Source organism: Acidovorax sp. Leaf160, from assembly GCF_001424265.1.
Classification (GTDB): domain Bacteria; phylum Pseudomonadota; class Gammaproteobacteria; order Burkholderiales; family Burkholderiaceae_C; genus Paracidovorax.
The window spans coordinates 54859-111611 of sequence record NZ_LMOV01000024.1 but is presented as its reverse complement, the minus strand read 5'-3'; the positions used below and the strand labels follow the sequence as shown (position 1 = coordinate 111611).

Sequence of the window (56753 nt, the reverse complement as noted above, 5' to 3'; positions counted from 1 at the left end):
TCGAGAGCTGGGAGCACGTGCCCCACAACCCGTTTTTCGCACCGGTCGCCGATGTCTCGGCGCTGGAAAATTACATGGATGCACTGCGCAAGGCGGGCGACTCTTGCGGTGCCCGGCTGCGCGTGCAGGCGACCGGCGTGCCGGTGGGGCTGGGCGAGCCGCTCTACGACAAGCTCGACGCCGACATCGCGCATGCCCTCATGGGGCTGAACGCGGTCAAGGGCGTGGAGATCGGTGCGGGGTTCGACAGCGTGGCGCAGCGCGGCACCACGCACGGCGACTCGCTCACGCCCGGCGGCTTCGCCAGCAACAACGCCGGCGGCATCCTGGGCGGCATCAGCAGCGGGCAGGACATCGAGGCGACGATCGCCATCAAGCCGACCAGTTCCATCATCAGCCCGCGCGAGTCGATCGACGTGCTGGGCCAGAGCACCGAGGTGATCACCAAGGGCCGGCACGACCCCTGCGTCGGCATTCGCGCCGCGCCCATCGCGGAGGCGCTGCTGGCGCTGGTGCTGATGGACCATGCACTGCGGCACCGCGCGCAATGCGCAGACGTGGCGCTGGACGTGCCTCCGATCAAGGCATCGCTGGGCTGAAGCGCCTCAGTGAAAAGACCAGCGGGCTGCGTGCCGGCTGGTCTTTTGATTTTGGGGTGCGTTTGTGGCCCCGATTTCGGTCGAAAAGGCCTCTGGCGCTTATGGATCAAGCACTTGTTGCTATAAAATTAATAGCAAATGCGGTGGCAATAGCTGGGCAATGCCCGGGCAATAGCGATGGCAAGCGCTCCGGTGCAGGCCCGCCCAGAAAGCGGCGAGCCTAGCCAGCTTCCTACTTGCGCACCTCGTCGACCAGCGCCCGGAACTCGTCGACGTCCTCGAAGCTGCGGTAGACGCTGGCAAAGCGGACGTACGCCACCTTGTCGAGCTTCTTGAGTTCGCGCATCACCAGTTCGCCGATGCGGTTGGACATCACCTCGCGCTGACCCAGGTTGAGCAGCTTTTCCTCGATGCGCTCCATCGCCGAGTCGATCTGTGTCGTGCTCACCGGGCGCTTGCGCAGTGCCAGCTTGAACGAGCCCTGCAGCTTGCTGCGGTCATAGTCGATGCGCCGGCCGTCCTTTTTCACCACGGCGGGAAAGTTCACCTCGGGCCGCTCGTAGGTGGTGAAGCGCTTTTCGCAGGCGCCGCACTGGCGGCGGCGCCGGATGAAGTCCCCGTCCTCCGAAACACGGGTCTCGACGACCTGGGTCTCGGCATGGCTGCAGAAGGGGCACTTCATCGAACGGCGGGGCGAATCGGCCGGGTCAACGGTAGACCGGGAAGCGGCTGGTCAGCGCATGCACCTTGGCGCGCACGGCGGCCAGGTTGGCTTCGTCGTGCGGATTCTCCAGCACGTCGGCCACCAGGTTCGCGGTGATGCGCGTTTCCTCTTCCTTGAAGCCGCGCGTGGTGATGGCGGGCGTACCCACGCGGATGCCGCTGGTCACCATCGGCTTTTCCGGATCGTTCGGAATCGAGTTCTTGTTGATCGTGATGTGGGCCTGGCCCAGTGCGGCCTCCGCCACCTTGCCGGTGATGCCCTTGGCGCGCAGGTCCACCAGCATGACGTGGCTTTCGGTGCGGCCGCTGATGATGCGCAGGCCGCGCGCGATCAGCGTCTCGGCGAACACCTTGGCGTTCTTCACCACTTGCTGCTGATAGGCCTTGAATTCAGGCGTCAGCGCTTCCTTGAAGGCCACGGCCTTGGCCGCGATGACGTGCTCCAGCGGACCGCCCTGCAGGCCGGGGAAGATGGCGGAATTGATCGCCTTCTCATGCTCGGCCTTCATCAGGATGATGCCGCCGCGCGGGCCGCGCAGGCTCTTGTGCGTGGTCGAGGTGACCACATCGGCGAACGGCACCGGGTTGGGGTACTCGCCGGCAACCACCAGGCCCGCGTAGTGGGCGATGTCCACCCACAGGATGGCGCTGACTTCCTTGGCGATCTGGGCGAAGCGCTCGAAATCGATGCGCAGGCTGTAGGCAGAGGCGCCGGCGATGATGAGCTTGGGCTTGGCCTCGCGGGCCTTGGCTTCCAGCGCGTCGTAGTCGATCTCTTCCTTGTCGTTCAGGCCGTACGAGACGATGTTGAACCACTTGCCGCTCATGTTGAGGGGCATGCCGTGCGTCAGGTGACCGCCTTCGGCGAGGCTCATGCCGAGGATGGTGTCGCCCGGCTTCAGGAAGGCCAGCAGCACGGCCTGGTTGGCCTGCGAGCCGGAGTTGGGCTGCACGTTGGCGGCATCGGCGCCGAAGAGCTGCTTCACCCGGTCGATGGCCAGCTGCTCGATGACGTCGACGTTCTCGCAACCGCCGTAATAGCGCTTGCCCGGATAGCCTTCGGCGTACTTGTTGGTGAGCTGCGAGCCCTGCGCCGCCATGACGGCGGGCGAGGCGTAGTTCTCGCTGGCGATCAGCTCGATGTGTTCTTCCTGGCGAACGTTTTCCGCCTGGATGGCCGCCCACACTTCGGGATCGGCTTGTTCGACAAGAATATGGCGTTGGTACATGGCGTGGCAGTCCTATGAACTTGTGTCCCTTGCAAGAAGGGCTGCCCAGGCGAACGGCGGAACGCACGGCGACGAGATCGGTGCGGCACGCTTCCCAGTGGTCACAGGAGGTGCCTCCTGCCGGATTCCACGTCAGCGGCGGCGCCCTGAAAAGGTCGCCGCGCCTATCGCCAGTCGCGTGCCCCGCTAGTGTAGCCGAGCCGCCCGTGGCCTATGGCGTGGAGGGTCAGCCCTCGGCGCCCGCCAGCAGGGCGACCTTCTCGTTGGCGGGTGCGGCCTCGGGCGCGGCCGTGGCGGTGGTGCCGGTCGAGGAGGCCGGCGCGGCAGGCGCTGGCGTTGCGGGCGCCTTGGTGGACAGCATGGCCGGAGGCGGTGGAGCCATCGGCTGGGGCGTGGTCAGCGGCACCGTGCGGCCTGCAGCCACCTGACGCAGCCGGAAGTGTTCGGCCAGGACCTTCGCAGCGTAGCCGCCATCGTCCGCCAGGTTGGCCGCGCCCACGTAGTGCCGCAGCCCGCCTTCGAGCGAACCGGCCCGGGTGATGCATTCCTGCAGCACCTTCACGCCCACGCGCAAGTTGGAGACGGGGTCGAAGGCCGCGAAGTGGCCGCCGAAGTTGTCGTACTTTTCGGTGTGCACGCGGGTCATCACCTGCATCAGGCCTTGGGCGCCGACCGAGCTTTGCGCGAAGGGGTTGAAGCTGGACTCCACCGCCATGATGGCCAGGATCAAGGTCGGGTCAAGCTTGGTGCGCGAGCCGATGTCGTACGCCTCGGAGACCAGCACGGCCAGAGGCTCGGGTGCCACCCGATACTTCTTGCTCAGCCAGTAAGCGACGGCTGCCTGCTCCTTGGGCAAGTCCTTGGGATTGCTGGCGGTGGCCCGTTCGCTGGCACCGGGCTCCACCGGCGCGCCGAGCATCGCGACCTGGCGCGCCTGCAGCCAGCTGCGCAGTTGCTCTTCGCCTGCATCGCGCAGGTCGGGGCGGGCGGTCAGGGTGATGACCATGAAGGCCACGGCCAGCCCGACGAGGGCAAAACCGCTGTGGGTGATTTCCAGAAAGCCGTCGGTGACATCGGAGACGAACGTTCGTACACCGGCCAACCAAGTTCCTGACGCTGTCATAGCTTTTCCTTTCTGAGTCGAGACCTGTGAAGCACCACCTGGGATCAGGGGGCACTGCCAGGCTTCTCGCCTGGATTGGTACGCCATCGAATTCGCGTCGCACGCAGCAGCGTGTCGATCGTTGCGAACTGACTTAGCCGGGGGTCGGCAGCGGAGTTGGGTTTTTAACCAGCCCTCAAATTCGGGCTGGCGGATTCTAGGAGTGGTCTAAATGCTAGGTCAACACTAACAAATAGATTTCTTAGAACAATATATGATAACAACCCTGTGAAAAATCACAGCCGGTGCCCTTAATCAAGGGTTTATACGGAGGCCGCGCGACACGTCGGTGTCACATTTTTCAAGGCCGTTCCAGACCGCTTCAATGAGATCGTTCGCGATCATTGACGAAACCACTTGCACACCTTGTGCGGGCGCAGTAAGGTGGCCTTGCCTGTTGCGACAGGCATTGCCAAAAGGGCTTTCACGGCGGGTATCGAGGGCGTTCAGCGCCACGTGCCAGCGGCGAGAGTTCCGGATGGCCACCCTTGGAGGCAATACCTTGCTTCCTGCCGAACCGACGCTCATCTCGGGGACGCAAATCGATGGCAACTGGCCTTTGTGCCTGCCGTCAAGCCCGGTGACGAACCTGTTCGTCACCGGGCTTTCTTTTTTTCGTTTGTTTACAAGATGCATGAGGGCGTTTCTGGTCGAATGCCTGTTCCTGCGGCCCGTCCTCCAAGCACCTTGTCATCCATCTTCTCTTCTGCCCGTGCGCGATGGGCTCTGCGCGCCGTCGGCTGCGCAGCGCTCGTGTTCCTTCTGCTCCTGGCCGCTGGCCGGTGGTTGGTGCCCGTGGTGCTCAAATCGCAGCTGGAACAGCGGGGCAGCCAGCAGCTCGGACGCGCCGTGACGATCCGGCAGGTCGACTTCAAACCCTGGTCGCTGGAGTTGGAACTGCACGACCTGGCAGTCGCCAACGCCGAAGGCGAGGGCGCCCAACTGCACATCAAGCGCATCTATATAGATGCAGCACTCCAGTCCCTGGTGCGCCTTGCACCGGTACTGGATGCCCTCCGGGTCGAAGAGCCCGTTTTTCGCTGGGCGCAAACCAGCCCCGGCCGCTACGACATCGACGACGTGATCGAGCGCCTGGCCGAGGGCCGCGGCAACCCGGCGCCGGAGTCCGCCCAGGCGCCCGCACGGCTGGCTCTGTACAACCTGACGGTCTCCGGCGGTGTGGTGGACTACGAAGACCGCGTCGCCGGCCAGCGCCAGTCGTTGCGCGACGTGAGCCTGGCCGTGCCGTTCCTCAGCACCTTGCCCGTGCATCGCGAGGTCAAGGTCAATCCCAGGCTGGCCTTCGAATGGAACGGAAGTCCATTCGAGACCACCGCCGAAGCGACGCCCTTCGCAGCGGACCGCCGGGCCGATGTGCGCCTGCAGGTCCAGCATTTCGACCTGGCGCCCTTCACCCCCTATCTTCCTGCCAGCCTCCCGCTGCGGGTCCAGTCCGGCCGGCTGGATGTCGATCTGAAGGTCGCGTTCGAACAAGCCGCCACGCCGTCCGTGGCGATCTCCGGTGTCGCCAGCGTGAAGGACGCGAAACTGCTCGATCTGCAGGGGCGCGAAGTGGCCGCCTTCGACGCAGTGCACGTGCGGGTGCGCGACCTCCAACCCTTGCAGAGGCATGTCCATCTCGACGCGGTGGAGGGTCTGGGCGTGCATGTGGAATTGCGCCGCGGCGCAGACGGCGCGCTCGATCTCCCCAGGGCACCGGCCGCAGACCGGCCCGGCGAACCCTCGGCAGGGGTCCTGGCCCAGTCCGCCGAGAAGGCAGACGGCTCCACCGCCACCCGCGTTGGGGAGCCCTGGCGCATCGAGGTGGATAGCGCCTCACTCAGGCAGGCCAGCGTGGGCTGGACGGATCAGGCCGCAGGAGGTGCCCGCTGGCAGGCGCGCGGCGTGAACGTCAGCAGCTCGGCCATTGCCTGGCCGCTGAAAAAGCCCTTGCAGTTGCAAGCGGAGGCTGAGGTTTCGGGCGATACCGCACCCGGGCAGGCCGCGCGCCTGACGCTGGCAGGGCAGGCCACCGCCTCGTCCGCTTCCGCAGCAGTGTCTCTTCGGGGTCTGCCGCTCGAACTGGCATCGCCCTATCTGCAAGCCCATCTTCGGCCACGCGTCAGCGGGGCGGTCGATGCCGACCTGGGGCTGGCGTGGAACGGCTCCACCTGGCTGGCCAAGCTGGCCAGGCTGTCTGCGCGGGACGTAGCGGTTTCCTGCGGCGCCCAGACGGCGGCCTGCGCGGCCACCCTGGCCGAAGCCGGCATGTCCCGGGCAGCCCCGCGCCGGCTGGCGGACTGGCGAAGCCTCACCGTGGAAGATGCCTGGGTGCGTCCGGGCGAGCGAGAGGTGCGCATCGGGCGGCTGACCTGGGCCGAGCCACGCGTCCATGTGTCACGCGATGCGGAGGGTCGCTGGGCATTCCAGGACTGGCTGGCACCGTCCCCGGTTGCTGCGAAAGAGGCGCCGGCACCGGCAGCCCCCGGCGATCGTCCCTGGACGGTGACCTTGAGCGAGTCCACCATCGAAGGCGGCGCCGTGGCATTTCGCGATGCCGCAGCCGTGCGGCCTGTGGCGGTCGATCTGTCTTCGCTGCAGGTCCGGCTGCGGGACTTCACGCCGCTCGCGATGGCAGCCCCTTCGGCCCCACCAGCCCCATCGGCTCTCAGCCTGTCGGCCCGGGTGGGCGCCGGGCGCTTCGAGCCGGGCCGCCTGGCTTACGAGGGCACGCTGCGTGCCGCTCCGTTGCAACTGCAGGGCAGGGTGCAGGCCAGCCACCTGCCGCTCCAGGCGCTGGAGCCCTACGTGGCGGACCAGTTGAACGTGCGGATTGCGCGTGCGGAAGGTGGCTTCTCCGGCGATCTGTCGGTGTCGCAGACCGAGCGCGGCACTTCCGTCACGGCGCGGGGTGATGCCACGCTCGACGAGTTGCGCGTGCGCGGTACCGAGGCGAGCGACGGCGCCAGCGCGTCGGACACCACGGCGTCGGTGGGCGGAGCGAGGCGCAATGACCTTCTGCGCTGGAAGTCCCTCGGGCTGCACGGTGTCGATCTGGCGGTCAGTCCCGGCCGCCCCCTGGCCTTGCAGGTGCAGGAAACCGCGCTGACCGACTTCTTCGCCCGCGTGGTCCTGCAGGAAAACGGCCGGGTCAACCTGCAAGAGGCTTTCAGGCCGCAGACCCCCAACGCGCCACCCGCTGCACCCGCGGCCCGGGAAACCACCGCCGCAGGCCCCGCCACAGGTGGTGATGGGGGCAGCGCGCAGGGGCCGGTGCTGGCCTTCGGGCCGATCACGCTCAGCGGCGGCAGCGTGCAGTTCTCCGACCGGTTCGTGAAGCCGAACTACTCTGCGGACCTCACTGAACTGGCCGGCCGCCTGAGTGCGTTTTCCTCCGTGACGCAGGGTGCCGGGGGCGAGGTGCCCATGGCCGATCTGGAACTGCGGGGCAAGGCCGAGGGGACGGCCACCGTGGAGATCAGCGGCAAGGTCAACCCGCTGGCCCAGCCGCTTGCTCTGGACATCCGGGGGCGGATGCGGGACCTGGACCTGCCGGCGCTGTCGCCCTACAGCGTGAAATACGCGGGGCACGGTATCGAGCGCGGCAAGCTCACGATGGATGTCAACTACCGCGTGCTGCCGAACGGCGAGCTGACGGCCAGCAACCGGCTCGTCCTGCGGCAGCTGGTGTTCGGCGAGGCGGTGGAAGGTGCGCCCGCCAGTCTGCCGGTGCGCCTGGCCGTCGCTTTGCTGGCCGACCGCAATGGCGTGATCGACGTCGATCTGCCGATCAGCGGCTCGCTCAACGACCCCCAGTTCAGCCTGGGCTCGGTGATCTGGAAGGTGCTCGGCAACCTCATCGTCAAGGCAGTCACCTCGCCGTTCGCCCTGCTGACCGGCGGTTTCGGCGGCAGCGAGGAGCTGGACAAAGTCGAATTCCAGCCCGGCAGCGCCGTGCTGCAGTCCCCGGCGCAAGCGCGGCTCGACACGGTCGCCAAGGCGCTCGCCGACCGTCCGGCGCTCAGCCTGACGGTGGTGGGCGAAGCGGCGCTGGAAGCCGAGCGGAATGGCTGGAAACGGGAGCGCCTGCAGGATCTGGTGGCGTCCGAGAAGCGCCGCGCCGCCGCACAGGCCGGGCAGGACACGGGCCAGCTCGGGCCGGTCACCGAGGCCGAGTACCTGCCGCTGCTGCGCGAGGCCTATCGCCGGGCCGACATCACCAAGCCGCGCAATCTGGTCGGCATGGCCAAGGACGTGCCGCAGCAGGAGATGGAAAGCCTGCTGCTCGCCAACATTGCCGTGCCGCAGGATGCGATGCGGCAGCTGGCCATCGCCCGGGGGGTGGCCGTGCGCGACTATCTGGCGGCGCAGTCGATCGCCACGGACCGGCTTTTCCTGGGTGCGCCGCGGCCGACCGCCTCCGGCGACGGCTGGACGCCGCATGCGGAGCTGCGCCTGGGGCGGCGCTAGAGAGATTCTTCACGAATCGGCTGCTCTTCACGCGTCGAGCGTCGCCAGCCGCAGAGGCGCCACGCGGGCGTGCGGGAGGTGCTGCAGCGCCTGCGATCGGGAGTCCCCGTGGAGCCCCGCAGCCCGTGCGATGGCCGCCGCCCAGATCGCGCTTGCACTGCGCCGCTCCGTCCCCAACTGCCCTGTCATTCCCTGAACGGCGGTGGCCGCAATGACCCTGCGCCGCTGGCGGCGATCACGCTGCCTTCGGCGCAGAGCAAAACCGGGCGAAAATAGCGTTTTCGATGGCCGGCGCCCACCAGGCGCCCCGTGGCCTTCAGCGCTGGCACCCGGCCGGCCATCCTTCCTCCTTACTGGATCCATGTTCCCTTTCTCCTCCCGCAGCAAAATGTCCGACGCACCTGAAGTGAATCCGGCCCCGGCCAAGGCCTCCGAGCCGCATCCTCTCGATGCGCTGACAGGCGGCGCCTTCTCTGCCTCTACCTCTGGCGAACGCGCTTCGCGCATCCGCGACTGGCTGGCCACGCAGCCCGAGCAAGACCAGTTGCAGGAGGTGTTCAAGGACCTCAGCGCCCGCGACAAGGGTGCCGCACGCGCCGTGCGCGAGCGCCTCGACGAACTGCGTCGCGCCAAGGGGCAGGAAGCCATCGCTGCGGAGTGGGCCGAGAAGGCCCAGGCGCTGCTGTCGGCGCCCAAGCTCAACATCGCAGACGCGATGGCCTGGCAGCGCGACGCCGCCAAGGCAGGCGCTCCGCTCTCGCGCGAACCGCTGTCGGCCCTGAAGGCCCGCCTGGCCGAACGCATCAAGATCATCGAAGACCTGCAGCACCGGGTGCAGGTGCAGCGTGAAGCGGCCGTGCTGCTCGCGCAGCGCATCGAAGTGCTGTCCACCAAGCCTTGGCGTGACGCCCAGGCCGCGCTGGAAGTGCTGCGCGCCGACGTGGGCCGCTGGCAGGAACAGGCCGAGACGCTGACCAGCGACGCGGCCTGGCCGAGCGTGGAAGCGCGTTTTCCGCCGCTGCTCGACGCCTCGCGCTCGCAGCTGCTGCTGGTCTGGGACGCCTTCCAGCCGGCGGTGGCCCAGGCGGCTGCCGCAGCCGACGATGCGAACGCCCCCTTGCCCCCCGTTCCGGTCTGGGCGGACGAGTTGCGCGTGGCCCGTGGTCTGCCGTCCGAGGCGGCGGCCGCCGCTGCCAAGAGCGAGCCGCGCCAACCCGCCAAGCCCAAGGTCGATCCGCAGGTGCGCGACAAGGCCGTGCAGGCCGTCACCGAGGCGCTGGGCAAGCTGGAGCAGGAAACCGCCGAGGGCCATGGCAAGGCCAGCGCCGGGGCCGCTGCCGCGCTGCGCGCAGTGCTGAAGACCCAGGGCAAGCACATCGATGGCGCGCTGGAGCAGCGCGTGCATACCGCGCTGGTGGCGGCCGGTGAACTGGAAGGCTGGCAGCGCTGGAGTGCCGACCAGGTCCGGGAAGACCTGGTGGCGCGGGCGGAAGGCCTGCTCAAGCGGCCTGATGGCCAGGCGCTGGGCGGCCGCAAGATGCAGGAAACCCTGCGCCAGCTGCGTGACCAGTGGAAGCAGGCCGACCAGGGTGGGCCGGCCAACCATGCGCTCTGGAAGAAATTCGACGAAGCCTGCAATGCAGCGCACAAGGTCGTGGAGGCCTGGCTGGAGAAAGTGCGCGCCGATGCCGCCGAGCACAAGGCCCAGCGCGTGGCGCTCATCGAAGAGCTGAAGGCCTGGACCCAGGACCAGCTGCCTGCGATGACTTCGGACCTGAAGGCCGTCAACCGCGCCTTGCACCAGTTCAGCGACCGCTGGCGCGATGGCGGCCATGTCGGCGAGAAGGTGTTTGCCGAACTGCAGCCGCAGTGGAAACAGGCATTCGCCGCAGCTGCCGCTCCGCTGGAGAACGCCCAGAAGGACAGCGTGGCCCGCCGCCACGCCATGATCGAAGAGGCCGGCCAGCTGGGCGCTGCGCCCAGCCTGCGGGTGGATGCGGTCAAGTCGCTGCAGCAGCGCTGGCAGGCCGAAGCCCAGTCGGTTCCGCTGGACCGCAAGCACGAGCAGAAGCTGTGGGACGCCTTCCGCAAGCCCATCGACGAAGCATTCAACCGCAAGACCACGGAGCGCGAGCGGGCGACCACCGAGATGAGCGCCCGCGACCGCGCTGTGCTGGATGCCTCGAAGGCTCTGGAAGCGGCCAATGCCAGCGGCGATGCCCAGCGCATTCGCGGCGCCATGGCCGATCTGGAAAGCGCGCTGCGCAGCCAGGCTCTGGGCGACAAGGCGGCGGCAGACAAGGCTGCCAAGGACAATGCGCCTGCAGCGCCCGTGGAGTCTGGTTCGGATGCTACTGAAAATGTAGCATCTGACGCCGATGCCGCTGGTGCGGAGCCGACGACTGCCGCTCCCGAAGCCGCACCCGCGCCTAAGCCGGCACCACGCCCTGTGGTGGCCGTGCGGGGCGATGACCGCCCTGGCATGCGGAAAGATGCTCCCGCGCCTGCGAGTGGCCGCGGCCGTCCTGACGGCCGGGGTGGCAGGGATGGTGCACGGGGGCCGCGCGATGCCGGTCGGCCGGGCGGTGACCGTTTCGGCGCCGACCGCGGCGGGCGCTTCGGCGGTCGCGGCGATGCGCCGGAGGCGCGGGGACCGCGTCTGGGCGACGCCGCTTTCCGCGCCCAGCGTGACGCCATCGAACACGCCCAGGCGGCTTTGCGCAAGTTGGCTGCACAGGCCCACGGCGAGGCGCTGACCCAGGTGCTGTCTGCATGGAGCCAGCGTGACCCGGCCTTGCTGCCGAGTGCGCAGGAACTCGGCGGGCAGGTCAATTCCGCGACCCGCACGGCGTGGGCCCAGGCGCTCGCTTCCGCGCCAGCCGGTGATGCGTCGCAGTCGTTGCTGCGTCTGGAGATGGCCGCGGAGGTGCCGACGCCTGCGGAGCAGCTGTCCGATCGCCGCGCACTGCAGCTGCAATTGCTCACCCGGCGCAACGACCCCGCGCCGATCCAGACCTGGGGCCAGGACGCAGCCCGCGTGCTGGCCAGCGCCAGCGATGACGCCACGGCACGCCGTCTGCAGAACGCGCTCAAGGCGCTGCTGCGCAAGTAAGCGACACGCCGGCACCCTGAGGTGCCGGATTCAGCGCCTACCGGCGCGAGGGGCGTGAGGAGCGCGTGGAGCGCGAGGGAGGTGGGGCCTCTCCCCGAACTGCTGCTCCAGTTGCGTGATGGGCGTCCCCGCCGAAAGCCGCTGGAGGTGAAGGGCTGGGCGGCAACTGCGCCAGCGCCCTGGTCGGTCGCTGCGGCGAGCAGACGAAAAAAAAGCCGCTGTGTTCACAGCGGCTTTTATCAAATTTGGTGCCCAGGAGAGGACTCGAACCTCCACGATGTTACTCGCTAGTACCTGAAACTAGTGCGTCTACCAATTCCGCCACCTGGGCATTTCAGGAAAGATCGAATTATAGAACATATTTTTGCCCGTTCACGCAAATTCCTGTTTTTGTGTCTTCGCCCGCAGGAGTCGGTGACCCTAGGCGCCGGGTGAGGGGCGCGCCGGGCGGGGAAGCTCAGCGCGAAACGTTCCGGAAAATAAAAAAGCCGCTTTGTGCAAAGCGGCTTTTCTTTTCGAAACCCTGACGGGTTCTCGTTAAACTTGGTGCCCAGGAGAGGACTCGAACCTCCACGATGTTACTCGCTAGTACCTGAAACTAGTGCGTCTACCAATTCCGCCACCTGGGCTTTCAGGAGGGTAGGGACAGTTCATTACTGAACCATCCCCCCCTAAGAACCGGACTTGCGACTTTCACCGCATCCGGCTCAAGCACAACACTATCCGTATTGTGCGAAGACTCAGATTGTACCCTAAGTTTTCGCCTTCTTCGGACTCGAAGCCCCATGTGGGGCCGGTTTCGCTACCGTCAGACCCAAGGCGTGCAGTCTGATGTGGCAGACCGGGTGCAGTAGCACCCGGTTGTAGAGAGCATCCGACCCGCCATCCACTTTGCGAACAATGTGGTGGTCGTGCCATCCCTTCTCGTAGTCCAAGGGCTGTGCGCAAAGTGCACACTGCCCCGCCTGGGACACATACAGCATGGTTGTTTCGGCCCTGTACGCGATGCTTCGCAGCATGCGCTTCGTCCTCAATTTCTCGCCGTACGCTTCCCACGATGGATCGAAGGGGTTGTAGTCCGCCTTGATCTTTTCGTGCCTCACGATCTCTGTATCCGCGAGCTTCAACAGCTTTTTCGTGAATGGACCTTCTGCCGTCTTGACGGTTGCAGCGAACTCATTCCTCTCGTTGATGCGCTGCCAGTAACGGTTCGCACACCACTTCGGGGACTTGTTTGGATGGCGCCGTCTCGCCCAGCGGACAAGCCGCCAGTAGATCAAGTTGTCCATCTTGTTGAAGGTTTCTTTTACCACCACCGGATGGTGGTACTGCGCCCAGCCCCGAAGGATAGGGTTCAGTTTGGCGATGAGATCCTCCTGCTTCACCATCGCATGTGTCTTTACGATCTCCCTGACCTTGCTGTAGAGCGCTTGCGCGTTCTTCTTGCTTGGCTTGATGAGTAGTTTTCCCGCGTACTTGCGGAAATTCCACCCCAGAAAGTTGAAGCCGTCATCAATGTGGGCGACCCTTGTCTTATCCGGCGACAGTTGCAACCCTCTTTGTGCGAGGAATGCTTCGATCCACGGCCTGACTTCTGTCTCCAGCAACTCCTTGGAGTCGCCGGTGATGACGAAATCGTCTGCGTACCGGATTACATTGACTTTCAGCTTCAAGGCGCGAGACCTGAACCGCGCTTTGAGGTGCGCGGCCAAGCCGGATTCGAGCCCGTTCAGACACATGTTCGCCAAGGTTGGCGAAATGATGCCGCCTTGCGGCGTTCCTTCGTCAGTCGGCGAGAAGTGACCCTGGTGGATCACCCCGGCTTTCAGCCACTTGCGCAGGATTGCCTTGTCCGTGGGGACGTGGCGCACCAGCCAGTCGTGGTTGATGTGGTCGAAACAGCCTCGGATGTCCGCCTCCAGCACCCATGGGGCCGAAGCCTTTTTGGATGTGCAGACGAATATCTGGCCCATGGCATCGGCCGTGGAGCGATTTCTCCTGAACCCATAGGAGTTCGGGTCGCTCGTGCTTTCCGCCACGGGCTCTAGTCCTAGCAGGTGAAGTGCCTGCATGGCCCGGTCGAACATGATTGGAATGCCCAGGGGGCGCTCCTTCCCGTTCGATTTTGGGATGTAGACCCGCCGCAAGGGCAGGGGCCTATACCCTCGTTGCTGTTTCAACAAACCGATTGCCGCCCATTTCAGGAGCGGAGTGTCCCAAAGTTGGCGATCGACCCCTGCCGTTCGCTTGCCTTGGTTTTCGGTCACCCGCCTTACCGCCAGAGCTCTGGCGGAGTGCGAGTGGATCAAGGATCGTTGGAGTGCTTTCACCCGCCGCCAATCCTGTCCTTGCGTCGCCTTCGCGATCTTTTGCTGCATCGTTCGCACAAACCTTTCAACTCGCTGCCAGTCAATGGCGTGCCAGTTGGCGGGTTCGCGTGAGGATGCAGGCTCGCTGTTGCCAGCAAGTTTTCTCATGCTTTCCTCTTTGAGTTAGACCCATCGAGGACGCACTTCTCCCCCGAAGGGGAATGGAGCATCCCTTCGGGGTCGATTGAACTTAGACAGCCGTCTCGCGACGGTTGCACCAAGTGGAAGTTTGCACGCTTTCGCGTTGGGGCAAAGTTGGAACCCCTATGCCACCCGTTACAGGCAGCCGTTCGCTTTTTCCACCATCCCATACCCCCTCATCCAACAGGTTGCCTTGCGGCTTCCCTGCCTGCGTGCCGAAGCACGCAGGCGGGTGGTGGGGCTTACCACGTTCCCTGATCTACCGATCTTGGCGGTTTGCGCCGCTTCGATCTCTCCAATTAGGGCCCATCTTTCCTGGGGCTGCATATTGACGACGTATTCCCACTTTCCACAGGAATAGCCAGCAGCGCACCTTTTGGTTACGGCCTATCAGCAGATTTGGCCGTTCAATCTTCACCCAGGTTCTGACGATGGTTCACTTATGTTGCCCATATGGAACTAGCCTAGCCCCCTCGGCCGCCTTTCTGCTGGCAGCTTCCAGCTACACCCTCGCGGGCGTAGCTGCTACCGAAGTAGGGGTTCATTGTTGAGTGGGCTTCACACAGGGTCATTACTGTCCCTGCATGCCACTCTAGGCTACTCGCGGTCGCACGCGAGGTCACAGCGGTCCGTTGCCGGATGTATGACAAGGCAGATCAGAGCAGGACGCTCTGAATGGTTTACTCAGAAACGAGCTGCGCACGCGGCAGACAAAGCTCCGCTTGTGGCGTGCTCGTCGGCTATGTGCGCGAGCGCCACAAACGGCATCTCTGCCGCTTTCAATATAAAGTCACTCGATAGAGTGACCTTGATGAGATAGCTCGGTTGCCCGTCTATCTTCTATTAAAGCCCGTCCTTGCGGATCAAGCTGTGGGATGATCAGGGTGAGCCGAGCATCTGTTTTATGCCCGCCGAAGCGGGTGAGTAAATTGCTAATATTTAACGAGGCAGCTACCTCATTCAGAACGACGCGTTACGTGTCGCACGGAAAGACTTAGATTGTATATCAAAAAATTGAACACCGGCGCCAATCAGACGTCGAGCACCGAAGAAATTGAAGGCAGCGTGCAGGGGCACCGGGATGGCCACGGGTTCGTACTGCGTGACGACGGCGAGGGAGACATCTATCTGCCGCCCAACGAGATGCGGGCCGTGCTTCACAAGGACCGCGTGCGGGTGCGCATCGTCCGCCAGGACCGGCGGGGACGGCCCGAGGGCCGCGTGGTAGAAATCGTCGAGCGGCCGGCTCAGCCGCTGATCGGCCGGCTGCTGCAGGAAAGCGGCGTTTGGCTGGTGGCGCCCGAAGACAAGCGCTATGGCCAGGATGTGTTGATACCCAAGGGTGCCACGGGCTCGGCCAAGCCGGGCCAGGTGGTGGTGGTCGAACTCACGGAGCCGCCGGCGCTGTTCGGTCAGCCCGTGGGCCGCATCAAGGAAGTGCTGGGCGAGGTCGATGACCCCGGCATGGAAATCGAGATCGCCGTGCGCAAATATGGCGTGCCGCACGAGTTCTCGGAGGCCTGCCTGGCGCAGGCCAAGGCGCTGCCCGACAAGGTGCGCGCGCAGGACAAGCGCAAGCGTGTCGACCTGACCGACGTGCCGCTGGTCACCATCGACGGCGAGGACGCCCGCGATTTCGACGACGCCGTCTATTGCGAGCCCGCCAAGGTGGGCCGTGCCAAGGGCTGGCGCTTGCTGGTCGCCATTGCCGACGTGAGCCATTACGTGGAGACCGGCAGCGACATCGACATCGATGCCTATGACCGCGCGACGAGCGTTTACTTTCCCCGGCGCGTCATTCCGATGCTGCCGGAGAAGCTGTCCAACGGCCTGTGCTCCTTGAACCCTGAGGTGGAGCGGCTGTGCATGGTCTGCGACATGCTGGTCACGGCCAAGGGGGAGGTGCACGCCTACCAGTTCTACCCGGCCGTGATGTACAGCCACGCGCGCTTTACCTATACCGAGGTCGCGGCCATTTTGGCGAACACCCGCGGGCCGGAGGCCACCAAACGCAAGGCCCGCGTGCAGGATCTGCTTCATCTGCACGACGTGTACCGCGCGTTGCTGGCGGCGCGGCAGGTGCGGGGTGCGGTCGATTTCGAGACCACCGAAACGCAGATCATCTGTGACGACAACGGCCGGATCGAAAAGATCGTGCCGCGCACGCGCAACGAGGCGCACCGCCTGATCGAGGAAGCCATGCTGGCGGCCAACGTCTGCAGCGCCGACTTCATCGCGCAAGGCAAGCAGCCGGGCCTGTTCCGCGTGCATGAGGGCCCCACGCCCGAGAAGCAGGAGATCCTGCGCAATTACCTCAAAGCCATGGGCGTGGGCATGACCATCGGCGACGACCCGAAGCCGTCGGAATTCCAGGCCATCGCCGCCGCGACCAAGGACCGTCCTGACGCCCAGCAGATCCACACCATGTTGCTGCGCTCCATGCAGCAGGCGATCTACACGCCGGTGAACAGCGGCCACTTCGGGTTGGCGTTCGAGGCCTATACCCATTTCACCAGCCCCATCCGCCGCTACCCGGACCTGCTGGTGCACCGGGTCATCAAGGCGATTCTGGGTCAGACGAAATACAAGCTGCCGGCGCTGCCTACGCCGGGGGAGGCGCATGCCAAGCTCGCCAAGCGGCTGGCCGCCCGCGTGGCGGCGCCATCCAACAAGCCCCGCAAGGAGGCTCCTCCGCCCTCCAAGGAACTTCAGGCCTGGGAAGCCGCCGGCCTGCATTGCAGCGCCAACGAACGGCGGGCGGATGAAGCCAGTCGCGATGTGGAGGCCTGGCTGAAATGCAAGTACATGCGCGAGCATCTGGGCGAGGAATATTCCGGTGTGGTCAGCTCCGCGACCAGCTTCGGGATCTTCGTCACCCTCGACGCCATGTATGTAGAAGGGCTGGTGCACATCACCGAACTGGGTGGGGAGTACTTCAAGTTCGACGAGGCGCGCCAGGAATTGCGCGGCGAGCGGACCGGCATCCGTTACGCCATCGGCACCCGCGTGAACGTCCAGGTCAGCCGGGTGGACCTCGACGGCCGCAAGATCGACTTCCGGCTGGTCAAGGACGGCGAGGCCTACGCGCCCGCCAAGCCGCCACGGGAGCGGGAACGCGAACGCGAACGCGGCGGCGATGCAGCCCGTGCCCCACGCGGTGATGCCGGGCAGGAAGACGCTGGGCCGTCCGTGCGCAGTGGCCGCGGCTCGCGCTTGCGGAGCGCGGCGGCCAAGGACCGTGCCGCGCGTGGTGCCAGCGCGCCTGCCAAAGCGCCGGCCAAGAAGCCTGCTGGCAAGAGCGCATCCAAGTCCCGCCGCTCCCGGCGTTGACAGGCGGCCTGCTGGGCCGGCTGGCTTGCCGGCGCAGGCTCGCAGCCCGCAGGCCATAGGCCCGGGCTGCCACGGCCCACCCGGAGAACCCGGCGAACCCGGTGAACCCCGGTTGCCTGGGGTCTGCGGGCGGAGCAGATCGGGGGCGGGCGGCGTTTGCAGCCAGGCCACCCCATCCGCATTTTGGAAGGTGAATATCGTGACAACGAAGAACAAAGTGGCCATCGTGACCGGCGCGGGCACCGGCATCGGGAGGGCAGCCTCGCTCGCCCTGCTGCGCGACGGATGGACCGTGGTGCTGAGCGGCCGGCGACCCCAGCCGCTGCAGTACGTGGCCGAGGAATCTGCAGCGGGGCAGAGGGTGTTGGCTGTTCCTTGCGATGTCTCCGACCCCCAGTCGGTCCGCGCGCTCTTCGACCGCACGGTGGAGGTCTTCGGCCGGGTCGATCTGCTTTTCAACAACGCGGGCGTGGGTGCGCCGGCTGTCCCCATCGACGAGTTGCCCATCGAACAATGGAAGCAGGTGGTGGATATCAACCTGAGCGGCATGTTCTATGGCATCCAGAACGCCTTTCGGGTGATGAAGGCCCAGTCGCCGAGAGGCGGGCGCATCATCAACAACGGTTCGATCTCGGCGCACACGCCCCGGCCTCATTCCATCGCGTACACGGCTACCAAGCATGCGGTGCTCGGCTTGACGAAAACCGCGTCGCTGGACGGGCGCCACCACGACATCGCCGTGGGTCAGATCGACGTGGGCAATGCCGGCACCGAACTGGCCCAGCGCATGACCCAGGGAGTGATGCAGGCCCATGGGCAGGTCGCGCCAGAGCCACTCATGGACGTCGACATCGTTGGTCAGTCCGTGCTCTACATGGCCAACCTGCCGCTGGAAGCCAATGTCATGTTCCACACCGTCATGGCGACGAAGATGCCGTTCGCCGGCCGTGGCTAGCGGCGCAAAGCCGGCATGTAGCGCGCCAGCGGCTGCGGTGCGGCCCTGGCGCGGCCTGCTCTGCGGGGTGTTTGCCCTGGCTGCGCTTTTGCCTGGATGGACCCGCGCCCAGACGTTGAGTGCGGCCGACATGGCGCCGCGCATGCTGGCCTGCGCGGCCTGTCACGGCAAGGAGGGGCGCTCCACGCCCGAAGGTTACTTTCCGCGCATTGCCGGCAAGCCTGTGGGCTATCTCTACAACCAACTGCAGAATTTCCGGGACGGCCGCAGGAACTACGCCCCGATGGCGCATCTGCTGCGGCACATGACCGACGCGTACCTGTGGGAGATCGCCAGTTACTTCGCCGCCCAGGACCTCCCGTATCCGCCGGCGGCAGCGGCGAAGGTGCCGGCGTCCACGCTGGATCGGGGTGCGCAGCTCGCGCTGCACGGGGATGCTGCGCGCGGGATTCCGGCGTGCGCCCAGTGCCATGGCCCGGCCCTGGCGGGCGGCGGAAGCTACGTTCCCGGACTGCTGGGCTTGCCGCGCGACTACATCAACGGGCAGATCGGCGCATGGAAGGCGGGGCAGCGGCGTGCCCATGCACCTGACTGCATGGCTCGCGTGGCCAACGCCCTCACGCCGGAGGATATCGGTGCCGTATCGGCCTGGCTGTCTGCCCAGGCGGTGCCGCCGCCGTCCTCCACCTCCTCGGTCAGCCTGCCCCTTCCCTGGCCCTGTGGTGGCATCGGAGCCGCGGCTCCCATGAAGGAGGCGCCGTGAGGCGCAGCCGGGCAGGGCGCTGGTGGGCGGTCGCCCTTGCGACGGCCGCCGCGCTGGTGCTTCTGGCGGTGGTGACCCTCTGGCATGCGGCCGGCGGCTTGCAGGGCCCGGGGGTGGCTGCGACAGGGACGGCCGCAGCGCTCCAGCCGGTGTCGCACGTGCAGGACACGGGCACCGTCCAGCGCGGCGAATATCTGGCGCGGCTGGGCAATTGCATGGGCTGTCACACCGCGGCGGGCGGGGCGGCGTTCGCCGGCGGGCGAGGGATCGAGACGCCTTTCGGCACGGTCTACGCTCCCAATCTCACGCCGGACATCGGCACCGGCCTGGGACGCTGGACCGCGGACGACTTCTGGGGCGCCATGCATCATGGCAAGTCGCGGGACGGCAGGTTGCTGTATCCGGCGTTTCCCTATCCCAGCTACACCTACGTCACGCGCCAGGATGCCGACGACCTCTTCGGCTATCTGCGTTCGCTGCCTGCGGTCGAGCAGGCGAATCGGCCCCATACGCTGCGGTTTCCCTTCAGCACCCCGCTGGCCCTGGCGGCCTGGCGGGCGCTGTATTTCCGGCCGCAGGCCTGGGCCGCCGACGCGGCGCGCCCGCCGGAGTGGAACCGCGGGGCCTACCTGGTGCAAGGGCTGGGGCACTGCGCCGCCTGCCACGCACCCCGCAACAGCTGGGGCGCCACCGTCGATGCCGCCGGCCTGCGCGGCGGCATGATGCCGGTGCAGAACTGGCTGGCCCCCTCCCTTGCAGCACCGGAGGAGGCGGGCGTGTCGGACTGGCCGGTCGACGAGATCGTGTCGCTGCTTCAAACCGGCCAGACCCCGCGCGCCACGGTATCGGGCCCGATGGCCGAGGTCGTCTTCGGCAGCACGCAGTATCTGCGGGCGGAAGACGCACGCGCCATGGCGGTATATCTGCAGTCTTTGCCGGTGCAGGCTGGCCGCCACCCGCAGGAGGTTCCGGCGCCCCACGCGGCCGTGATGGAGCGGGGGCGGGCGGTCTACGCGTCCCGCTGTGCCCAGTGTCATGGCGACGCGGGGCAGGGGCGGGACGGCCATTTTCCGGCGCTGGCCGGCAACCGGGCGGTCAATCTGCACAACCCTGCCAATCTGGTGCGCATGGTGCTGGAAGGGGGTTACGCGCCAGCGACGACCGGAAACCCGTGGCCTGCTGGAATGCCGCCTTTCAACCAGGTGCTCGGCGACGAGGACATTGCCGCCGTGCTGAGCTATGTGCGCAATGCCTGGGGTAACCGGGCCGCTGCGTTGGGCGCCATCGACGTCTATCGCGTGCGAGAGCGGCGCGCTCCGGGTTAAGCTTGCCCGAATGGCGGTGCGTCGCGCGAAAGACTGCGCCCGCCCGGCGAGCGGACCTCGGGGCAGCGCTGGGTCAGGTCGCAACGCCGCATCCGGCGGCGGCGGCTGCTGCTGCCGCCGTGCGGCGAACGCATTCGCCCCGATGCGGGCGCGCTCAGCCACACGCCCGCACCCCTCTCGATTCCAGAAAGACCCTTGTCCCATGCCACTTCCCGCTGCAATGCTCCCCTCGGAAGATGCACCCGATGCCGAAAACCTGTGGGTCGTCTGCCTTTGCGCTGAGTGGTGTGGTGTGTGCAGGGATTACCGCGCGCTGTTCGATGGGCTGGCCGCAGCGCATCCGCAGGCCCGTTTCGTCTGGGTGGATGTGGAAGACGAGGCGGAGCTGGCGGGCGAGGTCGACGTGGACACGTTCCCCACGCTGTTGCTGGCGGCGGACGGCGCCGCGCGCTTTCTCGGCCCGTTGCTGCCGCAAGCCGGCGTGCTCAAGCGGTTGTTGGACAACATCCACGAACAAGCGCCGCTGCCGGCCGCACATGAAGCCCAGGCGTTGTTTGCGCGCATCACCGCGAAGCACGGCTGAAACCTGGCATGGTGCGCACAGTGTGCCAGGTTGCTGGCAAATCAATGCGTTACCGGCTACAATAGGACTCTCACGACCAACCGGGCGGGTACTCACCGCCCGTTTTTTTTGGGCGTTTATTTTTCCAGCTCGAAGCTGCCGGGAATGATTCGGGCGGTTGTCGGGTTTTTTGTATTTCCGGACACAGAACTGAACCACACGTGGCACTGCAAGAGATCGTCGAACAAACCGTCAGCGGGCTGGGCTATGACCTGGTGGAAATCGAGCGCTCCGCTGGGGGGCTGCTGCGCATCACCATCGATCACCCCTGGGTGCCCCCGGTTTCGCCAGGCGAGCCAGACGAGCCAGGTGCGGGCGGGGCTGCCGATGCGCTGCCCGAGCAGTTCGTGACGGTGGAAGATTGCGAGAAGGTGACCCGCCAGCTGCAGTTCGCGCTGGAAGTGGACGGCGTGGAATACAAGCGCCTGGAAGTCTCGTCGCCCGGTATCGATCGCCCTCTGCGTCACGAGCAGGATTTCGTGCGATTCACCGGCGAGGTGATCGACCTCACGCTCAAGGCCCCGCTGGGCGCCGCCGCCGAGGGCCAGGTGAACGCCAATCGCAAGAAGTTTCGCGGCACGCTGGAGCGGGCCGAGTCGGGTGGCTGGCAGATCGTCTGGAGTGACGAGCCCGCGCCCAAGCCGGGCCAGCGCGTGAGCAAGAAGCGTGTGCCCGCGCCGCTGCAGGCCCTGGGCTTCACGCTGGATGAACTGAAGGACGCCCGGCTCGCACCGCTGGTGGACTTCAAGGGCCGGGGTGCCAAGGCGGGCCAGGCCGACGCCTGAACCAGCAAGAACAATATCGGGCCGTTGCCAGCGCACCGGTCCTCGAGTGATTGAAATAGGAGAGTCGTCGCATGAATCGCGAACTGTTGATGTTGGTCGAAGCCATTTCGCGCGAAAAGAACGTGGAGCGCGATGTGGTGTTTGGTGCCGTGGAGTTGGCGCTGGCCCAGGCTACGAAGAAGCTGTACCCCGGCGAGGTGGACATCCGCGTGTCGATCGATCGTGACAGCGGCAATTACGAGACTTTCCGTCGCTGGCTGGTCGTGCCCGACGATGCCGGTCTGCAGAATCCGGAAGCCGAAGAGCTGCTGATGGATGCGCGCGACCGGATTGCGGACATCGAAGTCGGCGAGCACATCGAAGAAGGCGTGGAATCGGTGCCCATCGGCCGTATCGGTGCCATGGCCGCCAAGCAGGTGATCCTGCAGAAGATCCGCGACGCCGAGCGTGAGATGCTGCTCAACGACTTCATGTCGCGTGGCGAAAAGATCTTCACCGGCACGGTCAAGCGCATGGACAAGGGCGACATCATCGTCGAGTCCGGCCGTGTGGAAGGCCGGCTGCGCCGCTCCGAAATGATCCCGAAGGAAAACCTGCGCAATGGCGACCGCGTGCGCGCCATGATCATGGAGGTGGACCTGACGCTGCGTGGCGCCCCGATCATCCTGTCGCGTTCGGCGCCGGAGTTCATGATCGAGCTGTTCCGCAACGAAGTGCCCGAGATCGAGCAGGGCCTGCTCGAGATCAAGAGCTGCGCCCGCGATGCCGGCAGCCGCGCCAAGATCGCCGTGCTGTCGCACGACCGCCGCGTGGACCCCATCGGCACCTGCGTGGGCGTGCGGGGAACGCGCGTCAATGCGGTGACGAACGAGCTGGCTGGCGAGCGGGTGGACATCGTGCTGTGGTCGGAAGACCCAGCCCAGTTCGTCATCGGCGCGTTGGCACCCGCCAACGTGTCGTCCATCGTGGTGGACGAGGAAAAGCACGCCATGGACGTGGTGGTGGACGAGGAAAACCTCGCCATCGCCATTGGCCGTGGCGGCCAGAACGTGCGGCTGGCTTCCGACCTGACGGGCTGGAAGATCAACATCATGGACGCGGCCGAATCCGCCCAGAAGCAGGCGACCGAAACCGACACCTCGCGCCGCCTGTTCATGGAGAAGCTCGATGTGGACGAGGAGATCGCCGACATCCTGATCGCCGAAGGTTTCGCCAGTCTGGAAGAAGTGGCCTATGTGCCGATCCAGGAAATGCTGGAGATCGAGAGCTTCGACGAAGACACGGTCAACGAACTGCGCGCTCGCGCCAAGGACGCCCTGCTGACGATGGAAATCGCCCGCGAGGAAAGCGTCGAAGGCGTCTCGCAGAACCTGCGTGACCTGGAGGGCCTGACGCCCGAACTGATTGCCAAGCTGGCGGAAGGTGGCGTGCACAGCCGCGACGACCTGGCTGACTTGGGCGTAGATGAACTGACTGATTTGACCGGACAGTCACCGGAAGATGCCAAAGCCTTGATCCTGAAGGCTCGTGAACATTGGTTCGCAGGGCAGCCAGAGTAAGGGTAGGGAGGTACGAATCCAATATGTCCAGTAATACCGTTGCCGAGTTCGCGAACGAACTCAAGAAATCTCCCGAGACGCTGCTCGATCAGCTCAAGTCTGCCGGCGTGGCCAAGTCCACCCCTGCCGACGCGCTGACCGAGGCAGACAAGCAGAAATTGCTCGCATTCCTGCAGGCCAGCCACGGAACGGTGGCTACCGATCGCCGCAAGATCACGCTGACCAAGAAGTCCACCAGCGAGATCAAGCAGGCGGATGCGACGGGCAAGGCCCGCACCATCCAGGTGGAAGTGCGCAAGAAGCGCACCTTCATCAAGCGCGAGGACGGCTCCGACAGCCTGCCCGAAGGCGAAGACGCTGCGCCCGAAGCGGCCGCAGGTCCGAGCGCGGAAGAGCTGGAACTGGTGCGCCGCGAAGAAGAAGCGCGCGGCCAGGCCGAGTTGATCCGCCGCCAGGAAGAAGAGCTGAGCGAGAAGCGCCGCGAGCGCGAAGCGCGCGAGCAGCGCGACCGCGAAGCCGAAGAGCGCGCTGCGGCCTATGCCATGCAGACCGCCGAGAAGCGTGCCCAGGCCTCGGCCCAGCGCGAGGAAGCCGTGCGTGAGCAGGCGGCCGAAGCCGCTGCACGTGCCGCCGCCCAGGCTGAAGCCCGCGCCAAGGCGGAGGCGGAGTCCGCCGCCCGCGTTGCCGAGGAAAACGCCCGCGCCAACGACCTCGACGAGCGCCGCCGCAAGGCCCTGGCGGAAGCCGAAGCCATTCGCGCCATGATGGCCGCCCCCAAGAAGGTGCTGGTCGCCAAGAAGCCCGAAGAGCCGAAGCCCGCCCCCAAGGCGCCTGGTGCCGCCGATGCCAAGAAGGGCACGCTGCACAAGCCGGCCGCGACGCCGGGCGCGGCCCGTCCGGGTGCGCCTGCCGCACCGGGCGGTGCCGGCAAGGAAGTCAAGTCCGCCAAGCTCTCGTCGAGCTGGGCTGGCGATCCGGCCAAGAAGAAGGAAATCAAGACCCGCGGCGACAGCAGTGGCGGCGTGGGGCGCAACAACTGGCGCACCGGCCCGCGTGGCCGCCGCGGCAACGACCGGGGCGACGATCACCACCACCAGCCGCAGGCGCAGGTGGAGGCGCGCATCATCGAGGTGCACGTGCCGGAAACCATCACGGTGGCCGAACTGGCGCACAAGATGTCGATCAAGGCGTCCGAGGTCATTAAGTCGCTGATGAAGATGGGCCAGATGGTCACCATCAACCAGCCGCTGGACCAGGACACGGCCATGATCGTGGTCGAGGAAATGGGCCACAAGGCCGTCGTGGCCGCGCTGGACGATCCGGAAGCGTTCACCGACGAGGACGTGGCCGGCCAACAGGCCGAGCTGTTGCCGCGCGCTCCGGTGGTCACCGTCATGGGCCACGTGGACCACGGCAAGACCTCGCTGCTGGACTACATCCGCCGTGCCAAGGTGGCCGCGGGCGAAGCCGGCGGCATCACGCAGCACATCGGCGCCTACCACGTGGAAACGCCGCGCGGCATGGTGTCGTTCCTCGACACCCCCGGTCACGAGGCCTTCACGGCCATGCGTGCCCGCGGTGCGCAGGCGACCGACATCGTCATCCTGGTGGTGGCGGCGGACGACGGCGTCATGCCCCAGACGAAGGAAGCCATCAAGCACGCCAAGGCGGCGGGTGTTCCGATCGTGGTGGCCATCACCAAGTCCGACAAGCCCGATGCGAATTTCGAGCGGGTGAAGCAGGAACTGGTGGTCGAGCAGGTCGTGCCCGAAGAGTACGGCGGCGAGTCGCCGTTCGTGCCCGTGTCGTCGAAGACCGGCGCGGGTATCGACGAACTGCTGGAGCAGGTGCTGCTGCAGGCCGAGGTGCTGGAGTTGAAGGCGCCGGTCGAATCCCTGGCCAAGGGCCTGGTGATCGAAGCGCAGCTGGACAAGGGCCGCGGCCCCGTGGCCACGGTGCTGGTGCAGTCCGGCACGCTGAAGGTCGGTGACATCGTGCTGGCAGGCCAGACCTATGGCCGCGTGCGCGCCATGCTGGACGAGAACGGCCGTGTCGCGAAGACGGCGGGCCCGTCGATCCCGGTGGAAATCCAGGGTCTGACCGAAGTGCCTCAGGCAGGCGACGACTTCCAGGTGCTGGGCGACGAGCGCCGTGCCCGCGAAGTGGCGACCTACCGCGCCGGCAAGTTCCGCAACACCAAGCTGGCCAAGCAGCAAGCCGCCAAGCTGGAAAACATGTTCGCCGACATGACGGCGGGCGAGGTCAAGTACCTGCCCATCATCGTCAAGGCCGACGTGCAGGGTTCGCAGGAAGCGCTGTCGCAGTCGTTGCTCAAGCTCTCGACCGACGAGATCAAGGTCCAGCTGGTCTATGCCGGCGTGGGCGGCATCAGCGAGTCCGACATCAACCTGGCGATCGCCTCCAAGGCCATCGTGATCGGTTTCAACGTGCGGGCCGATGCCGGCGCGCGCAAGCTGGCCGAGAACAACGGCGTCGATCTGCACTACTACAGCATCATCTACGACGCCGTGGACGAGCTGAAGGTGGCGATGTCGGGCATGCTGGCTCCGGAGCAGCGCGAAGAGGTCATCGGCACGGCCGAGATCCGCACCGTGTTCGTGGCGACGAAGATCGGCACGATCGCCGGTTCGTACATCACCTCGGGCATGGTCCACCGCAACGCACGCTTCCGCCTGCTGCGCGACAACGTCGTGGTCTACACGGGCGAAGTCGACTCGGTCAAGCGCCTGAAGGACGACGTCAAGGAAGTCAAGGAAGGCTTCGAGTGCGGTATCAAGCTCAAGAACTACAACGACATCAAGGAAGGTGATCAGCTGGAGTTCTTCGACATCAAGGAAATCGCGCGGACGTTGTGATGCACCCCCTGAATCGCTTCGCGCCTTCCCCCGCCGGGGGGGCGACGCCCGGGGCCTGGCCAAGCCAGTCCCACGGCGTCCGCCGGCATGGCCTGCGCCGCGGCCCCTTTGGGGTCGGGCGCAGGGTGCCGGCGGGGCGCGATGATTCTGCGGAGTTCTGAGAACCTATGGCAGCCAAGAAATCCTCCACCCCCAACCGGGGCTTCAAGGTCGCGGATCAGATCCAGCGCGACCTGACCGAGCTGATCCGCGAGTTGAAGGACCCGCGCATCGGCATGGTGACCCTGCAGGCCGTGGAAGTCACGCCCGACTACGCACACGCGAAGGTGTTCTTCAGCGTGCTCGTGGGCGACCAGCAGGCCACCCAGGACGCGTTGAACCAGGCCGCCGGCTTCCTGCGCAACGGCCTGTTCAAGCGCCTGCACATCCATACCGTGCCCACGCTGCATTTCATGTTCGACCGCACCACCGAGCGCGCGGCCGACATGAACGCATTGATCGCGCGCGCCGTGGCTTCCCGCTCCAAAGACGACGAGCCAGCATGAACGCACGTGCTCCCCGCATCCGGGTGCAGCGGCGCCCGGTGCACGGAGTGCTGCTGCTCGACAAGCCGCTGGGCTTTTCCAGCAACGACGCCTTGCAGAAGGCGAAGTGGCTGCTGCGCGCCGAAAAGGCCGGCCATACCGGCACGCTCGATCCGCTTGCCAGCGGCGTGCTGCCGCTGTGCTTCGGCGCGGCGACCAAGTTCAGCCAGCTGCAGCTGGACGCGCCGAAGACCTATGAAGCCATCGCGCTGCTGGGCGTGACCACGTCCACCGGCGATGCCGAGGGCGAGGTGCTGGAGCGCCGCGAGGTCGATCCGGCGCAGCTCGGCGACGCGCGGCTGGCCGAGGTGGAGCGGCAGTTCACCGGGCCGATCCAGCAGGTGCCGCCGATGCACAGCGCGCTCAAGAAGGACGGCCGGGCACTGTATGAATATGCCCGCGAAGGCATCGAGGTGGAGCGTCCCGCGCGGGATGTCACCATTCATGCATTGAAACTGGCTCTCGCGCCCGTGGATCAAGGACAGTTTGCTATAAAAATGATAGTAAACTGCAGCAAGGGCACCTACATTCGCACGCTGGGCGAGGACATCGGGCGGGCGCTGGGCTGCGGTGCGCACCTGACGTTCCTGCGGCGCACCGACACCGGCGGCCTGGGGCTGGATCGCTGCATCACCCTCGCCGCGCTGGAGGCGATGGCAGAGGACGACCGGCTGGCGTGCGTGCACCCGGTCGAGACGCTGCTGCCGCAGCACGCCCGTGTCACGCTGGACAGCGAGAATGCGGGCCGATTCCTGTCGGGCGTGCGTCGCCGGGGAACCTGGCCCGACGCCCCCGCCGTGGCCGTGTTCGGCCACCAGCCGCACGCCCTGCTGGGCGTGGGGCACATCACCGCAGGCGAGCTGGTGCCGGACCGGCTCCTGAGCCCGCTCGAAATTCAACAGATCATCGATATCGGAAACCCACCGCGGACTACGGAGCGCGGCACATTGGAAGCACTATGAGCAAACAAATTCGCAACATCGCCATCATCGCGCACGTTGACCACGGCAAAACCACCATGGTCGACCAGCTGCTGCGCCAGTCCGGCACCTTCGCCGACCACGAAAAGGTCGTCGATACCGTGATGGACAACAACGCGATCGAAAAGGAACGCGGCATCACCATCCTGGCCAAGAACTGCGCCGTGAGCTGGGAAGGCACGCACATCAACATCGTCGACACCCCGGGCCACGCGGACTTCGGCGGCGAAGTGGAACGCGCCCTGTCGATGGTGGACAGCGTGGTGCTGCTGATCGACGCGCAGGAAGGCCCCATGCCCCAGACGCGCTTCGTGACCAAGAAGGCCCTGGCCCTGGGCCTGCGCCCGATCCTGGTGGTGAACAAGGTCGACAAGCCGGGCGCCAACCCCGACAAGGTCGTGAACGCCGCGTTCGACCTGTTCGACAAGCTGGGCGCGACCGACGAGCAGCTCGACTTCCCCGTGGTGTACGCCTCGGGCATCAACGGCTGGTCTTCGCTGGAAGAAGGCGCGCCGGGCGAGCAGTGGGGCCCCGACATGTCGGCCCTGTTCAACACCATCCTGAAGCACGTGCCACCGAACTCCGGTGACGCCTCGGCTCCCCTGCAGCTGCAGATCTCGGCGCTGGACTTCTCCACCTTCGTGGGCCGCATCGGCGTGGGCCGCATCAGCCAGGGCACCATCAAGCCCGGCCAGGACGTGCTGGTCATGGAAGGCCCCGACGGCAAGAGCGTCAAGGGCCGCGTCAACCAGGTGCTGACCTTCCAGGGCCTGGACCGCATGCAGACCCCGCTGGCCGGCCCTGGCGACATCGTGCTGATCAACGGCATCGAGGACATCGGCATCGGCGTGACCGTGACCGACCCGGCGAACCCCGCACCGCTGCCCATGCTGAAGGTGGACGAGCCCACGCTGACGATGAACTTCTGCGTGAACACGTCGCCGCTGGCCGGCCGTGAAGGCAAGTTCGTCACCAGCCGCCAGATCTGGGACCGCCTGCAGAAGGAACTGCAGCACAACGTGGCCCTGCGCGTGAAGGAAACCGACGAGGAAGGCATCTTCGAAGTGATGGGCCGGGGCGAACTGCACCTGACCATCCTGCTGGAGAACATGCGCCGCGAAGGCTACGAGCTGGCCGTCTCCAAGCCGCGCGTGGTGTTCAAGGACATCGACGGCGTGCGGCACGAGCCCATCGAGCTGGTCACGGCCGACATCGAGGAAGGCCACCAGGGCGGCGTGATGCAGGCCCTGGGCGAGCGCAAGGGCGAGCTGGTCAACATGGAATCGGACGGCCGTGGCCGCGTGCGCCTGGAATACCGCATTCCGGCGCGGGGCCTGATCGGCTTCACCAACGAATTCCTGAACCTGACGCGCGGCTCCGGCCTCATCAGCAACATCTTCGACAGCTACGAGCCGCACAAGGGCGACATCGGCGGCCGCAAGAACGGCGTGCTGATCTCCATGGACGACGGTGAAATCTTCACCTACGCCCTGGGCAAGCTGGACGACCGCGGCCGCATGTTCGTGAAGGCGAACGACCCGGTGTACGAAGGCATGATCGTCGGCATCCACAGCCGCGACAACGACCTGATCGTGAACGCCACGCGTACCAAGCAGCTGACCAACTTCCGTGTCTCGGGCAAGGAAGACGCGATCAAGATCACGCCTCCGATCGACCTCACGCTGGAATACGGCGTCGAGTTCATCGAGGACGACGAGCTGGTCGAGATCACGCCCAAGAGCGTGCGCCTGCGCAAGCGCTTCCTGACGGAAAACGAGCGCAAGCGCGCTGCCCGTTCCTGATCGGGGGCACCGCCGGCACGCCAGTGCTGCGGTGGGCCTGACGAAGGCCCGGAATATCGAAAAAGGGTGCGTCCACTGCAAGGGGACGCACCCTTTTTTGCGGGGGCCGGCGGAGAATGCAGGCCTCGCAACGGGATCGTGAATTTTCCAAACCAACTGCGCCCGGCTTCGTCATGAGGGCCGGCGCTGGAGTCGTGGCATGGCAGGCAGGGCGGCAGGGTCGTGGGGTGCGCTCACCCACGGCAGAGCGGTGTGGCTGATGGTGGCGATCACGCTGATGTGGTCGATCGCCGGCGTGGTGACGCGCCATCTGGAAGCGGCGCGCAGCTTCGAGGTGACTTTCTGGCGCAGCTTCTTCACCGTGGTGGCGCTCATCGCCATCCTGCCGGCCCTGCAGGGGCGCGCAGTGTTCGCGTCCATGCGTCGGGGCGGCCGGGCGCTGTGGGTGTCGGGCCTGTGCTGGAGCGTGATGTTCACCGCCTTCATGGTGGCCATTCTCTTGATGCCGGTGGCCAACGTGCTGGTCACGATGGCGGTCGGCCCGCTGCTCACGGCCGTTTTCGCCTGGGCGTTCATCGGGCACCGCATCGCACCCCGCACCTGGGTGGCGATCGGCGTGGCGGGCCTGGGCATCGGCTGGATGTACGGCGCGCAGGTCGCCGGGCTGCCGGTGCTGGGCACGGTGGTGGCGCTGTGCGTGCCCGTGGCCGCTGCCGTCAACTGGACGGTGGTGCAGCATTCGCAGCGGCACGGCCAGGCGGTCGATCTGGCGCCGGCCGTGCTGGTGGGGGCAGTCCTCTCCACGCTGGCGACGCTGCCCGTCGCGCTGCCGTTCCAGGCCTCCGCCCATGACCTGATGCTGCTGGCCCTGCTGGGCGTGGTGCAACTGGCGCTGCCTTGCGTGCTGGTCGTGCGCTGCGGGCAGGTGCTGAAGGCGCCGGAGATCGCGCTGCTGGGTCTGCTGGAAGTGATCTTCGGTATCGTGCTGGCATGGTTGGGCGCGGGCGAGCGGCCCACGGCCGCCGTGCTGACGGGTGGCGCGCTGGTGATCGGCGCGCTGATGTGCAATGAACTGTGGGGCTGGAAAGAAGCACGATGAACGACAAGACGGATACAGGAACGAACACCGGCATGCCCGCTGGGGTAGGCGCCACGGCGCCCGAGGTGGTGACTGAAGTGCGGGGCGGCGTGGGCTTCATCACGCTGAACCGCCCAAAGGCGCTCAATGCGCTGTCGCTGGGCATGGTGCGCGAACTCACGCGCACGCTGCTGGCGTGGCAGCAGGACCCGCAGGTGCTGGCCGTGGCGATCCGCGGCAGCAACAAGGAAGGCGCCTTTGGCGCCTTCTGCGCGGGCGGCGACATCCGCTTCCTGCACCGGGCCGGCAGCGAAGGCAACCCGCAGCTGGAAGACTTCTTCACCGAGGAATACGCGCTCAACCACCTGATCCACCAGTACCGCAAGCCCTACATCGCCTTCATGGACGGCATCGTGATGGGCGGCGGGATGGGCATCAGCCAGGGCGCGAGCCTGCGCATCGTCACCGAACGCACGAAGATGGCCATGCCCGAGACGGCCATCGGCCTCTTTCCCGATGTGGGCGGCGGCTACTTCCTCTCGCGCTGCCCCGGCGCGGTGGGGGAATGGCTGGCGCTGACGGGCAACACCATCGGCGCCGCCGATGCCGTGGCTGCCCGGCTGGCCGACGGCACGATGGCATCCGCCGACCAACCGGCCGTGTGGGAGGCTCTGGGCACGCAGTCGTTCGCCGACGGGGCGGCCGTGCAGCAGTGGGTTGAATCAAAATTGATAGCAGAGGATGCAGGCGGAATAAGCGCCCAAGCCAAGATTGACCAATATTTTGGCTTGAGCGACGTGCCTGCCATCGTCGCGGCGCTGGAGGCTGCTGGCGATGACGAATGGTGCCAGGCGACGGCTGCCACGCTGCGCCACCGCTCGCCCCTGATGCTGTTCGTGGTGCTGGAGCAGATCCGCCGCGCCCGCACCATGAACCTGGCCGACGACCTGCGGATGGAGCGGGACATGGTGCGCCATTGCTTCTACCTGCGGCCGGGGCAGAGCGAGACGCTGGAAGGCATCCGCGCGCTGGCGGTGGACAAGGACCATGCGCCGCGTTGGAACCCGTCGCGGATCGAAGACGTGTCGCCAGCGGTGGTGCAGGCTTTCTTCCAGAGCCCTTGGCCTGCGCAGGCCCATCCGCTGGCAGCCCTCTCGGGCTGACTGGACTCAGCCTGGGGCGACGCTGAGCCGGTCTTCTCCGCGATGCGGCGCGCTGCGCGCGGGGGACGCGCTGAGCCTGCCTCAGTGCTTCACCAGCTGCTGGTGAACCGCCGTGGCCACCGCCAGCAGCGCGGCGCGGGGCAGCTCGCCGCTCAGCGCGTAGCCGAAGCCCTGATCCACCCAGTAGAAGCTGGAGACGGCGCCTTCCTCGTGGAACTGGAAGGCCGTTTCGGCTGCGCGCTGTGGGGTGGCACCTCGGTCGGCACCTGCGTCGGCATCCACCATGCCCACATACAGCGTGATGCGCTGGCCCTGCGCGTTCTGGTACATGAACTGCGCCCGCGCGCCGTCGCCGCCCGGCAGCAGCCGCCCGCCCATCAGATCGAAGCCCTGCGCCGACAGCAGCGGCACAGCCAGCGGCCGGCCCAGCCGCTTGGACAGCCACTGCACCAGATGGTCCTGCTGAGCGGCGGTGACCTCGACCGGGTGGCGTTGTTCGGGCTGGAACACGGCATGCGCCACGGCGGCCTGGCGCACGAAGGCCATGGGCGGGTCCCCAGCGTCGCCGCTTCCGTGGCCGTGCAATCCCCAGCCCAGCCCGAAGGCGAGCATCCAGCCGGCCGCGATGCCGCCCCAGCGGCCCCACCGGGCCTGCCGGGCCTGGCGTTCGTGCTGGCCCTGCAGCCGTTCGGCGGCCTGGTGCAATGCGGGCGGCACTTCGCCTGGGTCCAGCGCCGCATGCAGGGCGCGCAGCCCGTCGCGGTGCCGCTGCCAGTCGGCCACGCGGCCAAGGGCGTGGGCATCCAGCCGCGCGCGCGCGGCATCGGCTGCTGCGGGCGGCAACTGGCCATCCACCAGCGCGTGCAGGTGTGCGTCGTCGAGGTCTTTCTCAGGCAGGGGGGCGGAGGGCGCGGTGCGTGTCATGACGGATCGCTCGCTCTTCATTTCAGGCGCCGCAGCGCAGGCGGCGTGCCCGCCTGCGGCGATGGCGGCGGGGCAGGGCGGGCGCTGCTGGCTTCCTCCATCCAGTCGCGCATGCGCGCCCGGGCCCGTGACAGGCGCGACATCACGGTGCCGACGGGCACCTGCAGCACGCGCGCCACCTCGGCATACGCCATGTCTTCCACCGTCACCAGCAGCAGCACGGCCCGCTGGTCGGCGGGCAGGCGCTGCAGGCAGCGCTCCAGGTCCAGCACCGTGTCGTGGCCAGTGGGGACGGCGGCAGGCAGCTCGGCCGCGGCATCGTGCAAGTCCAGCACTTGCAGCGCGGCCATGCCGCGGCGCTGGTTGAGATAGAGGTTGTGCATGAGCGTGAAGAGCCACGCCCGCAGATCGGTGCCGCTGCGCCACAGCAGCCACTTGCGGCAGGCACGCTCCAGCGTGTCCTGCACCAGGTCGTCGGCCGCCCAGCGGTCGCCCGTCAGCATGCGCGCATAGCGGCGCAGGCCGGGCAGTTGGTCCAACACCTGGGCGCGGTCCATGGCGGGCCAGTGCGGGGGGGGGGGCGGCCGGGGGGCCAGCGATCAGGGCGTCGCGGTGCGCCAGACCTTGTTCACGCCGTCGCCGGTCTTGTCGCCGGGCTTGGCGTCCTTGACCCAGTAGTAGAGCGGTTTGCCCTTGTAGGCGATCTGGCGGCCGCCATCGTCGCGCTGGACGACCGAGTAGTTCGGAGCCGTGGGAGCCGAGGTGCCTGCCATCAGCGGCGGCCAGTTGACGGCGCACTGCCCGTTGCAGGTCGACTTGCCGCTGCCGGCCGTGTCCTTGTCGAAGGTGTAGAGCGTCATGCCGTTGGCGCCGACCAGCACGCCGTCCACGGTTTGCGCCGGAGCTTGGGTCTCCATGGTGGAGCAGCCGGCGAGGGCGGTGAAGGCAGCGAAAGTGGCGAGGGTCAGGGTGGTCTTCATGGATTCTCCAGGGAATGGAAGGTTGGGCAGGCGCGGCGATGGCCACCCTGCACCTGCATGAACACCCGAGCTTGCCCGTTTATTCCACGGCTGCGGAAGAAATCCGCGCCGCGCCCGGCCGCTCGCTCAGTTTCCATTGGCGGGGCGAGGGCTACGCCGACGACCTCGCCGACGTGATCGATGCGCTGAAGCTAGTGAGCCAGGAGGGCGGGATGCTGGGGGCTGCCTGACCTGACCTGACCTGACCCGACTCACCCGGAGCCTGTGGGTCCGTGGCCCGTGCATGGGCCGCGCGGATTCAGCGGTTGTGGGTCTTCATGGCGCGCTCCACCTCGCGCTTGCCTTCGCGGTCCTTGATGGTGTCGCGCTTGTCGTGTTCGGCCTTGCCCTTGGCCAGCGCGATCTCGCATTTCACGCGGCCGTCCTTCCAGTGCAGGTTGAGCGGCACCAGGGTGTAGCCCCGCTGGTCCACCTTGTTCACCAGCTTCTCGATCTGCTCCTTGTGCAGCAGCAGCTTCTTGGTGCGGGCAGCTTCGGGGTTGACGTGGGTCGATGCCGTCTTGAGCGGATTGATCTGGCAGCCGATCAGAAAGAGCTCGCCGCCGCGCGCCAGCACATAGCCATCGGTGAGTTGCACCTTGCCTTCGCGCAGCGCCTTGACTTCCCAGCCCTGCAGCACCAGGCCCGCCTCCAGGCGCTCCTCGAAGAAGTAGTTGTAGGCGGCCTTCTTGTTGTCGGCGATGCGGGACGATGTTTCGGGTTTTTTGGCCATGGTTGTCAGATGCGGCGCGAATCGGGAGTTCAAAGGCCTCCCTACAATTGTTGTCGTCTCGCTCACAGGATTTTAGGCCAGGCACGTCTGGAAGCCGTCCCACCCGAAGGGGCCCTGCGGGTCCCTATCATTCCCCTCCATGAAAACCGTCAACAAGTCCGTCCTGATCTGGTACAGCCCCGAAGAAATGTTCGCGTTGGTGACGGATGTGGCGAAGTATCCCGAATTCCTGCCGTGGTGCGACCGCGCCGCCGTGCTGGAGACAGAAGGCGACACCATGACGGCCGAAGTCGGCATCGCCCTGGGCGCCATCCGCAAGTCGTTCGTCACGCGCAATACGCACGTGCCGGGCCGCAGCGTGCAGATGCAGTTGGTGAAAGGCCCGTTCTCCCAACTGGAAGGGCTGTGGCAGTTCCACGCCGTGGGCGACGGCACGCAGCGCGCCTGCCGGGTGGAACTGCAGCTGCAATACGGTTTCGACAGCGCAGCACTGGCCGCCCTGGTCGGGCCGGTGTTCGACCGCATCGCCAGCACCATGGTGGATGCGTTCATCAAGCGGGCCGAGCAGGTCTATGGCTGAACAGGCCGGCCCTCCCACGATCCAGGTGGCCGTGGTCACGTCCCCGGCCCGGGGCGAGGTGCGGGAGTGGGCGCTGGAGCTGGCCTCTGGCGCTTCTGTGGCCGAAGCGCTGCGGGCCTGCGGCTTGGACCCGGAAGATGAGCGGTTCTCCAGCAGCGTGTGGGGGCGTGCCGCGCTGCCGGCGCAGACTCTGCGGGACCAGGACCGCGTGGAGTGGTGCCGGGCCCTCCTGGTGGACCCGAAGGTTGCGCGCCGCCAGCGCTTCGCGCGCCAGGGCGCACGCGGGGCGGGCCTGTTCGCGGATCGCCGGCCGGGGGCCAAGGCGGGTTACTGAGCGGCGTCAGCAACAAGCGCCGGCAGGGCTGGGCCGCAGTGGCCTCAGTGGCCGCAGTGGCCGCAGAGGTCGCGCGGGGGGCAGAGCCGGGGTGCCGAGGGCAGACGAGTGCCCACGCACCCGGCGGTGGCCGGGAGGTCAGCGCGCTGCGGCCGGGCCACACTCGGACGCGATCACCGAGTCCGCGCGACGGGTTTCAGCCGCCCGGGTGGCGTCGTCCATGAAGCCGCGTTCGCCCTTGGCATTGGTGTGCGAGAGCAACTGGCCGGAATTGAGGGTGGACTTGGCCTGCTGAGCCCGCGCGCAGTTGTCGGCACGCGCCTTGGCCACGCGGTCGGCCTCGGCCTTCTTTTTGGCGGCTTCGGCGGCCTCGGCTTCGGCCTTCTTCTTTTCCAGCGCCTCGTCCTTCCCGGCAGGGCGGGGGGCGGGTGCCGCCTGCTGGCCCGGCGGGGCGCCCGCCGGTTGCGACACGGCCACGCCGCCGTCCTGAGCGGCCGCCGCAGCAGGGGGCGCTGCCGGGACAGGGGCGCGCGCTGTGCCGCGGGGCTGCTGGAGGATGCTGGCCTGCGGCGTGTCGGCTGGAGGCGGGCGGTCGCTGAAAACCTTGCGTCCGTCCTTGTCCACCCACTGCCACTGCGCGGAAGCGCCCAGGGCCCAGGTGCAGGCCACGGCCAACAGAACCAGCTTGTGCTTTGTCATGCGCCGCAGTTTATCTGCGCCGCCGCGTGCGCACCAGCGCGAGCGTCCCTGCACCGCGTTCCGCTGCGTGGGCACGGGTACAATCCGCCTTTTGGAGCCTTCTCATGCGCCTTCTTGGAAAAGCGCTCACCTTCGACGATGTGTTGCTGGTGCCAGCGTACTCCCAGGTCCTGCCCAAGGACACGTCCCTCGCGACGAAACTTTCCCGCAATATCCAACTGAATCTTCCGCTCGTGTCCGCCGCCATGGACACGGTGACCGAAGCGCGCCTGGCGATCGCCATCGCGCAGGAAGGCGGCATCGGCATCGTCCACAAGAACCTGACCGCGCAGGAACAGGCGGCCCATGTGGCCAAGGTCAAGCGCTACGAGTCGGGCGTGGTGCGCGATCCGGTGGTCATCACCCCCCAGCACACCGTGCTGCAGGTGCTGCAGCTGTCCGAGCAACTGGGCATCTCGGGCTTTCCGGTGTGCGACGGCGGCAAGGTCGTCGGCCTGGTCACCGGGCGTGACCTGCGCTTCGAGACGCGCTACGACGTCAAGGTGCACGAGATCATGACGCCGCGCGAGAAGCTCGTCACGGTCAACGAGAAGGACGGTACCTCGCCTGAGCAGGCCAAGGCCCTGCTGAACAAGCACAAGCTCGAGCGGCTCCTGGTCGTGAACGACGCCTTCGAGCTCAAGGGCCTGATCACCGTCAAGGACATCACCAAGCAGACCAGCTTCCCCAACGCCGCACGCGATGCCTCGGGCCGCCTGCGGGTGGGTGCGGCGGTCGGTGTGGGCGAGGGCACCGAAGAACGCGTGGAAGCGCTGGTCAAGGCCGGCGTCGATGCCATCGTGGTCGATACCGCCCACGGCCACAGCCACGGCGTGATCGAGCGCGTGCGCTGGGTCAAGAAGCACTATCCGCAAGTCGACGTGATCGGCGGCAACATCGCCACCGGCGCGGCAGCCCTGGCGCTGGTCGAGGCAGGCGCCGATGCGGTCAAGGTCGGCATCGGCCCCGGCTCCATCTGTACGACGCGCATCGTGGCAGGCGTCGGCGTGCCGCAGATCATGGCCATCGACAGCGTCGCCACGGCCCTCAAGGGCACCGGCGTGCCGCTGATCGCGGACGGTGGCATCCGCTACAGCGGCGACATCGCCAAGGCATTGGCCGCCGGCGCCAGCACCATCATGATGGGCGGCATGTTCGCCGGCACCGAAGAGGCGCCGGGCGAAGTCATCCTGTTCCAGGGCCGCAGCTACAAGAGCTATCGCGGCATGGGCTCCATCGGTGCCATGCAGCAGGGCTCGGCCGACCGCTACTTCCAGGAATCCAGCACCGGCAACCCCAATGCCGACAAGCTGGTGCCCGAAGGCATCGAAGGCCGCGTGCCCTACAAGGGCTCGATGGTCTCCATCGTCTTCCAGATGGCTGGCGGCGTGCGTGCAGCCATGGGCTACTGCGGTTGCGCCACCATCCAGGACATGAACGACAAGGCGGAGTTCGTCGAGATCACCACCGCCGGCATCCGCGAGAGCCACGTCCACGACGTGCAGATCACCAAGGAAGCCCCCAACTACCGCGCCGACTGACCCATCGGCATCCACAGGCCCGAACCCACGCAAAAGCGGTGTTCGGGCCTTTGTCGTTTCCGGCCTCTGCCCCCTGGCCTGCCCGCGAGAAGCTTTGTCCCAGGTCCCCCAGGCCGGTGCCGGGCGCCTTTCTTGCCGCAGCTCAGCGCTGCCGGGTCTGCCAGTGCGGGTGGACCCAGTAAGGCGCGGTGGACCGTGGCAGCGGGGGGCGGCCGCGGATGACGTCGGCCAGCTTTTCCGCCATCATGATCACCGGCGCATTCAGGTTGCCGCTGACCACGTCCGGCATGATGGAGGCGTCCACCACGCGCAGGCCGTCCACGCCATGCACACGGGCATCGCCATCGGTTACCGCCCTCTCGTCGGTGCCCATGCGGCAGGTGCATGAAGGGTGCAGCGCGCTCTCGGCATGCTCGCGGATGTGGGCGTCGATCTCCGCGTCCGTCCTCACCGTTTCCGCGGGCGAGACGGCCTTGCCACGGAAGCGGTCGAACGCGGCTTGCTCGAAGATCTCGCGCGTAAGGCGTACGCCGGCGCGCATCTCCTTGCGGTCCTGTTCGGTGCTCATGTAGTTGAACAGGATCTCGGGCGCGGCCGTGGGGTCGGCCGAGCGCAGCTTCACATGGCCACGGCTGGTGGGCCGCATGGGGCCCACGTGTGCCTGGAAGCCGTGAAAGCTGGCTGGCGCAGTGCCGTCGTAGCTGATGGCCATGGGTAGGAAGTGGTACTGCAGGTCCGGGTGCTGCACGCCCGCTTCGCTGCGGATGAAGCCGCCGGCCTCGAAGTGGTTGGTGGCCCCCAGGCCGGTGCCAAGCACCAGCCATTCGGCCCCGATGCGCGCCTTGGCCAGCGGATTCATGGCCGAGTACAGGGTGATCGGCTCCTTGCAGGCGTACTGCACGTAGGTTTCGAGGTGGTCCTGCAGGTTCTGGCCTACGCCGCGCAGGGCGCTGTACACGGGAAGGTCCAGGGCGCGCAGCGCATCGGGGTCGCCCACGCCGGAGAGCATCAGCAACTGGGGCGAGTTGATGGCGCCGCCGCACAGCAGCACCTCGCGGCGCGCGCGGATGAAGTCGGTGTGGTGGCCGTTGCGCACCTCCACGCCGGCGGCGCGGGGCGTGCCGTCGTGTGCTTCGAAGCGGATGCGGGTGACCAGCGCACGCGTGCGCACACTCAGGTTGGGCCGCTTCATGGCCGGACGCAGGTAGGCCATGGCGGTGCTCCAGCGGCGGCCCTTGTGGACCGTCATGTCCATCGGCCCCAGGCCTTCCTGCTGGTGGCCGTTCATGTCGGCGGTGTAGGGGTAGCCGGCCTGCTGGCCTGCGGCGACGAAGGCCTCGTACAGAGGGTTCCGGCATGCCCCCGTGGACACGTGCAGCGGGCCGCTGTCGCCCCGGTAGGCGTCGCCGCCCTTGGCGCGGGTCTCGGCCTTGCGGAAGTAGGGCAGGCAGTCGGCGTAGGACCAGTGGGCCAGGCCGTCGTGGCTGGCCCAGCCTTCGTAGTCCAGCGCGTGGCCGCGGATGTACACCATGCCGTTGATCGACGAGGAGCCGCCCAGCACCCGGCCGCGCGGGCAGTAGATGCGCCGGCCGTTCATGAACGGGTCGGGCTCCGTGTGGTAGTACCAGTTGTATTTGTCGTTGGCCAGCGGATAGGCGAAGGCCGAGGGCATGTGGATGAAAAGGCTGTGGTCTGCCGGACCGGCTTCCAGCACCAGCACGCTCACCTCTCCGTCTTCGGTCAGGCGGTTGGCCAGCACCGACCCGGCCGAGCCGGCGCCGACGATGATGTAGTCGAATTCGTTGATCACTTCCGGGGCCCTCTCAGCGATAGGTGCAGGCCACGTCGCCCAACTCGACGTACACGGTCTTGACCTGGGTGTAGTGCTCCAGCGCCAGCATGCTGTTCTCGCTGCCGATGCCCGACTCGCGGATGCCGCCGAAAGGCATCTCCACCGGGGTCACGTTGTAGTTGTTGATCCAGCAGAGGCCCGCCTGCAGGCGGGCTGCCATGCGGTGACCGCGCTTGATGTCCTGCGTGAACACGCCGCTGGCCAGGCCGAACCGCGTGGCGTTGGCGCGGCGCACCACTTCGTCTTCGTCGTCGAAGGTCAGCACGCTCATCACCGGGCCGAAGATTTCTTCCCTGACGATGCGCATGTCGTCACGGCAGTCGGAAAAAATGGTGGGTGCCACGAAGCGGCCGCCGCAGCCGGGAACGTCCACGGCACGGCCGCCCAGCACCAGGCGCGCGCCTTCGGCCAGGCCGCTGGCGATGTAGGACATCACTTTGTCGCCATGGGCGGCGGAGATCATCGCCCCCACCTCGGTGAGTGGGTCCATGGGGTCGCCCACGCGCAGCAAGGCCGTGCGCTCCGCCAGGCGGGCCAGGAAGCGGCCGTGCAGGCCCCGCTGCACGAACACCCGTGTGCCATTGGTGCAGATCTCGCCCTGGGTGTAGAAGTTGGCCAGCATGGCTGCCGAGACGGCCTGCTCCAGATCGGCATCGTCGAACACCACCAGCGCCGACTTGCCGCCCAGTTCCATGGTGACGCGCTTGAGCGTGTCGGCAGCGGCGGCCATCACCCGCTTGCCCGTGGGCACCGAGCCGGTCACCGACACCTTGGCCACGTCGGGATGGGCGACCAGCAGGGCGCCGGTGGTCCCCTTGCCTTGCAGCACGTTGAAGACCCCGGGGGGAACGCCGGCTTCGAGGTAGATCTCGGCCAGCTTGACGGCGCTCATCGGCGTCAGCTCGGAGGGCTTGAAGATCATTGCATTGCCGGCGGCCAGCGCGGGTGCCGATTTCCAGCAGGCGATCTGGATGGGGTAGTTCCACGCGCCTATGCCTACGCACACGCCCAACGGTTCACGCCGGGTGTAGGCCAGGGCCGTCTTGAAAGGGTACTGCTGGCCGGTGAGCGTGGCTGCGGCGCCGGCGAAGTATTCGATGCAGTCGGCGCCGCTGACCACGTCCACCGCCAGCGCCTCCTGCAGCGGCTTGCCCGTGTCCATGACCTCCAGCGCGGCCAGTTCGTCGTTGCGGGCGCGCAGCAGGACGGCGGCGCGCATCAGGATGCGGCCCCGCTCGGCCCCGCCCATCGCCGCCCATTCGGCCTGGCCCGCCCGGGCCGACGCCACGGCCTGGGCCACGTCGGCTTCGCCGGCCTCGTGCAAATGGCCGATGGAGCTGCCGGTGGCCGGGTTGAGGTTGTCGAAGGACGGGCCCTGGCCGTGGACCAGCTGGCCTGCGATGAAGCTGAAAATGGAGAGGGTCATGGGAGGCAGGGGGCTCGGCCATGCGGTCGGCCCGTTCATGCAGGGATCGGGAAGGAAGCAGGAATCGATCAGAAGGTCTTGCTCAGGGTCAGCGCGAGCGCGGGCTTGCCCAGGCGTTTGCCCAGGGTGTTGCCGCTGGCATCCGCGGCAAAATTCGAGCCGATCCAGAACCTGTCCTTGTCGGAGGCATAGGTCAGGGCACCGCTCAGCGTCCAGCTGCCGGGCAGGGCCTTGGACAGGCCCAGCTTGTAGTCCACCCAGTTGGCTCCGGAATGATGGGCCAGGATGCCTGTGCCCACGTGGGTCAGCAAGGTGTAGCCGTCGCCCAGCTCGGGGTTGAAGTTGAAGTCGAGGTAGAGCGAGCCGCGGCCGTCGTCGAAAGTGCCGAAATAGTCTTTGCTCACCGTGATGAAGGTGTTGAAGGACAGGGGCCCTTGCTCACGCCCAGCTTCACTTCGGTGTAGTTGTACTTGCGGCCGTCGACCAGGGGCGAGCTGCTGCCCAGGTAGAGGTACTGGTAGAGGCCGGCGGTGTAGCCGACGTCGGCCAGCGTGCCGCTGTAGCCGCCGTAGATGTCCCATTCGGTGCTGCCGCCTCGGAACTCGGTGCCGCTGATGCTGGATGCCCAGGTGCCCAGGAACAACCCGGATGCGTGGGCGTAGTCGATGCCGCCCTGCACGGCCGGCTTGCCCCAGCTTTGCGTGAAGCCGCGCGACACGTAGTTGCTGGTGATCGCGAAGTTGCCGGCGATGCGCGAGGCCTCGGGCGCGGCGGCGGCGGTCTGGGCCTGGGCCTGGGCGGGCGCCGAAAGCATCGTCACCAGGCTGGCGCTCAGGGTGATGGACAGGAAGGTGAGGTGGGCGGGCTTCACGGCAAGGTCTCGTATGAGGCAGCGGTTGGACGGGGTGCGGGGCGCAGCCCGGGCGGCGCCATTCGGCATCGCTCCATGGGGGCAAGGGCAGCGGTGATGCGGGCTTTGATCAGGTCCGGGGCGTCACAGCCCCAGGCTCTTCCTGACGGCGCTCAGGCCATCGCCGCCAGAAAAAGTCTTGACGTCCTTGAGCCAGGAGTCGAGCACGTCGGGGTTCTTCCTGAGCCAGGTGCGGGCCACGTCGGTGGGCCGGCCCTTGCCGACGATGCCCAGCATGACCTGGTTCTCCATTTCGGTCGTGAAGCGCAGGTTGCGCAGCAACTGGCCGACGTTGGGGCAGCGGGTCTCGTAGTCGGGAGGCAGTGCGGTGTAGACCTTGGCTTCGCCGAAGTTGGGGCCGAAGACCTCGTCGCCTCCTTCGAGGTAACGGACCTTCATCTGCACATTCATCGGATGGGGCTCCCAGCCCAGGAAGACCACGTCCTTGTGCATGCGGATGGCGCGCTGCACCTCGGCCAACATGCCGGCTTCCGAGGATTCGACCAGCTTGAAGTCCTTGAGGCCGAACTGGTTCTTGTCGATCATGCCCTTGATGAGCGCATTGCCGTCGTTGCCCGGCTCGATGCCGATGATCTGGCCATCCAGCTCCTTGCGGAACTTGGCGATGTCGTCGAAGGTCTTGAGGCCCTTGTTGTAGAGCGGCTCGGGTACCGCCAGGGTGTACTTGGCGCCCACGAGGTTGGCTGGGTCGAGCACCTTGATCTGCCCTGCCTTGACGAAAGGTTCGATCATCGACGTCATGCTGGGGTTCCAGTAGCCCAGGAACGCGTCGATCTTCCGGGTCTTGAGGCCCGAGAAGGTGATGGGCACCGAGGCGATGGTCACCGTGGGCCTGTAGCCCAGGCCTTCGAGCACCACCGAGGCCAGGCCGGTGGTCGCGGCGATGTCGCTCCAGCCCACGTCGGCGAAGCGCACCTGCTGGCAGGCGGGTGCGTCAGTGGCCTGAGCGGTGCCCATGCAAGCCAAGATGAAGGCGGCCGTCGAGGCGGCCCGGCAGAATCGGTCGAAGCGCATGGAAGTACCTTGGGTGTGCTGCAGGAGGCGGGCGGAGGTAGCAAGGCCCCTACTGTTCCATGCTGGTAATGTGCGGATGTTCAGAATCCGACCTGCGTTTGTCTCCTGTCGGCATCGGGGGCCTGCATTCGGCGACCGCAGGCCATGGCGGGAGTGCTCGGCGCCATGGGAGCACGCCATGGCGCCCGGTTCCTCCGCCGTTTCCTGGGCGGGCGCGATCTCGTCACCCTTCTTGGCGATGGTGGTCCGATTGCCAGGGTTTGGTCGGTTTGGTAAAGTCTGGTCTGAATTCTTGTTCAGGCCAGATTTTTCTCTTTTCCGGAACCCTTTGCGCATGCAGACCGTCGGCATTTATGAAGCCAAGACCCGCTTTTCCGCGCTCATCGAAGCGGTGGAGCAGGGTGAGGAGGTGCGCATCACCCGGCACGGAAAAGAGGTGGTGCGCATGCTGCCGGTGCGGCGCCGGCCGGTGATCACCGACGAGCAGATCGCGCGCGAGCTGGGGCAGATCGATGTGCTGCATGCCAGCATCCGTGCCGCGACCGCGCATACGGCAGCCCCGGCCCTGCGCCGCAACGGGCGCAGCACCGCCGCATGACCAGCACCGCCTTCGTGCTCGATGCCTCCGTGACTGCCGCCTGGCTGCTGCCCGATGCGGCCAGCGAGCACACGCGGCGCCTCTATGCCCGCATCCGCCGCGACGAGGTCGAGCCGCAGGCACCGAACCTCTGGCAGTGGGAGTGCGGCAACCTGATCGCCAGCGGCGTGCATGCCGGCCGCATTCCCGCAGGCGCCGTCGAAGGCCTGTGGGCCGTGCTCGAGGCCATCCGCCACCGCGTGGAGCTGCACGAACTGGCGCCGGCACAGCACAAGGCCGTGCTCGACGTCGCGCTGGACACCGGCCTGCCGGTTTACGACGCCGCGTACCTCTGGCTCGCGCGCTCGCTGCGCCTGCCGCTCGCCACTTTCGATGCCGCCCAGGCCGAGGCCGCAAAGCGCACCGGCGTGGCGTTGCTCGATCTGTCCACGTTCTGAGTGACGGCCATTTTCTTTCCGCCTTTTCCCGACCACCGTTTCGCACCCGACCGACCACCATGCAACACCAGAAAATCCTCATCCTCGACTTCGGCTCGCAAGTCACCCAGCTCATCGCCCGCCGCGTGCGCGAGGCCCACGTCTACAGCGAGGTCCACCCGTGCGACGTGACCGACGAGTGGATCCGCGAATACGCCAAGGACGGCTCGCTCAAGGGCGTGATCCTGTCCGGCAGCCATGCAAGCGTGTACGAGGAAACCACCGACAAGGCGCCCCAGGCCGTGTTCGAGCTGGGCGTGCCGGTGCTGGGCATCTGCTACGGCATGCAGACCATGGCGCACCAGCTGGGCGGCAAGGTCGAAGGCCACCACCAGCGCGAATTCGGTTTTGCCGCCGTGCGTGCGCATGGCCATACCGAACTGCTGAAAGACATCGCCGACTACACCACGGCCGAAGGCCACGGCATGCTGAACGTGTGGATGAGCCACGGCGACAAGGTCACCGAGCTGCCCCCGGGCTTCAAGCTCATGGCCAGCACCCCCAGCTGTCCCATCGCCGGCATGGCCGACGAGACGCGCCGCTTCTACGCCGTGCAGTTCCACCCCGAAGTCACGCACACGGTGCAGGGCAAGGCACTGCTCGACCGCTTCGTGCTGGGCATCTGCAAGGCCTCTCCGGACTGGGTCATGGGCGACTACATCGAGGAAGCCGTCCAGAAGATCCGCGAGCAGGTGGGCGACGAAGAGGTCATCCTGGGCCTGTCCGGCGGCGTGGACTCGTCGGTGGCGGCCGCGCTGATCCACCGCGCCATCGGCGACCAGCTCACCTGCGTGTTCGTCGACCACGGCCTGCTGCGCTTGAACGAGGGCGACCTGGTGATGGAAATGTTCGAGGGCAAGCTGCACGCGAAGGTCATCCGCGTCGATGCCAGCGAACTCTTCCTCGGCAAGCTGGCCGGCGTGAGCGAGCCCGAAGCCAAGCGCAAGATCATCGGCGGCGAGTTCGTCACCGTGTTCAAGCAGGAAGCCGCCAAGCTCAAGGCGGGCGATGGGGGCCACAAGGGCGCGACCTTCCTGGCCCAAGGCACCATTTACCCCGACGTGATCGAGTCGGGCGGCGCCAAAAGCAAGAAGGCCGTCACCATCAAGAGTCACCACAACGTCGGCGGCCTGCCCGAGCAGCTGGGCCTGAAGCTGCTGGAGCCGCTGCGCGAGCTGTTCAAGGATGAAGTGCGCGAACTGGGCGTGGCGCTGGGCCTGCCCCCCGCCATGGTCTACCGCCACCCGTTCCCGGGCCCGGGCCTGGGCGTGCGGATTCTGGGCGAGGTGAAGAAGGAATACGCCGACCTGCTGCGCGAGGCCGACCACATCTTCATCGAAGAGCTGCGCAACTTCATCGACCCCGCCACCGGCAAGAGCTGGTACGACCTGACCAGCCAGGCCTTCACGGTGTTCCTGCCGGTCAAGAGTGTGGGCGTGATGGGCGATGGCCGCACGTACGACTACGTCGTGGCCCTGCGCGCGGTGCAGACCAGCGACTTCATGACGGCCGACTGGGCTGAGCTGCCCTACGCGCTGCTCAAGAAGGTGTCGGGCCGCATCATCAATGAAGTGCGCGGCATCAACCGCGTGACCTACGACGTCAGCAGCAAGCCGCCAGCGACGATCGAGTGGGAGTGATCAGGCGGCCAGCCCCCTCGCCGCAAGGGCTGGCCAGCCTGATGCGCCGGGCACCCGCAGGCCTGGCGACGCTCGGCCCGCTCAGCGCGGCAGCCCGATCCGGAGCACGTCGAAAGGCAGCAGCGGCGGCGGCGCCTTCTGCTTGTCGGTCTGGCCGTTGACCACCCACATCGCCGAGCCGGCCAGGGCGGCGGTGGTCGGGTATTTCAGGCGCGGGTCGTGCAGGCGCTGCACCACCCGGCCGCTGTCCCAGCCAGTGGCCAGCGTGACCCGTACCAGCTCATGGGCGGCATTGCGCACCACGTAGAGGTCGGTGGCGCCCACCAGCAACAGGCCGTCGCCATGCTGCAGATCGCCGCCCTCCAGCCGCACGGGAGTCACCGCGCGCGTTTCGGTGTGGATGCGCCAGAGCTCGCCCGTGGACTGCTGCACCGCCAGCAGCCAGCGCCCGTCGGGTGAGGCAACGATGCCGTTCCAGTTGATCTCGTTGGGCTTGTAGCGAACGGGGGTGGTGCGCAGGTCGAGCCAGCGCTCCAGCCGGGCGGACGGGCCCTGGCGGGTGTCGATGCGCCAGAGCACCGGGCGGAAGGAGTCGGTCACGTAGAGGAAGGGCCCGGCCATCGCCAGGTCGTTGAGGAAGGCGTGGCCGTCCTTCGGGCCTTCCACCACTTGCACCGTGGCGGCCGTCTTCAGGTCGACGAGCGCCACCGTGTCGGTCGTGCCTCCCGCCACCCACAGCCGGCCTTGGCGGTCGATCTCCATGCCGTAGGCCGCCTGGCGTCCAGGGGATCCGCCAGACTGGAACAGCTCCGCCTGCGCGGCCCCGGGAGCCACGCGGTAGATGTGGCCTTCGGTGCTGGATCCGACATAGGCTACGCCCGATGCGGGGTCGATGGCGATGCCTTCGGGGAACACATTGGCGCCCTCGAACACGGCGCGGCCGGTCACCATGCTCGGGCCGGCCGGCTCGATCAGGCCGCAGGCGATGCGTCCGCCCGAGTCGCCCGCCGGGTCGCTCGCGTAGTCGTCTGCCCGTTCATGCACGACCAGCGTTCGGCCCAGCACACTCGTCTCGCCAGGCTGCAACGTCACATGCGGATTCGTGTAGCGCAGGCGGCCGCTGCCGTCGGCGCCGACCTCGATGTTCGGCAGTTCCCCGGCGTGCGCGTCGTTCGCCGACTGGCCTGGGCGGCCGTGATTGCGCGTCATGAACGGGTCGAAGTGCCCGCCTGCGGCACCGAACGGAACGATCTGCCCGGTGGCCGCGTCTGGCCCGGGCGCGCAGGCGCCGTGTGCATGGATGTGAAAGCCGTGCCGTCCAGGCGCCATGCCCTGTACCTCGATGGCGATCTCCACCCCCGAGCGGCCAGGCAGTTCGCGCAGGGTGGCCTGGCCCGCGGCGCCGCCCGCCGGGTTCGACAGGGCGACTTGCGCCGTGGCGCTTTCAGGAGCCGCAGCCGGATTGGCACGCGCGTCGTGGGTGGCTGGCATGCCGTTGGCGGGGTCCGTGGGCGGCGTGCCGGCGCGCGGCATGTCGAAGTTGCCGGTCGCAGCGCAGCCGCTCAGCAAGAGCGCCAGGGCCGCCGTGGCCGCAGCCGAGGGCACGGTCGGGAGCAGGGATTGGGTCATGCAGAACCTCGTGGTGACAGGTGGAAAAACCGGGGCCGGGATGCGGGCTGGGCGGTCCAGCCCGGACTCGCGTTCAGTGGCGATCCGTCGTGCCGCGGGCGGCGGCGGTGGTCAACGGCGCGGATAGCTCACGCGGTAGATCACGCCGTTCTGGTCTTCGGCGACCAGCAGCGATCCGTCGCGCGCCACTGCCAGCCCCGCCAGCCGGCCGAACTGCGCCGGGCGTTGGGCCTTTTGCGCTTCTGCCGCAGCCGGCTTGGGGCCGGGCTGCATCCGGTCTGCGGGCGGGTTCGGCATCAGCCAGCCACTCACGAAGTCTTCCGTGCCGGTGGGCCGGCCGTTGGCGTCGAAGCGCACACGCACCACGTTGTAGCCACTGGGTTGCGAGCGGTTCCACGAGCCCCGGAACGCCACGAATGCGTCGCCCCGGTATTCCTGCGGAAATTGCGTGGCGCTGTAGAACGCGAAGCCGATGGGCGCGGCGTGCGCGGTGTACTGCAGCACCGGTGCCTCGGTGGTGGGGCAGAAGTCGGCCTTGGTGGTCTGCGGCGGCTCGTTCACCTGGAAGCGGGTCACCTGCTTGTTGCCCCAGCAGAACGGCCAGCCGTAGTGCTTGTTCATCTGGATGGCGTTCAGCTCTTCCGGCGGCTCGTCGTCGCCCTGGAAGTCGGAGCCGTGGTCAAAGCCCCAGAGCGTGCCCGTGGTGGGGTGCCAGCCGAAGCCGATGGTGTTGCGCAAACCGCGTGCGACCACTTCGCGCCCCGTGCCGTCGGGCCGCATCCGCACCATGGTGGCCGATTCGCCATTCGTCTCGCGGCAGTTGTTGCAGGTCGAGCCGACGGTCACGTACAGCCATCCGTCCGGGCCGAAGGCCAGCGTGCGGTTGGGGTGCTGCCCGGCGTCGGGCAGGTCGTCCAGCAACACGCGCGGCGTGGACAGGCTGCCGTCCGTCTGCACCTCCGCCACCATCACCTTCTTGTCGGTCACCAGATAGAGCTGGTTGTCGCGCAGCGCGAGCCCGTGGGCATATTTCGCGTTTTGCAGCACCACCTTCTGCTGGTCGGCTCGGCCATCGCCATCGGTGTCGCGCAAGAGCAGCACGTCGCCCTGTTCGCGCCGGCTGGCATACACGTCGCCATTCGGGGCCACCACCAGCCAGCGCACGTTCTGCAGATCGCGGGCAAAGACGGACACCGTGAAACCGGCCGGCACCTTGAGCTGGCGCAGCAGACCGTCATCGAACTTCACCGGGGTCGGCTCCACCACGCCGCCAGTCACGGCCACGGGGCCGTCGCCGGGCGGAAGCTGCGCGATGGCATGGAAGTGGGCGGCAGCCAGGCAGGCAGCGAGCAGGGCCGAACGGTGCAGAGGGGAGGGGGCTGTCATGCGAGGGCGCTCCGTGAAGCGGATGGAAGAAGGGGGCGGCGGTCCGCGGGCTGCCGCGTTTGCCGCCATCCTCTGGCACAGGCCCAGCTCTCCTGCCATCTGCGGCCGCGTGTGGCTGTAGGAGGCGGCCAGCCCTGGGCCGCAGCGCACCCGTGCCACCAGGTGGGCCTCGCCGGAGAACCCAACGGTGGCGTGGTTGCCTACAGCGGTGGGGCGACCGATCCCACGAGCAAGCTGGCCTGTCGGGAACGGGTGGGGCTGCGCCGCACCCTTAGCTTCAATGCATGAACTCCATCGCCTCCCAACCTGCTGCCGCACCGGCAGCAGCACCCGATCCGGCCATTCACGACTTCGTTGCAGACAAGATGTTTCCCTGCGTCGGCGCGAAGTCGGCGCTGAACAAGGGGCGGCTGCACACGCGGTCTTTCGGCCGCCTTGCCGATCCGGCCCATACCGCAGCGCTTTACCAGCAGTTGCTGGATTTCTCGGCCGAGTACCCGGACCCGGGCAACCTGCCCGTGAGCTTCGTGGCCCTCTTCGAGCCGCAAGGCGACGGCGCCGGCGATGAACGGGCTTTCGAGCAGGCACTCTGGCAGCAGCTGCAGCAGTTGCACGAACACGACCGGGAGCAAGGCGCGGCATGGGCCGAGGGCGTGAGCGACGACCCGGAGCGCGAGGATTTCTCCTTCAGCGTCGGAGGCCGGGCATTCTTCGTGGTGGGACTGCACCCTGGCGCGTCGCGCCTGGCGCGGCGCACCCCCGTCCCCAGCCTGGTGTTCAATTTCCACCAACAGTTCGAGCACCTGAAAGCCACGGGCAAGTACACGGTGATGCAGGACGCCATCCGCGCCCGCGACGTGGCCTTGCAGGGCTCGATCAACCCGGTGCTCGCCCGCTTCGGCGAATCGTCCGAAGCCCGCCAGTATTCAGGCCGCGCCGTAGAGGCCGGCTGGAAATGTCCGTTTCATTCCAAGGCCCCCGAACATGCATGAATGCCGCCACTCCACCTGCCGAATCCCGCCCCAGTCGGGCGTCGCCTTCCAGCTGCGCGCCAGCGAAGTGCTGCGTATCTACGACCCGATGGGTGAGCAGGTGGCCGATCTGTTCGCGTTCGCCGAAGACGATCACCGCTGCGCCCTGTCATCGGGCCGCAGCATCGACTACGCGTCGACGATCTACCTGACCAAAGGGGATCCGCTCTATTCCAACGACAGCCGGGTGATGTTCCGCATCCTCGAAGACACCGTGGGGCGGCACGACTTCCTGCTGACGCCGTGCAGCCAGGAGATGTTCGAGATCCTCTACAAGCACCAGGGCCACCACCCGAGCTGCTTTGAAAACCTGTACACCGCACTGGGCCAATTCGGCATTCGGCCGGAGCAGATCGGCACGACCTTCAACGTGTTCATGAACGTCGAAGTGGGCCCCGACGGGGCGGTCGCCGTGAAGCCGCCGCTGTCCCGGGCGGGCGACTACATCGAGCTGCGTGCCGAGATGAACCTGATCTGCGGGCTCACCTCCTGCTCGGCGGAAAATTCGAACAACGGCAGCTTCAAGCCGATCGACTACGAAATCATCACGCGCCCCTGCAACGGCGACTGAAGGCCGGCGCAGGCGCCACGGCGCCGGCAGCAAAAGCCTGTTTGCCGATGGGCGCCTATGCTGGCTCGCTCGGGCTCGCCCCGCCGGGCCGGCCGTATGCGGTCAGCGTGTAGGCGTGCAGATTGAACCCCATGCCCGCGGCGATGACCCGCAACCGCTCTTCGATCACCGGGTCGTGGAACTCATGCACCGCGCCGGTGGCAGTGCACACGACGTGGCCGTGGTGCTGCTCTCCGTCGTTCAGCTCATACACCGCCTTGCCCTGATGGAGCTGGCTCTTCTTGAGCATGCCGGTCTGCTCGAACTGTGCCAGCACCCGGTACACCGTCGCCAGCCCCAGATCGACGCCTTTCTGCAGTAGCAGGCGATAGACGTCTTCCGCCGCCAGATGGCGTTCGGTGCTGGTGCGAAACGCCTCCAGTACCTGGATGCGGGGCAGGGTGGGTCTGAGGCCGGAGGCCTGGAGATCGGCGGACATGGCGGCTGGAAGCGATGAAGCGTCGGCGGCTTGCGTGGGCGAAAAAAAGCCTGGCTACGCGGGCACAAACCCGTTGGCTGGCAAAAACGACCCTTCGGACCGGATGGTCCTGGAGTCGCCCCACGATGAAACCGGGGCTGGCGGGTGCAAATTCAGCGCACTGGCCAGCGATTGACGGCAGTGTAGCATTGAATGAGAATGGTTATCAATCAGAGAAATAACTTTTTTCAATGGATGCAGTTCGGTGGACCGGATCCAGGGCCCGGAGCCGCTGAACTAATCGCCTGCAAACCCTTAGCCGGCTGCCCGACCGGCTCCGCCCGCCCATGACAACCACACCTTTCGATCATCTGTTGAGCGAACACCGCGCCCTGCTGGCCCACTACGGCCGGTCGCAACTGCGTTGCACTGAGCTGTTGACCTGGCAGGAGCAAGAGATCGAGCGGCTGCAGGCCCAGGCCATGCGGCTGCGAGCCCGGGCCATCGTCCGCGACAGCCAGTGGGCGTTTGCGCAGGAAGATCACGCGGCGCTCGTCGCCAGCCTGCCGGGCCTGCCCCGGCGCCGCGCCCTGGCTGCGCAGGCCGAGCACCTGGCCCAGCGCATGCAGGCATTGGCCCGCGAGGTGCTGCACTGGCAATGGCGTGCGGGCCGCGGCGCGGGCCCGGCGGGCGGCGGACCGGCCAGCGATGGCGGCGTGGGTGCTCGCGCGGAGGGCCGACACCCCCAGCCGTCGGCCACGCTACCGCGTTCGGTGCTGTGGATCGCCCGCAGCGACGTCGGCGGCTGGGTGACGCGACAGTCGGGGCCGGGCGCTGGGAGCCCGGTGCCCCAGGAAGCCGCAGCCCGGCACACCCCCGGCGCCTTCAATGCCCTGGCTCTGGAATGCGCTGATCCCCAGGCGCTGGAGGCCAGCCTGGTCGCTGCCGACCTGGTGATCTGCCAGACGGGGTGCCTGGGCCACAACGACTATTGGCGGGTGCAGGATCACTGCAAGCGGACGGGCAAGGCTTGCGTGATGGTGGACCGGCCGCAGGTCGTGCACTGGACGCGGGAGCTGCAGTCGGCCGACACGCCGGACGCCGCCAGGGCCAGCAACCATGCCCAATCAGATCATTTGCTATAAAAATAGTAGCTAAAGACCTATTAAATACGGGCGCTTGATGCCTAAAAGGCTTTGATTTCAGGGCGCCACCGCCATCGCCTGGACGGCCATGGCAATTGGCCATGGCGATCGGCGGCGACCCCTGCCTCTTCCCGGTCAGGCCATGGTCATCAGACTGGCGTTGCCGCCTGCGGCAGCGGTGTTCACGCTCAACGACCGCTCGATGACCAGGCGCGTCAGCGGCACCTCGCCATCGCCCGGCCGCAGGCCCGTCACGCCGACGATGGGGCCCGGGCGCCGGGCCACGGCCTCGCAGACGCTGCGCAGGGACTGCGCATCGCCATGGTGCAGCACGGCGTCGATCGGTACGGCCGCGGCATCCTGCCAGTCATCCACCAGGGCGATGCGGGCCTGCACCGCCGCAGGCAGCCGGGCGTGCAGGGCCGCGGCCTGCTGGCGCGGCCAGACGGCGGTGCCGCCCACCGCCAGCACGGCCGCCAGCTGCGTCAGGCGGTCGGTGTCGTCGGCGGCCAGGCACAGCGTGCGCTCGCGCGCCGCCAGCAGGTATTGGTTGCGCTCGCCGGTGGGGCCGGGCAGCGCGCAGGCCAGGCCGGCGACCGACGCGCCCGCCAGCACCGAACACCGCTGGGCCAGGGCCGTGTCGCCGCTGCCCGAAGCACGCGCCCAGGCTGCGAGTGCCTGCAGCGGAGCCTGCCGGTCGGCCTGCCCAGCGCTGTCGGGCTCGGCGGCCGAGGTGCTGCGGATGGCTGCCAGCGCCGCCTGCGCCGGGTGCGACGCCAGCAAGCGCAGCAGGTAGAGCGGCCCGCCGGCCTTCGGCCCGGTGCCCGACAGTCCCTCACCCCCGAAGGGCTGCACGCCCACCACCGCGCCCACCATGTTGCGGTTGACGTAGAGGTTGCCGGCATGGGCACGGCGCACCACGTGCTCGACCGTCTCGTCGATGCGCGTGTGCAGGCCCTGCGTCAGGCCATAGCCGGTGGCGTTGATCTCGTCCAGCAGGTCGTCCAGCCGCGCGCGCTCGTAGCGCACCACGTGCAGCACCGGGCCGAACACCTCGCGCTTCAGCTCGCCGATGCGGTCCAGCTCGATCAGCGTGGGGGGCACGTAGGTGCCTTGCGCCAGCACCTCGGGCGCCACGGCGGGCTGGAAGACGGCGCGGCCCTGGGCACGCAGCGCATCGATGTGCCGCTGGATGCCCGACTGGGCCTCGGCGTCGATCACCGGGCCCACGTCGGTGGCCAGGCGGCCCGGGTCGCCCATCTGCAGCTCGCCCATGGCGCCGCGCAACATGGCCAGCACCCGGTCGGCCGCGTCGGCCTGCACGCACAGCACGCGCAGGGCAGAACAACGCTGGCCGGCGCTGTCGAAGGCCGAGGCCACGACGTCGGCCACCACCTGCTCCACCAGGGCAGACGAGTCCACGATCATCGCGTTCTGCCCGCCGGTTTCCGCGATGAGCGGGATCGGCTGGCCCTGCGCGTCCAGCCGGCCCGCCACCGCGCGCTGCAGCAGGCGGGCGACCTCGGTGGAGCCGGTGAACATCACCCCCATCACGCGCTCATCGGCCACCAGCCGCGCGCCGACGGTGTCGCCCGCGCCGGGCAGCAGTTGCACCGCGGCTGCGGGCACGCCGGCCCGGTGCAGCGCCTGCACGGCCAGGGCCGCGACCAGCGGGGTCTGCTCGGCCGGCTTGGCCAGCACCGTGTTGCCCGCAGCCAGCGCCGCAGCCACCTGGCCCATGAAGATGGCCAGCGGGAAATTCCACGGGCTGATGCACACCACCGGCCCCAGCGGGCGGTGCGTGGCGTTGTCCAGGTGCTGGGCCGTCTGCGCGGCGTAGTAGCGCAGGAAGTCCACCGCCTCGCGCACCTCGGCCACGCCGTTGGCGCAGGTCTTGCCCGCTTCGCGCATCAAGAGGCCCAGCAGCTCGGGCATGCCGGCCTCCAGCAGCTCGGCCGTGCGCAGCAGCAGCTCGGCGCGCTCGGCGGGCGGCGTGGCGGCCCAGGCGGGCAGGGCGGCCTGGGCGGCTGCGATGGCGGTGTCCACATCGGCGAGCGATGCCTCCTGCACCTGGCCAACGACGTCCGCCAGGCAGGCGGGGTTGCGCAGCGCCGAAGGGGCGGCCGCGCCCGCCTGCACCGGCCCGGCGATCATCGGCCCCGCCTGCCAGGTGCGCGTGGCGCTGTCGGCCAGCGCGGCGTTCAGCGCCGTGAGCGTGTGCTCGTTGGACAGGTCGATGCCCGAGGAGTTGACCCGGGCCGGGCCGTAGAGAGCAGCCGGCAGGGGGATGCGCGGGTGGTGCAGCCCGGCGCGGCCCTCGCTCGCGGCCGTGGCGTCCACGGTGGCGACCGGGTCGCCCACCAGCGTGGCCAGCGGCAGCGTGGCGTCGGCCACCCGGTTCACGAACGAGGTGTTGGCACCGTTTTCCAGCAGGCGCCGCACCAGGTAGGCCAGCAGCGTTTCATGCGTGCCGACCGGCGCGTAGATGCGGCACGGCCGGCCCAGTCCGGCGGCGCCCACCACCTGCTCGTAGAGCGGCTCGCCCATGCCGTGCAGGCACTGGAACTCATATTGCCCGGGCTGCCAGGCGGCAGGGTCGGCCAGCTGGTAGATGGTGGCCAGCGTCTGTGCGTTGTGCGTGGCGAACTGCGGGTACACCGCGTCGGGTGCCGCCAGCAGCTTGCGGGCGCAGGCGATGTAGGAGACATCGGTGTGCGCCTTGCGCGTGTAGACGGGGTAGTCGGCCAGGCCCTCGACCTGGGCGCGCTTGATCTCGCTGTCCCAGTAGGCGCCCTTGACGAGGCGGACCATCAGCCGGTGGCCGCTGCGGCGGGCCAGGTCGACGCAGTAGTCGATGACGAACGGGCAGCGCTTCTGGTAGGCCTGGATGACGGAGCCGATGCCGTTCCAGCCGGCCAGCGACGGGGCGTGGCAGAGGCGCTCCAGCAAGTCGAGCGACAGCTCCAGCCGGTCGGCTTCTTCCGCGTCGATGTTGAGGCCGATGTCGTAGCCCCGCGCCAGTTCGGTCAGCTGCAGGAGGATGGGGTACAGCTCGTCCATCACCCGGGCGTGCTGCGCGCGGCTGTAGCGGGGGTGCAGGGCGGACAGCTTGATCGAGATGCCGGGGCCTTCGTACACGCCGCGCCCGGCCGATGCACGGCCGATGGCGTGGATCGCTTCCACGTACGAGGCGAGATACCGCGCCGCGTCCTGTGCGGTGAGTGCGGCTTCGCCCAGCATGTCGTACGAATATCGAAAGCCCTGCGCTTCCAGCGGCTGCGCGTGCACCAGTGCCTGGGCGATGGTTTCGCCCGTGACGAACTGCTCGCCCATCATTCGCATGGCCATGTCCACGCCCTTGCGGATCAGCGGCTCGCCACCCTTGGCCGTGAGCCGGCGCAAGGAAGCCGTCAGGCCCGTCTCGCTGTGCGTGGCCACGAGCTTGCCGGTCAGCAGCAGGCCCCAGGTGGCGGCGTTGACGAAGAGCGACGGGCTCTTGCCCAGGTGCGGCTCCCAGTCGCCGTGGCTGATCTTGTCGCGGATCAACGCGTCGCGCGTGGCGGCATCGGGAATGCGCAGCAGCGCCTCGGCCAGGCACATCAGCGCCACCCCCTCCTGCGACGAGAGCGCGAACTCCTGCAGCAGCCCCTGCACGATGCCGGCGCGCCCGCCCGCGCTCTTGCGCTCGCGCAGGCCACCGGCCAGGCGCAGCGCCATCGCCTGGATGTCGGCCGCCATCGGCTGCGGCAGGCGGGAAGATTCCAGCAGCGGGGCCAGCGCCTCGGGCTCAGGCCGCCGGTAGGCGTCGGTGATGGCCTGGCGCAGTGCCGGGTCGGCAGGGCGGGGAGCGAAGGCGGCAAGGGGTTGGGGCATGGCTGGCGGAGGTTGAAAGCTGGCCCGGCGCACGCGCGGGCCGGGGATGTGGCGATGATCTGGCTTTGCGGGGTGAATAAATCACTGAAAATGGCATGTATCACCGAATCATTCGCCAGAGCTAATCGCCATGCAGCACGATCTGGACCGCATCGACCGCAAGATCCTGAAGATTCTTCAAGAGGACGGCCGCATCGCCAACCTGAAGCTCGCCGAGGCGGTGGCGCTATCGCCCACGGCCGTGCTGGCGCGCGTGCAGCGCCTCACGCGCGACGGCTTCATCCTGGGGTATGAAGCCCGGCTCGATCCGCTCAAGCTCGGCGCCGGCATGCTGGTGTTCGTCGAGGTCTTGCTGGACCGCACCACGCCCAACGTGTTCGACCAGTTCAAGGTCGCCGTGCAGGTGCATCCCGAGATCATGGAGTGCCACATGGTGGCTGGCGGGTTCGACTACCTGCTCAAGACCCGCAGCGCCGACATGACGGCCTACCGCGCCTTCGCCGGCAATGTGCTGTGGCAGCTGCCGGGGGTGCGCGAAACCCGCACCTACGCGGTGATGGAAGAGGTCAAGCACTCGAGCCATCTGCCCATTGGCTGAGGCCTGCCCCCCCACTGCGCTGCCCTGAGCGGTGCCGCTGACACGAAATGTGCGTGTTCGCCCGGCACGTTTGGGCACCGGCTCCGCAATAATCGCCCTCCGTATCCATCACCGAATCGAGGGAAAAGCCATGCGATCCATTCGCCTTGCCGCCGCCGCGTTGCTGGCAGGTCTTTGCAGCCAGGGTGCCCTGGCGGCGTGCTACGTGGTGTATTCGGCCGACAAGCAGGTGATCTACCGCTCCCAGCTGCCCCCGGTGGACATGTCGCGCCAGCTGCATGAGACGCTGCCCCGCGTGGCGCCGGGCAGCACCATGGTGTTCACGCTCGACACCTATGGCTGCGAGATCGAGATCAACCGCCTGCCGGGCAGCACCGGCTACAACGCCGTGGGCTACGTGCCCCGCCCGGCCCGCGCCGACCGGGGCTGAGGCGCCGCGCCCGACCTGTCCCTCGCGCAGCCGCCGGCCCGCGGCGCCGGTCGGCCGCCCCGCAGCCTGAGACAATGGCGGGTTATGAGCGCCCCCAAAGATACCGAAAAAACACGCCGCGCCGAGGTCATCGCCGAAGCCTCCGGCCCCTTGCCTGCCCCCGGCACCCCCGCGTCCGACCTGCCCGAAGGCTGGCTCGA

At 67.4% G+C, this 56753-nt stretch carries 48 protein-coding genes, 2 tRNA genes and 1 riboswitch (2 of these 51 only partly in view); of the genes, 29 read left to right on the top strand and 21 right to left on the bottom strand.

Going from position 1 to position 56753, the window contains the following annotated elements:
* Positions 1-599: the 3' portion of a chorismate synthase gene (gene aroC, locus ASF94_RS14100; protein WP_056667541.1), read on the top strand. 499 nt of this gene lie to the left of the window's left edge; only the last 599 of its 1098 coding nucleotides appear in the window; the start codon falls outside the window, past its left edge; its stop codon occupies positions 597-599.
* 232 nt (positions 600-831) lie between these two features.
* Here aroC and nrdR read toward each other — a convergent pair whose 3' ends face one another.
* The 4 genes from nrdR to ASF94_RS21355 form a co-directional block, all read right to left on the bottom strand.
* Positions 832-1281 carry a transcriptional regulator NrdR gene (nrdR, locus tag ASF94_RS14095; protein ID WP_056667538.1) on the bottom strand — a complete coding sequence of 150 codons (450 nt, stop codon included), beginning with the start codon at positions 1279-1281 and terminating at the stop codon, positions 832-834.
* Positions 1282-1306: 25 nt separating this feature from the next.
* Complete coding sequence (glyA, locus tag ASF94_RS14090; protein WP_056667534.1) at positions 1307-2551, bottom strand: serine hydroxymethyltransferase; 1245 nt, start codon at positions 2549-2551, stop codon at positions 1307-1309.
* A gap of 36 nt (positions 2552-2587) precedes the next feature.
* A riboswitch (ZMP/ZTP riboswitch) is annotated at positions 2588-2739 on the bottom strand.
* A gap of 38 nt (positions 2740-2777) precedes the next feature.
* On the bottom strand, positions 2778-3674 hold the full coding sequence (locus tag ASF94_RS14085) for a lytic transglycosylase domain-containing protein (RefSeq protein ID WP_056667531.1): 897 nt from the start codon (positions 3672-3674) through the stop codon (positions 2778-2780).
* Positions 3675-3968: 294 nt separating this feature from the next.
* Complete coding sequence (locus ASF94_RS21355; RefSeq protein ID WP_156382546.1) at positions 3969-4349, bottom strand: hypothetical protein; 381 nt, start codon at positions 4347-4349, stop codon at positions 3969-3971.
* Between the two features lie 117 nt (positions 4350-4466).
* On the opposite strand from ASF94_RS21355, the gene ASF94_RS14080 reads away from it, so the two are divergent.
* Positions 4467-8183, top strand: a complete 3717-nt coding sequence (locus ASF94_RS14080; RefSeq protein WP_235505375.1) for a DUF748 domain-containing protein — start codon at positions 4467-4469, stop codon at positions 8181-8183.
* Between the two features lie 361 nt (positions 8184-8544).
* Positions 8545-11295, top strand: coding sequence for a DUF349 domain-containing protein (locus ASF94_RS14075; RefSeq protein WP_056667526.1), 2751 nt, complete (start codon positions 8545-8547; stop codon positions 11293-11295).
* 246 nt (positions 11296-11541) lie between these two features.
* Here the strand turns inward: ASF94_RS14075 and ASF94_RS14070 are convergent.
* The 3 genes from ASF94_RS14070 to ltrA all read right to left on the bottom strand — a co-directional run bounded on the left by ASF94_RS14070 (position 11542) and on the right by ltrA (position 13772).
* A tRNA-Leu gene (locus ASF94_RS14070) sits at positions 11542-11626 on the bottom strand.
* A 213-nt stretch (positions 11627-11839) separates the two neighbouring features.
* Positions 11840-11924, bottom strand: a tRNA-Leu gene (locus tag ASF94_RS14065).
* A gap of 123 nt (positions 11925-12047) precedes the next feature.
* Positions 12048-13772 (bottom strand): group II intron reverse transcriptase/maturase, encoded by a 1725-nt coding sequence (gene ltrA / locus ASF94_RS14060; protein ID WP_056667524.1) that lies wholly within the window; start codon positions 13770-13772, stop codon positions 12048-12050.
* Positions 13773-14804: 1032 nt separating this feature from the next.
* On the opposite strand from ltrA, the gene rnr reads away from it, so the two are divergent.
* The 13 genes from rnr (at position 14805) to ASF94_RS13995 (ending at position 31627) form a co-directional block, all read left to right on the top strand.
* Complete coding sequence (gene rnr / locus ASF94_RS14055; RefSeq protein WP_056667521.1) at positions 14805-17135, top strand: ribonuclease R; 2331 nt, start codon at positions 14805-14807, stop codon at positions 17133-17135.
* A 199-nt stretch (positions 17136-17334) separates the two neighbouring features.
* Positions 17335-18090 (top strand): SDR family oxidoreductase, encoded by a 756-nt coding sequence (locus ASF94_RS14050; RefSeq protein ID WP_056668123.1) that lies wholly within the window; start codon positions 17335-17337, stop codon positions 18088-18090.
* A 130-nt stretch (positions 18091-18220) separates the two neighbouring features.
* Positions 18221-18853: a c-type cytochrome gene (locus tag ASF94_RS14045; RefSeq protein WP_056668120.1), complete on the top strand. Its 633-nt coding sequence runs from the start codon at positions 18221-18223 to the stop codon at positions 18851-18853.
* Positions 18850-20178 carry a cytochrome c gene (locus ASF94_RS14040; protein WP_156382545.1) on the top strand — a complete coding sequence of 443 codons (1329 nt, stop codon included), beginning with the start codon at positions 18850-18852 and terminating at the stop codon, positions 20176-20178. The genes ASF94_RS14045 and ASF94_RS14040 overlap by 4 nt, the downstream gene beginning before the upstream one ends.
* Positions 20179-20380: 202 nt before the next feature.
* The gene (locus ASF94_RS14035; RefSeq protein WP_056667514.1) at positions 20381-20761 is read left to right on the top strand and encodes a co-chaperone YbbN; all 381 of its coding nucleotides are present in this window, start codon (positions 20381-20383) and stop codon (positions 20759-20761) included.
* A gap of 200 nt (positions 20762-20961) precedes the next feature.
* The gene (gene rimP / locus ASF94_RS14030) at positions 20962-21585 is read left to right on the top strand and encodes a ribosome maturation factor RimP (RefSeq protein ID WP_056667510.1); all 624 of its coding nucleotides are present in this window, start codon (positions 20962-20964) and stop codon (positions 21583-21585) included.
* A 71-nt stretch (positions 21586-21656) separates the two neighbouring features.
* On the top strand, positions 21657-23144 hold the full coding sequence (gene nusA / locus ASF94_RS14025) for a transcription termination factor NusA (protein ID WP_056667507.1): 1488 nt from the start codon (positions 21657-21659) through the stop codon (positions 23142-23144).
* Between the two features lie 23 nt (positions 23145-23167).
* Positions 23168-26020: a translation initiation factor IF-2 gene (gene infB / locus ASF94_RS14020; RefSeq protein ID WP_056667506.1), complete on the top strand. Its 2853-nt coding sequence runs from the start codon at positions 23168-23170 to the stop codon at positions 26018-26020.
* Positions 26021-26187: 167 nt separating this feature from the next.
* Positions 26188-26565, top strand: a complete 378-nt coding sequence (gene rbfA, locus ASF94_RS14015; protein WP_056667501.1) for a 30S ribosome-binding factor RbfA — start codon at positions 26188-26190, stop codon at positions 26563-26565.
* Positions 26562-27566, top strand: coding sequence for a tRNA pseudouridine(55) synthase TruB (gene truB / locus ASF94_RS14010; RefSeq protein ID WP_056667498.1), 1005 nt, complete (start codon positions 26562-26564; stop codon positions 27564-27566). The genes rbfA and truB overlap by 4 nt, the downstream gene beginning before the upstream one ends.
* A complete protein-coding gene (typA, locus tag ASF94_RS14005; protein ID WP_056667495.1) occupies positions 27563-29386 on the top strand; it encodes a translational GTPase TypA in 1824 nt (607 codons plus the stop codon). Before truB ends, typA begins: the two co-directional genes overlap by 4 nt.
* Positions 29387-29585: 199 nt before the next feature.
* A complete protein-coding gene (locus ASF94_RS14000; protein ID WP_056667492.1) occupies positions 29586-30485 on the top strand; it encodes a DMT family transporter in 900 nt (299 codons plus the stop codon).
* A gap of 32 nt (positions 30486-30517) precedes the next feature.
* Positions 30518-31627 (top strand): enoyl-CoA hydratase/isomerase family protein, encoded by a 1110-nt coding sequence (locus ASF94_RS13995; protein ID WP_056668116.1) that lies wholly within the window; start codon positions 30518-30520, stop codon positions 31625-31627.
* Positions 31628-31708: 81 nt separating this feature from the next.
* On the opposite strand, the gene ASF94_RS13990 is transcribed toward ASF94_RS13995, so the two are convergent.
* The 3 genes from ASF94_RS13990 to ASF94_RS13980 are packed head-to-tail and all read right to left on the bottom strand — an operon-like array spanning position 31709 to position 33531.
* Entirely contained in the window at positions 31709-32551 is an 843-nt protein-coding gene (locus tag ASF94_RS13990) for an anti-sigma factor (protein WP_056668114.1), read from the bottom strand.
* A 17-nt stretch (positions 32552-32568) separates the two neighbouring features.
* Positions 32569-33108: a sigma-70 family RNA polymerase sigma factor gene (locus ASF94_RS13985; RefSeq protein ID WP_056667489.1), complete on the bottom strand. Its 540-nt coding sequence runs from the start codon at positions 33106-33108 to the stop codon at positions 32569-32571.
* A gap of 42 nt (positions 33109-33150) precedes the next feature.
* On the bottom strand, positions 33151-33531 hold the full coding sequence (locus ASF94_RS13980) for a hypothetical protein (RefSeq protein WP_056667488.1): 381 nt from the start codon (positions 33529-33531) through the stop codon (positions 33151-33153).
* Positions 33532-33545: 14 nt separating this feature from the next.
* On the opposite strand from ASF94_RS13980, the gene ASF94_RS13975 reads away from it, so the two are divergent.
* On the top strand, positions 33546-33761 hold the full coding sequence (locus ASF94_RS13975) for a hypothetical protein (RefSeq protein WP_056667485.1): 216 nt from the start codon (positions 33546-33548) through the stop codon (positions 33759-33761).
* Positions 33762-33829: 68 nt separating this feature from the next.
* On the opposite strand, the gene smpB is transcribed toward ASF94_RS13975, so the two are convergent.
* Positions 33830-34303 carry an SsrA-binding protein SmpB gene (gene smpB, locus ASF94_RS13970; protein WP_056667482.1) on the bottom strand — a complete coding sequence of 158 codons (474 nt, stop codon included), beginning with the start codon at positions 34301-34303 and terminating at the stop codon, positions 33830-33832.
* Between the two features lie 139 nt (positions 34304-34442).
* Between smpB and ASF94_RS13965 the strand changes: the two genes are divergently transcribed.
* Both ASF94_RS13965 and ASF94_RS13960 read left to right on the top strand, forming a co-directional pair.
* Complete coding sequence (locus ASF94_RS13965; RefSeq protein ID WP_056667479.1) at positions 34443-34883, top strand: type II toxin-antitoxin system RatA family toxin; 441 nt, start codon at positions 34443-34445, stop codon at positions 34881-34883.
* Positions 34876-35217: an RnfH family protein gene (locus ASF94_RS13960; protein ID WP_056667477.1), complete on the top strand. Its 342-nt coding sequence runs from the start codon at positions 34876-34878 to the stop codon at positions 35215-35217. Before ASF94_RS13965 ends, ASF94_RS13960 begins: the two co-directional genes overlap by 8 nt.
* Before the next feature lie 138 nt (positions 35218-35355).
* On the opposite strand, the gene ASF94_RS13955 is transcribed toward ASF94_RS13960, so the two are convergent.
* Positions 35356-35916 (bottom strand): DUF4124 domain-containing protein, encoded by a 561-nt coding sequence (locus tag ASF94_RS13955; RefSeq protein WP_056667474.1) that lies wholly within the window; start codon positions 35914-35916, stop codon positions 35356-35358.
* A 104-nt stretch (positions 35917-36020) separates the two neighbouring features.
* On the opposite strand from ASF94_RS13955, the gene guaB reads away from it, so the two are divergent.
* Entirely contained in the window at positions 36021-37496 is a 1476-nt protein-coding gene (guaB, locus tag ASF94_RS13950) for an IMP dehydrogenase (protein WP_056667471.1), read from the top strand.
* A gap of 142 nt (positions 37497-37638) precedes the next feature.
* On the opposite strand, the gene betA is transcribed toward guaB, so the two are convergent.
* From betA to ASF94_RS13925, 5 genes are all read right to left on the bottom strand, one after another.
* The gene (gene betA / locus ASF94_RS13945; protein ID WP_056667469.1) at positions 37639-39306 is read right to left on the bottom strand and encodes a choline dehydrogenase; all 1668 of its coding nucleotides are present in this window, start codon (positions 39304-39306) and stop codon (positions 37639-37641) included.
* Between the two features lie 13 nt (positions 39307-39319).
* On the bottom strand, positions 39320-40774 hold the full coding sequence (gene betB / locus ASF94_RS13940; protein WP_056667466.1) for a betaine-aldehyde dehydrogenase: 1455 nt from the start codon (positions 40772-40774) through the stop codon (positions 39320-39322).
* A gap of 68 nt (positions 40775-40842) precedes the next feature.
* Positions 40843-41178, bottom strand: coding sequence for a TorF family putative porin (locus ASF94_RS21895; RefSeq protein WP_056667462.1), 336 nt, complete (start codon positions 41176-41178; stop codon positions 40843-40845).
* Complete coding sequence (locus ASF94_RS21890; protein ID WP_056667460.1) at positions 41175-41645, bottom strand: TorF family putative porin; 471 nt, start codon at positions 41643-41645, stop codon at positions 41175-41177. Before ASF94_RS21890 ends, ASF94_RS21895 begins: the two co-directional genes overlap by 4 nt.
* 123 nt (positions 41646-41768) lie before the next feature.
* Positions 41769-42719: a choline ABC transporter substrate-binding protein gene (locus ASF94_RS13925; protein ID WP_082493298.1), complete on the bottom strand. Its 951-nt coding sequence runs from the start codon at positions 42717-42719 to the stop codon at positions 41769-41771.
* A 334-nt stretch (positions 42720-43053) separates the two neighbouring features.
* On the opposite strand from ASF94_RS13925, the gene ASF94_RS13920 reads away from it, so the two are divergent.
* The 3 genes from ASF94_RS13920 to guaA are packed head-to-tail and all read left to right on the top strand — an operon-like array spanning position 43054 to position 45433.
* Positions 43054-43317 carry a type II toxin-antitoxin system Phd/YefM family antitoxin gene (locus ASF94_RS13920; protein ID WP_056667455.1) on the top strand — a complete coding sequence of 88 codons (264 nt, stop codon included), beginning with the start codon at positions 43054-43056 and terminating at the stop codon, positions 43315-43317.
* Positions 43314-43754 carry a type II toxin-antitoxin system VapC family toxin gene (locus ASF94_RS13915; protein WP_056667452.1) on the top strand — a complete coding sequence of 147 codons (441 nt, stop codon included), beginning with the start codon at positions 43314-43316 and terminating at the stop codon, positions 43752-43754. The genes ASF94_RS13920 and ASF94_RS13915 overlap by 4 nt, the downstream gene beginning before the upstream one ends.
* A 59-nt stretch (positions 43755-43813) precedes the next feature.
* A complete protein-coding gene (guaA, locus tag ASF94_RS13910; RefSeq protein WP_056667449.1) occupies positions 43814-45433 on the top strand; it encodes a glutamine-hydrolyzing GMP synthase in 1620 nt (539 codons plus the stop codon).
* A gap of 81 nt (positions 45434-45514) precedes the next feature.
* Here the strand turns inward: guaA and ASF94_RS13905 are convergent, their stop codons facing one another.
* A complete protein-coding gene (locus ASF94_RS13905; RefSeq protein ID WP_056667447.1) occupies positions 45515-47062 on the bottom strand; it encodes a superoxide dismutase family protein in 1548 nt (515 codons plus the stop codon).
* A 111-nt stretch (positions 47063-47173) separates the two neighbouring features.
* A complete protein-coding gene (locus ASF94_RS13900; protein WP_056667444.1) occupies positions 47174-48448 on the bottom strand; it encodes a sorbosone dehydrogenase family protein in 1275 nt (424 codons plus the stop codon).
* Positions 48449-48732: 284 nt separating this feature from the next.
* Here ASF94_RS13900 and gntA point away from each other — a divergent pair, with 284 nt between their 5' ends.
* Positions 48733-49440, top strand: a complete 708-nt coding sequence (gntA, locus tag ASF94_RS13895) for a guanitoxin biosynthesis heme-dependent pre-guanitoxin N-hydroxylase GntA (RefSeq protein WP_056667441.1) — start codon at positions 48733-48735, stop codon at positions 49438-49440.
* Positions 49433-50050: a DUF1989 domain-containing protein gene (locus ASF94_RS13890; protein WP_056667438.1), complete on the top strand. Its 618-nt coding sequence runs from the start codon at positions 49433-49435 to the stop codon at positions 50048-50050. Before gntA ends, ASF94_RS13890 begins: the two co-directional genes overlap by 8 nt.
* 55 nt (positions 50051-50105) lie before the next feature.
* Here ASF94_RS13890 and ASF94_RS13885 read toward each other — a convergent pair whose 3' ends face one another.
* Entirely contained in the window at positions 50106-50528 is a 423-nt protein-coding gene (locus tag ASF94_RS13885) for a Fur family transcriptional regulator (RefSeq protein WP_056667435.1), read from the bottom strand.
* Between the two features lie 326 nt (positions 50529-50854).
* Between ASF94_RS13885 and ASF94_RS13880 the strand changes: the two genes are divergently transcribed.
* The gene (locus ASF94_RS13880; protein ID WP_056667432.1) at positions 50855-51652 is read left to right on the top strand and encodes a DUF2325 domain-containing protein; all 798 of its coding nucleotides are present in this window, start codon (positions 50855-50857) and stop codon (positions 51650-51652) included.
* A gap of 135 nt (positions 51653-51787) precedes the next feature.
* Here ASF94_RS13880 and putA read toward each other — a convergent pair whose 3' ends face one another.
* Positions 51788-55525 (bottom strand): trifunctional transcriptional regulator/proline dehydrogenase/L-glutamate gamma-semialdehyde dehydrogenase, encoded by a 3738-nt coding sequence (gene putA, locus ASF94_RS13875; protein WP_056667427.1) that lies wholly within the window; start codon positions 55523-55525, stop codon positions 51788-51790.
* 130 nt (positions 55526-55655) lie between these two features.
* Between putA and ASF94_RS13870 the strand changes: the two genes are divergently transcribed.
* The 3 genes from ASF94_RS13870 to rlmD form a co-directional block, all read left to right on the top strand.
* Positions 55656-56123, top strand: coding sequence for an Lrp/AsnC ligand binding domain-containing protein (locus ASF94_RS13870; RefSeq protein WP_056667425.1), 468 nt, complete (start codon positions 55656-55658; stop codon positions 56121-56123).
* 130 nt (positions 56124-56253) lie between these two features.
* Positions 56254-56553, top strand: a complete 300-nt coding sequence (locus ASF94_RS13865) for a hypothetical protein (RefSeq protein WP_056667423.1) — start codon at positions 56254-56256, stop codon at positions 56551-56553.
* Positions 56554-56637: 84 nt separating this feature from the next.
* Positions 56638-56753: the 5' portion of a 23S rRNA (uracil(1939)-C(5))-methyltransferase RlmD gene (gene rlmD, locus ASF94_RS13860; protein WP_082493297.1), read on the top strand. 1381 nt of this gene lie beyond the right edge of the window; 116 of the gene's 1497 nt are visible here — the first part of the coding sequence; the start codon lies at positions 56638-56640; its stop codon lies off the right edge, out of view.

What these genes read in the sequence shown, in the direction of transcription:
- ASF94_RS13960 (WP_056667477.1), top strand. Translation starts at nt 34,876, where the DNA reads ATGGCTGAACAGGCCGGCCCTCCCACGATCCAGGTGGCCGTGGTCACG.
- ASF94_RS14085 (WP_056667531.1), bottom strand. Translation starts at nt 3,674, where the DNA reads ATGACAGCGTCAGGAACTTGGTTGGCCGGTGTACGAACGTTCGTCTCC.
- gntA (WP_056667441.1), top strand. Translation starts at nt 48,733, where the DNA reads ATGAACTCCATCGCCTCCCAACCTGCTGCCGCACCGGCAGCAGCACCC.
- guaA (WP_056667449.1), top strand. Translation starts at nt 43,814, where the DNA reads ATGCAACACCAGAAAATCCTCATCCTCGACTTCGGCTCGCAAGTCACC.
- ASF94_RS13865 (WP_056667423.1), top strand. Translation starts at nt 56,254, where the DNA reads ATGCGATCCATTCGCCTTGCCGCCGCCGCGTTGCTGGCAGGTCTTTGC.
- ASF94_RS21355 (WP_156382546.1), bottom strand. Translation starts at nt 4,349, where the DNA reads ATGCATCTTGTAAACAAACGAAAAAAAGAAAGCCCGGTGACGAACAGG.
- ASF94_RS14045 (WP_056668120.1), top strand. Translation starts at nt 18,221, where the DNA reads ATGGCGCCGCGCATGCTGGCCTGCGCGGCCTGTCACGGCAAGGAGGGG.
- ASF94_RS13995 (WP_056668116.1), top strand. Translation starts at nt 30,518, where the DNA reads ATGCCCGCTGGGGTAGGCGCCACGGCGCCCGAGGTGGTGACTGAAGTG.
- betB (WP_056667466.1), bottom strand. Translation starts at nt 40,774, where the DNA reads ATGACCCTCTCCATTTTCAGCTTCATCGCAGGCCAGCTGGTCCACGGC.
- ASF94_RS13900 (WP_056667444.1), bottom strand. Translation starts at nt 48,448, where the DNA reads ATGACAGCCCCCTCCCCTCTGCACCGTTCGGCCCTGCTCGCTGCCTGC.
- ASF94_RS13955 (WP_056667474.1), bottom strand. Translation starts at nt 35,916, where the DNA reads ATGACAAAGCACAAGCTGGTTCTGTTGGCCGTGGCCTGCACCTGGGCC.
- ltrA (WP_056667524.1), bottom strand. Translation starts at nt 13,772, where the DNA reads ATGAGAAAACTTGCTGGCAACAGCGAGCCTGCATCCTCACGCGAACCC.
- glyA (WP_056667534.1), bottom strand. Translation starts at nt 2,551, where the DNA reads ATGTACCAACGCCATATTCTTGTCGAACAAGCCGATCCCGAAGTGTGG.
- ASF94_RS13880 (WP_056667432.1), top strand. Translation starts at nt 50,855, where the DNA reads ATGACAACCACACCTTTCGATCATCTGTTGAGCGAACACCGCGCCCTG.
- ASF94_RS13920 (WP_056667455.1), top strand. Translation starts at nt 43,054, where the DNA reads ATGCAGACCGTCGGCATTTATGAAGCCAAGACCCGCTTTTCCGCGCTC.
- typA (WP_056667495.1), top strand. Translation starts at nt 27,563, where the DNA reads ATGAGCAAACAAATTCGCAACATCGCCATCATCGCGCACGTTGACCAC.
- rbfA (WP_056667501.1), top strand. Translation starts at nt 26,188, where the DNA reads ATGGCAGCCAAGAAATCCTCCACCCCCAACCGGGGCTTCAAGGTCGCG.
- guaB (WP_056667471.1), top strand. Translation starts at nt 36,021, where the DNA reads ATGCGCCTTCTTGGAAAAGCGCTCACCTTCGACGATGTGTTGCTGGTG.
- nrdR (WP_056667538.1), bottom strand. Translation starts at nt 1,281, where the DNA reads ATGAAGTGCCCCTTCTGCAGCCATGCCGAGACCCAGGTCGTCGAGACC.
- ASF94_RS13965 (WP_056667479.1), top strand. Translation starts at nt 34,443, where the DNA reads ATGAAAACCGTCAACAAGTCCGTCCTGATCTGGTACAGCCCCGAAGAA.
- ASF94_RS13905 (WP_056667447.1), bottom strand. Translation starts at nt 47,062, where the DNA reads ATGACCCAATCCCTGCTCCCGACCGTGCCCTCGGCTGCGGCCACGGCG.
- smpB (WP_056667482.1), bottom strand. Translation starts at nt 34,303, where the DNA reads ATGGCCAAAAAACCCGAAACATCGTCCCGCATCGCCGACAACAAGAAG.
- ASF94_RS13870 (WP_056667425.1), top strand. Translation starts at nt 55,656, where the DNA reads ATGCAGCACGATCTGGACCGCATCGACCGCAAGATCCTGAAGATTCTT.
- ASF94_RS14075 (WP_056667526.1), top strand. Translation starts at nt 8,545, where the DNA reads ATGTTCCCTTTCTCCTCCCGCAGCAAAATGTCCGACGCACCTGAAGTG.
- putA (WP_056667427.1), bottom strand. Translation starts at nt 55,525, where the DNA reads ATGCCCCAACCCCTTGCCGCCTTCGCTCCCCGCCCTGCCGACCCGGCA.
- ASF94_RS13980 (WP_056667488.1), bottom strand. Translation starts at nt 33,531, where the DNA reads ATGAAGACCACCCTGACCCTCGCCACTTTCGCTGCCTTCACCGCCCTC.
- ASF94_RS13985 (WP_056667489.1), bottom strand. Translation starts at nt 33,108, where the DNA reads ATGGACCGCGCCCAGGTGTTGGACCAACTGCCCGGCCTGCGCCGCTAT.
- ASF94_RS14035 (WP_056667514.1), top strand. Translation starts at nt 20,381, where the DNA reads ATGCCACTTCCCGCTGCAATGCTCCCCTCGGAAGATGCACCCGATGCC.
- ASF94_RS13975 (WP_056667485.1), top strand. Translation starts at nt 33,546, where the DNA reads ATGGAAGGTTGGGCAGGCGCGGCGATGGCCACCCTGCACCTGCATGAA.
- ASF94_RS13890 (WP_056667438.1), top strand. Translation starts at nt 49,433, where the DNA reads ATGCATGAATGCCGCCACTCCACCTGCCGAATCCCGCCCCAGTCGGGC.
- truB (WP_056667498.1), top strand. Translation starts at nt 26,562, where the DNA reads ATGAACGCACGTGCTCCCCGCATCCGGGTGCAGCGGCGCCCGGTGCAC.
- ASF94_RS13990 (WP_056668114.1), bottom strand. Translation starts at nt 32,551, where the DNA reads ATGACACGCACCGCGCCCTCCGCCCCCCTGCCTGAGAAAGACCTCGAC.
- ASF94_RS13925 (WP_082493298.1), bottom strand. Translation starts at nt 42,719, where the DNA reads ATGCGCTTCGACCGATTCTGCCGGGCCGCCTCGACGGCCGCCTTCATC.
- ASF94_RS13885 (WP_056667435.1), bottom strand. Translation starts at nt 50,528, where the DNA reads ATGTCCGCCGATCTCCAGGCCTCCGGCCTCAGACCCACCCTGCCCCGC.
- infB (WP_056667506.1), top strand. Translation starts at nt 23,168, where the DNA reads ATGTCCAGTAATACCGTTGCCGAGTTCGCGAACGAACTCAAGAAATCT.
- nusA (WP_056667507.1), top strand. Translation starts at nt 21,657, where the DNA reads ATGAATCGCGAACTGTTGATGTTGGTCGAAGCCATTTCGCGCGAAAAG.
- ASF94_RS14000 (WP_056667492.1), top strand. Translation starts at nt 29,586, where the DNA reads ATGGCAGGCAGGGCGGCAGGGTCGTGGGGTGCGCTCACCCACGGCAGA.
- ASF94_RS13915 (WP_056667452.1), top strand. Translation starts at nt 43,314, where the DNA reads ATGACCAGCACCGCCTTCGTGCTCGATGCCTCCGTGACTGCCGCCTGG.